This window comes from Paenibacillus barengoltzii G22, assembly GCF_000403375.2.
Taxonomy (GTDB): Bacteria; Bacillota; Bacilli; order Paenibacillales; family Paenibacillaceae; genus Fontibacillus; species Fontibacillus barengoltzii.
On sequence record NZ_KE159652.1, the window covers coordinates 136,484 to 194,154 of the forward strand.

The following is a 57,671-nucleotide window of genomic DNA, read 5'->3' on the forward strand; positions in this document are numbered from 1 at the left end:
GCTTTTACATCACTATCCCTTTTGTTCAGGGGGGCTCTTTAGGGGCACCTTTCACACATTATCCCTCTTGATCAGGGAGTGTGCCTGTGCGTCGCTTTTGCACCATTATCCCTTTTGTTAAGTAGGATGTGGGAGGTGTACCCGTATGGGCGAACACGAAAACAGGAGGAAGTCGAGGTGTACCTCTGTCAATAGAGTAGACACAAAGAATCGAGAAAATTATGCGGCAGATCGGTACATACGTTCGCACTCATTGGGCGTAGAATACCCAATCGCGGAATGGATTCGTTTTCCATTGTAGAAGCAGGTAATATATTCAAAAATGCGTTTCTTGGCTTGCTTGCGTGTTTTGAACTTCTCCAAGTAGACAAGTTCTTTCTTAAGCACACTGTGGAACGATTCAATACACGCATTATCGTAGCAGTTCCCTTTGCGGCTCATACTGCCTTTCATCTTGTAGGTGCGCAGCCGCGCCTGGTAGTCATGAGAAGCGTACTGGCTGCCGCGATCCGAATGATGCAGAACCTCTTCGCACGGTCGCTGCTGGCTGTGGGCGCGGTCCAGCGCCGTTAACACGAGTTCTTTCGTCATTCGCTCATCCATGTGAAATCCAACGATTTTACGACTGTACAGGTCCATGATGCTTGCCAGGTATAGCCAACCCTCATCGGTCGGGATATACGTAATATCAGCCACCCAGGCCTTGTTTGGAGCGGACGGATTAAACTCGCGGTTCAACACGTTCTCTTGGACAGGCAGGTTGTGCTTCGAGTTGGTTGTGGCCTTGTATTTCTTCACCGTGCGAGAACGTAAACCCAGCTCCTTCATGATCCGAGCGACTGTTTTCTCGGACACTCGTATGCCCTGCTTGTGCAGTTCTTTTGCTACTTTGGGGCTTCCATATAATCGACGGGATTCTAGAAAGATACGACGGATCCGCCGCTCCAGCTTGCGACGTCGCTTTTCACGTTTGCTGGCTTTTCGCTGGGTCCATTTGTAATAGCCGCTTCGGGATACTTCAAAGGCTTCGCACATCTTCGAGACTCGGCACTTGAAGCGATGATCGTGGATGAAGGCATAGATCAGCGCCGGTCTTTGGCGAAGTAGTGCATCGCCTTTTTTAAGATGTCGTTCTCCTCTTCCAGATCACGAAGGCGTTTCTGAAGATCTCTCATTGCTTTATCGTCGGCTTTCAGTTGCCCACTGCCTGGAAAGGCCTGTGCGCCGTCTTTCTTGTATTCCGCCATCCAACGATACAGGGTGTTGTCGCTGATCCCCAGTTCGCGGGCGACCTGCGCCACCGCTTTCCCTTCTTCCTGGATCATCTGAATCGTTTGCAGTTTAAATTCTTTATCGTATTTTTTCGTCATGGTAGCACCTCGAATTTGGATAGATTCATTTTACCCGATTCTCGGTTCTCCATGTCTACTTTTTAGTCTAGCAGCAGGAAAATTCTCTTGCCCTCGCGCTTTTTTTCAGAGGACGGATCCAGAACTCGCACACCTCGTTCCTACGCTCAGTTCACCGGCAATCCCCGTTTGCACGCAAAATTGCCCCAATGCGGCTTCCGCCCGTCGATATCGATGAACCCGTATTCGTCGGACAGGTCCCAGCTGGTCAGCGCCCGGCCGGCTTTTTCATGAACGTTCGGGTCTGCAGCTAGGGCAGCCACCGCCTGCCCCACAAAATACGGCGTTTCGGATTCCGCGTATAACGGTTCCTTCTTGATGGCATCTTGCCAATTCGCTTCCTGAACGCCAAAGTAATCCAGCATCTGCTCGGAACGCAAAAATCCAGGAGTCACCGCCACTGCCGTCACATTGTACGGCTTCAGTTCCTCGGCCATGGCTGCGGCCAAGTGGATCGGTGAGATTTTCGCCAAACTGTAGTACAGGTTCCCACGATAGTTATAGGTCGACCCGTCGGTAATTTCGATGACCAGACCTTCTTTCCGTTTGATCATCAGCGGTACCCCGTAGTAACTCGTAATGAGATGGGTGCGAACGGCTCTTTCCTGCATTAGCAGCCCGTCAGCCAGCGGTTGTTCCCAAAACGGAGTGTTCCAATGAGTGAGGCTCTCACCGCCCCAAATGTCGTTCACCAAAATGTCCAAGCGTCCGTTCTGTTCCTTGTCCACACGTTCAAACAAAGCCTTAACCTGCTCCGGCACCGTATGATCCGTGCGGACAGCAATCCCGACTCCGCCGCGAGAGGTTACCATTTCGGCTGTCTCGTCAATCGTCTCCGTCCGTCCGATGTCCGATGCTTCTCCCCGGATACTCCGTCCGGTGCAATACACCGTGGCTCCTGCGGCCCCCAGCATAACGGCGATGCCCCGGCCCGCTCCACGCGTTGCCCCGGCAACGACGGCCACTTTTCCCGCTAAAGGTTTCTTGTCCATGGTTTCGTTCGCTTCCTTTCCAGTTCGAAATTCGCACGTGCCTTTGTAGCATAACAAAGGATATATGACATCTATTGTCTTATATCTATGGTATAATCATTCGACGAACCTAAAGAGCCGAAAGAGGGAGTTTTTTATGCGTGCGGACCGTTTGCTAAATCTGCTGCTCTTGCTGCAGAACCAGGGAAAAATGAGCTCACGCCAGCTGGCTGAGCTGCTGGAGGTGTCGGAGCGAACGATCGTCCGGGATATCGAGGCGTTGAGCGCGGCGGGTATCCCCGTGTACGCGGAGCGCGGCTCCCGCGGCGGCTGGGTACTGGCGGACAGCTATCGGACGAATCTGACCGGCATGCGGCCGGAGGAAATCGTCTCGCTGTTATTGACGAACCATAACGAGCTTTTGAAGGATCTGGGGATCCAGGGGGACTTTCAAGCTGCTTACCAGAAGCTATTAGCGGCTGCCCCCGCCCCAATCCGGCAGGATGCCGAGTTGATCCGCGAGCGCCTCCATATCGACGGGGCTGGTTGGCACGCTTCGGAGGAGGCTTTCCCCTGGCTGTCCGCCGTACAGGAGGCGGTGTGGGCCCAGCGGAAGCTGCGCATCCGCTATCGCAAAGAAGAGGGGATCACCGAGCGGATCATTCATCCCTTGGGGCTCATCGCCAAACGCAATGTATGGTACGTAGCGGCCGAGCAAGAGCCTGACGGTGAGCTTCGCACGTTCCGTATTTCTCGGTTGGAAGAAGCCTCGCTATTGAATGAAACCTTCATGCGACCGGAGGGGTTTGATCTGGCAGCGTATTGGGAGCAATCAACCGCCCGCTTCAAATCCGAGTTGCCCCGTTATGTCGCTCGGGTACGGACGACCGAAGCCGGGTTGGATCGTCTGCGCAAGGAACGATTTATTAAGGTGCTTCATGCGGAAAACTCGAACAACCAGGGCCAATTCCTGGCAGTGGTCGACCTCCAGACACTGGACTGGGCATGCGGCGTGATCCTGAGGATCGGCCGAGATGCGGAGGTGTTGGAGCCACAAGAGCTGCGGGAACGCGTGATCTCCGAAGCCCAAGCGATCCTCGCGTTGTACGGACACTTAGACTAGGCCCACAATGCTGAGTCCGAGCGTCTTTTGCACGATTATCCCCTTCAATCAGGTTACGTAGAACAAATCCACTTTGGAGATGAGGAACTGGGGCAGGGATAGTTGGCTCTCAGCCAGCTCCCACCTCTGTCCGGACATCTTTGCAGGATTATCCCCTTTGGTCAGCTGACGGGAAACAGGTCTACTCAAGTGAAGGAATTGCAGAGAAGATTGCGGATATTCGTGTGGACAAGACGGTTGGTATGTGATTCCGGATTATTCTTGGATCCAGCCTTGCTGCTAGACTAAAAAGTAGACATGGAGAACCGAGAATCGGGTAAAATGAATCTATCCAAATTCGAGGTGCTACCATGACGAAAAAATACGATAAAGAATTTAAACTGCAAACGATTCAGATGATCCAGGAAGAAGGGAAAGCGGTGGCGCAGGTCGCCCGCGAACTGGGGATCAGCGACAACACCCTGTATCGTTGGATGGCGGAATACAAGAAAGACGGCGCACAGGCCTTTCCAGGCAGTGGGCAACTGAAAGCCGACGATAAAGCAATGAGAGATCTTCAGAAACGCCTTCGTGATCTGGAAGAGGAGAACGACATCTTAAAAAAGGCGATGCACTACTTCGCCAAAGACCGGCGCTGATCTATGCCTTCATCCACGATCATCGCTTCAAGTGCCGAGTCTCGAAGATGTGCGAAGCCTTTGAAGTATCCCGAAGCGGCTATTACAAATGGACCCAGCGAAAAGCCAGCAAACGTGAAAAGCGACGTCGCAAGCTGGAGCGGCGGATCCGTCGTATCTTTCTAGAATCCCGTCGATTATATGGAAGCCCCAAAGTAGCAAAAGAACTGCACAAGCAGGGCATACGAGTGTCCGAGAAAACAGTCGCTCGGATCATGAAGGAGCTGGGTTTACGTTCTCGCACGGTGAAGAAATACAAGGCCACAACCAACTCGAAGCACAACCTGCCTGTCCAAGAGAACGTGTTGAACCGCGAGTTTAATCCGTCCGCTCCAAACAAGGCCTGGGTGGCTGATATTACGTATATCCCGACCGATGAGGGTTGGCTATACCTGGCAAGCATCATGGACCTGTACAGTCGTAAAATCGTTGGATTTCACATGGATGAGCGAATGACGAAAGAACTCGTGTTAACGGCGCTGGACCGCGCCCACAGCCAGCAGCGACCGTGCGAAGAGGTTCTGCATCATTCGGATCGCGGCAGCCAGTACGCTTCTCATGACTACCAGGCGCGGCTGCGCACCTACAAGATGAAAGGCAGTATGAGCCGCAAAGGGAACTGCTACGATAATGCGTGTATTGAATCGTTCCACAGTGTGCTTAAGAAAGAACTTGTCTACTTGGAGAAGTTCAAAACACGCAAGCAAGCCAAGAAACGCATTTTTGAATATATTACCTGCTTCTACAATGGAAAACGAATCCATTCCGCGATTGGGTATTCTACGCCCAATGAGTGCGAACGTATGTACCGATCTGCCGCATAATTTTCTCGATTCTTTGTGTCTACTCTATTGACAGAGGTACATCCTGCACTCGCGCTCTACAGTTTTATTTGCCTTGCGTCCATAAACGTGCGGCATAATGGGGAATCGCTTGGATGTCGTGTAATTTGGCGATCTCCACTCCTTCAAATCGCTCGACATACGCCTGGTTCACGTAACTATGTACCGTGCCTCGGCGCAGCGGTGTAATGGAGAGATGCAGCGGGTGATTCTCCAACTCGTGACGCACTTGTTTTAACCCGATTTCCCAAGGCTGTCCGTAATGGATATGATCCGTCAACATCCGGTCACCGAGGTAAGCGGCGGCCACATCGCCGTCATACTCGATACGCAGCCAGAGGTCCGACACGGATTCCGGCCAGTCAGCAGGGACATCCACCAGTACAGAGCGATCTGATGGAGAGTTAAGGGTCAGCTCGGGCGAATAAGCGGTAAAATCAAGGGCGTATGTTTGGAAGACACCTCCGTCAGGTTTTGCTGCAGCTTGCAGCATTCCCGCACTGCTCCGCAATTCCGCCAACGGGACAGGTGCAGGAAAGAGGGACAAGGTCACTTGGGTTTGCCCCGGTAAAGTACAGATCAGCTGCCCGTCCTTCATCACCAAATGGCTTGTGCTAATAACCAGCGTATCGCGGCCCCAGAGCCCGTCGAACCGATACGTTTGTAGCGCTTCGGTTCGGGTTAAAGTGACGAGACGAACGACTCTGCCTTCGGCCGTCTTCACTCGAATTTGATGCTGGTGGCCCGCCGCCGGGCGAAGGATCCAGTTCGCTTCGTCTTCTTCCACGACGCCATGGCACTCCTCACCTCCTACTTCGGATACCGAGGATTTGCGTAGCACGATCTCAGGTTCCATTCCGTCATGGGCATAAAACACCAGCACCGTTTCGTCCCCTGTTTCCAGCCGGGTTAAGAGCTGGGCGGTGGCGCTCACTATCAACAATCCATCCAGCTCCAGGTTGAACGGCAGGATCGCGCCAAGCCCGCTCCGAAGGGCGAGTTCTCCGGTTTGAGGGAAGCACACCTTCCCCTTCGGCGTATCCAGTTCGATTCGCAGCTGGCGATCTGGCAGATTGATATGATCCTGGAAATTGTTCAGGAACACAAAGCCGGAGCCGTCTTTTTGCCGGACGCACCAACGGATGCTCTGGGTATCTTCCGGTGCGATTTGCTCCTGACCTACGGGCAGTACGGTCCCCATCGGAGCTAGAAGGTGACCAAAAGATTGCAAGAACAACGACATCGCACGGATACGGTCATACGAATCACCAACCCGTCCAAACTCGCCTAAGGGCGATTGGTAATCGTAGGTGATTTTTGGCAAACCGGATTCGTTGAGGAACGTTTTGCGGCCGGTAGGATTGGAACCACCGTGGTACATGTAATAGCCCAGGAGGTTACTGCCGCTGCCCAGCTTGACCAACGTCATCGCTTCGACGCTCTCCGCCGGCACGTAAGGCCGTGCCTTGTAGCTGACCTGCATACCGCCAGCCATTTCGCAATAAGCTACCGGATACTCCAGGCTGTCATACTTCACCGGTTCGGCGGGCGTAACATGCAGATCCTGGAACAGGAACTCACGGCTTGGCGGTTGATTTGGAATCCACGGCGTATAAGCATATCCAGCCAGCATGGGTAACGTGCCATCCTCTGGCACAGCGGCCCCGCCCCAAGCCGTTGCAGTGAAGAACAGCGGACGAATGCCTACCTCCTCGGCAATCCGGCGCAATTCGTCCAAGTGCGCGGAGCCCTCAGTACCAGCGGTCACGTATTGACCAGAGCTGTATCCCCAAGCATCCAACGGTGCACCGGCATGCATATACTCGTTCTCCAGTTGCACAGCGATCACCGGACCGCCTTCTTGATAATAAGTGCCTTGGATTTGCCGAGCGATCTCGCGATACAAACGTCGGGCCAGTGACAAGTAGCGCTCATCATTAGAGCGAACCTCCAGCGGATAGCGAAACACCCAATCGGGGATGCCGCCGTTGCGGACTTCACCGTGGCAAAACGGGCCGATCCGCAAGATCAGCGGCAGCTCATGCTTGGCGCAGAGATCAATGAAATGCCGCAGATTGCGGTTGCCGCTCCAATCGAAGACGCCCTCCTCTTCCTCGTGAAAATTCCAGAACACGTAAGTTGCAACAACATGAACGCCGCCGGCTTTCATTTTCAGCAGCTCTTCTTCCCAATGCAAGTATGAGAAACGGGAAAAATGAAACTCGCCCACGACCGGAATCACTGGTTCGCCGTTGCGAGTCATATAGAAGTTGGTAAATCCAAACGATTCTCCTTTCGGATTGCTTCCGGCATGCAGGGCGAGTTTGCCCGGGCGGATCGTTTTGTTGGCTTGGCCGATTTCAAGTCTTAGGATTGCAGCTGTGTGATTAGTCATAGAGAGAACAGCCTCCTGAAGGGTTTGAGATCCGATGGATCGTGTTGAATCTGGATGTTGACAGTCACATCGGTTATATTCATTTTAGATGTTTATTGCTGAATGAAGGAAGAGAGGATATGGCTAAAAAACCGACGGATTATGCTATCAACGAGGAGCGTCCCTATGGCATTTTAATTGCAGGGCATTATACGGAATCCGCAGGGTATTCCATTCACCGGCCTCCCGATCCTGTAGGTTGGCTGTTGATGTATACGCTGACCGGAGAAGGACAAGTGCAAGTTGCCGGTGAAGCGATGCCGTGCCGGCCTGGGGACGTTGTGATCCTGCTGCCCGGTTTGCCCCACCAATATGGTACGGCGGGGGCTGAGTGGGAGTTTATTTGGGTTCATTTTATACCTGATCCCTCTTTTCGGCCGTGGTTGAGCCTCCCACAGCAATCCGAAGGGTTTGTCCGTTTACTTGTGGATAGCTGCCCCGGCCAAAACGGATTTTCCGAAGCGCTTCGGCGAATGGAACGGTACAGCAGTTGGGGCGGGAACTCCGAACTCCATCATCGCTTGGCGGAGCTGGCGTTAGAGGAAGCACTGTTGTTGCTCCGTACGGAGGTGGCCAAGGACAGCGACGAAGCCGCCTTGGATCCAAGAATCGCCGATGTCGTTGGGTATCTGCGGGAGTCGTATCGCGAACGGGTAAGCATCCCGGAGCTGGCCAAGCGCTGCTGCATGTCGCCTTCCCGGCTGTCGCACCTGTTTAAAGAGCAGGTAGGAGACACGATCATCGGCACCGTCAATAAAATCCGCTTGGAAAAGGCAGCTCAGCTGCTGACTTTTACGACGCGGCAAGTGGCCGAAATCGCCGGGGATGTCGGCTTTGACAGTCCGGATCATTTTACGCGAATGTTCTGCCAGGTTTACGGGGAGACCCCGTCCGCATATCGCAAGCGCAAGCGAGCGGGTTTGTAAACCGAAAAAAGTGCCCGGTAAGCAACAAGGTGTCCCAAAATCACATTTGGAACCCCTTGTTTTTTTGACCTTCAGGCCATTAATATGTACCGCTGGGTCGCTGCGACACATCGCGTTCGAACGCTACAATCCAGTCGCCCTGGACTGCAGCATATCCGACATCACCTTCGGCGACAAGGCCGTACAGATTTTTGACATCCAAATATTCCTGACGGCTGCCGTTGTCAAACTCCAATGTAATGTAATAGTACGTCCGAGAAGAAGAGCGGTGTATCGCGTTATGTTGGCCCATGTGACTGGAGTGGTGCCTCACGTCCATCCGTTTCGAGATGATTCGCGCATATCTCGTTTCCCGCGGAGAGCGGGCGTTCTTAACGTAACGGACCCCACTGGATATCATCAGCACGATGAAGAAAAAATTGTTTCAGTAATGCGAAAAAGCGGTTACCACGATTAATTGAGAGAGGTTAGAGAGAAAATGTAAGATCACTGTAAAAATTGTAATATTTCAGTAAATATATGGAATGTTATGACATTTAAATGTAGAATATGGGCGTGGCAACAATAATTTAAAAGGAGTAGATTTCGTATATGAGAAGTCTTTTAAAAAAATCGTTTGCTACACTAGGGTTGACGGCTTGTTTAGTAGGCGCTATTTCTTCTGCAGCATCTGCGTCAATTAGTTGGGATTCTTGGGCAACTTGGACTGGAGTCGGGGCAATAGCTAGTGTAAATGCATACACTGCTCAACAAAATGAACCATATACTTACAAATTGACGGTTGAGGCTAGATTAAACAATGGTGATAGTAGCTATAATGTTTTAAATAATGCCCGTGCAACAGATAGAGTTGATCTGTACTTTACATCTACGGGTCCTGTAAGCAGTGGAGTATCCTACCATGAATGGATCACAGTCGATGGTGGAAGCCCAATTAGTAAAAGTATTCGGTTTCAGTAAGATAGATCTGATTATTTAATCCAGCCCAGAATGTGAAAAGAGCATATTCTGCTCTATTCACATTCTGGTTATTTTGGGAGGATGAAATGCGGCAAATCATCAAGGAAGTTGGGATCAATCGAAAATTGTTCGCGATGCTGATGGTTGGATTTCTTTTTACTCTATTGCCGATGCAAATCGCGCTATCCACCCAATCCAATTTTGATGATATCTATTATGACTCTATCAATGGTCATTTTCGATACTACTATACTTTAGAACTAACCAATTTAGAGTCACTAAAACTAGATCAATTGCAGAAAGCAGCAGACAACGCTTTTGTTAGTTCAAGTGTAATTACGAATGAGTTTCCAGTGAAAGACCCAGAGCATGGAAGGATTAGTATTACAGGGCTACTAAACTTGAAAATATGGTCTCCTCCATTACTTGATGGGACAGGGATCGCACCAGATGAGTCAAACGGAGTTATCGTTGGAAAGATCATATCCAGTCATGTGGGGAAAATCAATTTATTAGGCAAAGCGTACAACATCAAAGGAATCGCCGGAAGGGGCTTGAGCACTGCCTATAATTTAAGAGTATTTATGAATTTTGACAGTCTCCCTATTTCCATCATCGAGGACATCAAACGTGAGAACGCATTACAACTTATCGTCAGGTCCAATCAAAATCCAAAAAACGAAATCAGTTCATTTACCTCCGAAATTAGCCAACTAGCTAAGGATGTAAAAATAAACACCAATGATGATACCAAAGCAATTAAACAAGCAAAAAAATCAAGTGGTATGGTGAAGGAGATCTTAAGTTACCCTTACCAACTACTAACAATCGCTTTGGTCAACTGCATCATCGTGAGTTATTTATGGATTTACTTGAAAAGAAAAGAGATGGCTATTCGAAAAGCGATAGGAGCCAGCCATACCCGTTTAGTCATAAATATCATTCTTCAATTGATCCTGTGTGCGATGATTGCCACCATTGTTTCCAATACCATTCTGTGGTTAGCAGGCCATTTCAGTTCAGGCATTTTTGCTTCAACAGGTTATTTTATAAACACTCGTCCGGACCAAATTGGACTTGCCTGCATAGCAACTATTGCCATTGCCTTAATCACGTCGCTTGTTCCCATCCTGCACTTATTTCGTCTTGAACCTGCTAAGGCTTTAAAGGAGTAACCTAATATGATCAGAATAAAAGCTGCCGTTAGAGCGTTGCGAAATAGATGGTTCCTGACCTTGCTTTTGTTGATTCAATTTACCTATGGTTTATCCACGATCACAAGTTCAGGAAATATTTTTTATAACTTCTACTATCTACTCCATCACTCACTGTTAGAGTTGGAGAGCACTTATCTCGTTGTTCCTGGTAAAAATTTTGGGACGACCGAGGTTGAAAGATGGAAATACAATAAGGATCAAATCGCGGAACTGTATCGCCATCTTGATCAGAACCCGGATGTTCTCGCGTACGGTACTTACTATCAAAGTATTGTCCTGCTTAATGATACAAACCGTTCAATAGCTCCTCAGTTATTGGAAGGATTGACCAGGGACAATAGTGGGCTCCAAGCACCTTATATAGAATCCATTGTAATTGACAAGAACTACTATACTCTTTTGGGCTTGAAACTTCGTGAAGGACAAGGCTTGTTGCCGCAAGACTTCGAGAGAACAGGTCAACAACAAGTGAATGTACTCGTGGGGTCTTATTTCAAAAAGTATTATAAATTAGGAGATCTCATCAATGAGCAATACAGAATTAATGGTTTCTTGCCTGATAAGTATATCGTGAATAACAATACAACCAATACTTACTTGAATTTAGATAAGGCCATGTTAGTCCCAATGCCTAATGATCAATCTAGCAATTATGACTCCATGTATACGAGGCTATTCCTTGGGACGGTATTAAAGTTGCGGAAGGATGCAGATCTATATCAGTTGAGTCAGACCCTTCGGTTACCAGAGAGTAAAGTGGATATTCATCTTAAAAGTCTAGAAGAAGATGTTAGGGCAAATATAAGATCCAGTGTTCATGCCCAAATTCCTCAGCTCATATTAGCTGGTAGTTTTCTCTTATTCTCTGTAATCAGTATTGCACTTGCGACAATCATTTCTATTCTAAGTCGAAAACGAGAGTTCGGCATCAAGTTGGCCGTAGGTGAGAGTGTGAGAGGGATATGGGGGCAAATTATTCTTGAAAATTCCATCATCGCTCTTGTGGGCACGGGGTTATCTTTGTCTTATTTTGTTCTGAAGTTTCAGCGGTTGCTGCAACAATTTAGCGAATATGATATGGCCAGCGTATTGAGTTTTCGCTTCAATGCTCCAATTTTTTTGCTCATAATTATCATCTTACTTTTCATCATTGTAAGCTCGAGCTGTATCGTGTATCCATTTATTCGAAAACAAGAGATCAAATCATTGATTGGAGGGATGGAATAGTGGAGGTGATCAAACTACGTGAATTAAGTAAAGTTTACCGCCATAAATCGAATGAAACTTTTGCTTTGAGAGGCATTAACCTGACGATTAATCAAGGCGAATTGGTTGCCATCATGGGACCATCAGGTTCCGGTAAGAGCACCTTGCTAAATATTCTAGGGTTAATGGACTCCCCCTCCGAAGGAGAGTATTATCTAAATGGTCAATCTGTACACCAGATCAGAAAGCATAAGGTTCACATCACCAGAAATCAAATGATCGGTTTTGTTTTTCAGTATTTTGCCTTGCTGAAGGATTTCACGGTGTTGGATAATGTGATGTTACCACTCACCTACCGTAAGATAAGAAATAACGAGAGAGTGGCGAAGGCCAGATATTATCTGCAAAAAGTGGGGTTAGCGGAGCATTTCCATAAAAAGCCCGATGAAATATCCGGAGGGCAGCAGCAAAGGGTTGCCATCGCAAGAGCTTTGGCTGCAGAGCCTGCGTTGATATTAGCCGATGAACCTACGGGTAATTTAGATCGCAAAACCGGGGAAGAGATTATGGAGTTATTACAGGAAATCAACAGAGAAGGCAAAACAGTTATCATCGTCACTCATGACATGGAGATTGCCCAAAAATGCCATCGCATCATTGAAATTGTTGATGGTAACATTCATACAGATCAGCCTAATCTTGCTTCACCGATTGTGAACGCATACGAATTGTGATAAACTGGAATCACTATAAAAAGAACGGAGGGTTCCCCGTAATGTACAATAAATTCCGTTTCACTACTTTGTGCGTATAATTGAATACTGCCAAAGGCTCTGCACCTGTGCAGGGCGAACGGGATAGGTGTACTATGATAAAGGGAACCAATTGGAACTTTAGAATAGAATATGCCTGATTTGGCCGGGAACGCGAACGGGGACGGTGTCCTCTGTTCGTGGGTTTCGAGCTGTTTGAGGGACCGTTTGCGTAAACACAGGTGTAGTGCCTGTGTTTATTTTTGTTCTACAAAGGAGGAACTCAGGTATGACCATGACGGAACAACAACTCGAGCAAAAAGCCATTTTGGTTGGCGTGAACTTAAATCATCAGTCGGATTTCGATTATTCGATGGAAGAACTAGCGAATTTGGCGGAAGCCTGCGACATTGAAGTGGTGGGCGTGCTTACGCAAAACCTGCCTAAGGTTACGCCGTCACATTATATCGGTACAGGGAAAATTGCAGAGGTGCGGGCGCTCCTGGAAGCGCACGACGGCAATCTCGTGATTTTTAATGATGAGCTGTCCCCGTCGCAGCTGCGAAATCTGGAGTCTGACCTGGATTGTAAGGTGATCGACCGGACGTTGCTGATTCTGGATATTTTTGCGGAACGGGCAAAAACTCGCGAGGCTCAGCTTCAAGTTGAGGTTGCCCGGCTGAAGTATATGCTGCCGCGGCTCGTCGGACTGCGGGAATCGCTGGGGCGCCAAAGCGGCGGGGTCGGCACGAAAAACCGTGGTGCCGGGGAAACGAAGCTGGAGCTCGACCGTCGGCGAATTGAGGAGAAGATCACGGCGCTCAGCCGCGAGCTGGAGACGCTGGTAGCCCATCGCCAGACCCAACGCAAACAACGGAAGAAGAACGACGTTCCCGTCGTTTCGCTCGTCGGCTACACCAACGCCGGCAAATCTACGATCATGAACGCGATGCTCGAGACGTATACCCCCGGGCAGGAGAAGCAGGTGCTGGAGAAGGATATGCTGTTCGCCACGCTGGAGACGTCCGTCCGCAATATCCCGCTGGAGGACAACAAGTCATTCCTCCTGACGGATACAGTTGGTTTCGTGAGCAAGCTGCCGCATCATCTGGTCAAGGCGTTCCGCTCCACTTTAGAAGAGGTCTCGGAAGCCGATTTGCTGATCCATGTCGTGGACTTTTCCAACCCGGAATTCGCACGGATGATCGAGATCACGCACCAAACGTTGAAGGAAATTGGCATCACCGACATCCCCATGATCTATGCCTACAATAAGGCCGATCGGACGGATCAAGCATTCCCAAGTGTGCAGGGAGATATCATTTACCTGGCGGCTAAGCCGCGCATCGGGATCACCGAGCTGGTGGATGAAATCCGTCGGCGGATTTTCAAGGACTACGTGAAATGTGCCATGTTGATTCCTTACGATAAAGGCTCCCTCGTTTCTTACTTAAATGAGCAGGCCAACGTGCTGGAGACCAGTTATGAAGAAGAGGGAACCAAGCTCGTTCTGGAGTGTAAGCAAAGCGATTACGGAAGATACAAGGAGTATGTCCTCGAAGGTGCGGAGTAACGGGAGTCGGGATTGGAAAATTTTTTCGCAATTTGGTTGTCGGATGGGAAGGGAAGAAGTATAATAGCCCTCAAAACACGTCTTTCTAACAAAGGAGAGCGATAAGCATGTCCGATATGTTAGTGAAATTATACGATCTTCCCCCCTTCGAAACGGCTCAGCAGTACGAAGCCCGGACCGGAATCACCATTCGCCGCGCCATCGGCCCGGAAAAGCATGTTATCGCAAAATGGGTAGGCGAGCATTTCAATGAGCACTGGGTCAGTGAATGTGAAGTTGCTTTATCCCGTTCGCCAGTTTCTTGTATTATCGCCGTTGAAAACGGTAAGTTGCTAGGCTTCGCCTGCTATGATTCCACAATGAAAGGATTCTTCGGACCTACTGGCGTAGATGAGAAGGAGCGGGGCCGGGGGATCGGCAAACAGCTGCTGCTGCATACGCTCGACCTGATGCGGATAGACGGTTACGGATACGCGGTGATCGGAGGCGCGGGTCCAAAGGATTTCTACGCCAAGGCAACCGGTGCGATCGTGATTGAGGGCTCGGAGCCCGGGATATATAAAGGGATGCTGCGATAATGGCAGCATCCCTTTTTTTTGAAATGTAACGGACTCCAATGACGTTATTTGTGCCAACAACACGTTTTGTCTTGAGCTAACGGACACAGATGACGTTATTTTGCTCTTTTTTGCTGTCATTCCCTTATGGGGGGCTTCATAACGGCGATTGAGTCCGTTACAGAGGGAAATATCCGGGAAATCAGCAAATAACGTCATTACGGTCCGTTAGGCGCAGACTGGCGGGCGAATGGGGGGCGCTCTATATTTGGCTCAGCGTATGCCCGCCCAGCATATGCACCGCCGGCCCTTGTATGCCCGCCCAGCATATGCACCGCCGGTCCTTATATCGCCGGCAGCGTCACTTTAAACGTTGCGCCTTGGCCCGGCTCGCTGTGGACCTCGATCGTGCCGCCATGCGCTTCAACGATCGCCTGCGAGATCGACAGGCCCAGCCCGGCACCGCCTTGCTTACGCGTGCGGGAGGCGTCGATGCGGTAAAACCGCTCGAACACATGCGGCAAATGCTCGGGGGCGATGCCGGGCCCGTTATCCCGCACTTCCAGCTCAGCCTGGCGGGAGTGAGCCGACAGGCGCACCGCGATGGTTCCCCGCTGCGGGTCGGTATGCTGAACGGCGTTGTGGAACAGGTTCAATACCACCTGTTTGATGTTGTCCTCGTCGCACATCGCAGTCAGCCCTGGTTGCAGGTCGAACTGGACGTCCCGGTCCCCGGCCAGCATCCGCAGATGCGGCTCCATCTCCGCAATCACTTGATCCAGGCGGACCTCGGTGCGCTGGACAACCGGCGTGCGGTCAAGCTTGGCGAGCGTGAGCAAATCCTCGACCAGCTTCTTCATCCGCTGCGACTCGCCCAGCATGCTGTTCAGCGCGGTATGCAGCTGCTCTGGCCGGTTGGCGGCTCCTCGCAGCAGCACCTCCAGGAAGCCGTGGATCGAAGTCAGCGGGGTCCGCAGCTCATGGGAAGCGTCGGCTACGAACCGACGCATCTGTTCCTTCGCTTCACGCTCAGCCTCAAACGATTCCTCAAGCCGCTCCAGCATGCCATTAAAGGAAGCGCCCAGTCGATCAATTTCGGATTGCCCGGATGCGGCCGTGAACCGGTTGCTGAGATTCCCGGCATTGGTATCCTCAACGATCCGCACCATTTGATTCAGCGGCTTTAACGCCCGGCGCAAAATTGGAAGATGCAGCGCCAGTCCGCCGGCCAAGGCCAGAAGGGAAAGGCCGACAAACGTCATCAACTGACGCATCATGACTTCACGCAGCGGTGCGGTATAGGTGCCCATTTGCACGAGCCAGGAACGTTCGCCTTGTTCGCCGGGCAGCCCAACCAAACGAAAGACCACTAACTGCTCCTTCCCGTCCTTATCTTCGAGGACGCGATAGCTTTCCGATCCCGGGTGTCCCGGCAGACTCTCTGCAAACAATGCGGCGTATTCGGCATCGGACAGCTGAGGGGCAGAAGCGCCGGATTCGGCGTTCAAGTCGATAAAATGATGATCGCTATTGATGATGGCGAGTGAGGCGTCGGGGAGAAACAACTGCGGAGGCCGACCATCCGATCCTTCACCGCCGAAGCCTCCGCTGCCAGGTGCGCCTCCGTTCATTCCGACAGTCGGACCATCCCCCCCCGGCTTCGGGGGACCCCAGTGCTCAATAGGCTGGCCCGCCTTCATAAAGATATCCCGAAGCGGGCCGCGCATTTGGGATGCCATGGTTTCGGCCTGGTTTTTATATAGGAAGTCTTTCATAATGACGTACTGAAATCCGCCAATCAATATTAAAAGAGCGGCGAGCAGAAAAAAGGATCTAGAGAGCAGTTGAAAGCGCAGCGAGCTCGGGAAGATTAGATTTCGGAGTCCGCGGACCCCTCGTTTCCCGGCAGCGGTCAACCCGCTAATCCATGTCCGGCTTCTGCCGGCAAGGCGCTTCATGGCAGATCTACGCGGTATCCCGCACCGCGCAGCGTTCGGATTAACCGGTGCTCCCGGTCGTTTAATTTTTCGCGCAGGGACCGGATATAGACCTCCACGATATTTTCCTCGCCCCCAAAGTCATACCCCCAAACTCGATCCAGGATTGTCGTTTTGCTTAAGACGATTCCGTGGTTCAGAATCAAATATTTCAGCAACTCATATTCGGTAGGAGATAATTCCAACACCTGATCCAAATAGGCGATTTCCTTGCGGCGGTCATCCAGCCGAAAGGGGCCAATCACCACTTCCCCGAACAAAGCAGGAAACTGATTGCGCAGTCGCGCTCCAATCCGGGCGAGCAGCTCCTCGAAGCTGAACGGCTTCACGACGTAATCGTCGGCGCCAATCGTCAGCCCCTTCACTCGATCTTCGACTTCGTCCTTGGCCGTCAGCATAATGATGGATACATTCTCCCCGTTCTTTCGCAGCAACCGGCACACTTCAAAGCCATCCATTCCCGGCATCATCACATCCAGTACGATCACATGCGGCTGAAATTCGGCGGCGATGGCGACAGCGGTCATCCCGTCTCCGGCGGTGCGGACCTCAAATCCTTCATTTTGCAGCCCCAATTCAAGGAACTGGACGATATGCGGTTCATCATCCACCAGCAAGATTTTTGCCCCTTTAATTTGTTTCATAGAAAAATATCCCCCTTGCACCGATCCATGCGTGTCCATTCGGATGACTCTATTATGCACGATGTTGCTGAACATTTGCTGAATGTTAACTGAAGGCAGATTGAAGGCGAATTGAAGCCCTGGCAGAGCGCCAATTCAAGCAAGGATTCAGCTGCAGCATTAAATTTGATCGTACCCGGTTTGTCCGGAGAAGTAAACGGACGGGATCATGTCCGGGTCACGGTCAGCGCTTGGACGAGAGTCTTGCTTGCCGCTCCGCTAATAAGCTATACTTTTGACATGAAGTCATGTTAAAGGGGAGTAATGAGATGGAAAAAGTATTGATTTTCGGTCATAAAAATCCCGACACGGACACGATTTGTTCGGCAATCGCTTACGCCGACCTGAAGTCCAAGCTGGGCTGGAACGTTGAGCCTGTACGCCTGGGCGAAGTCAACGGGGAGACGGCGTTCGCCTTGGAACGCTTTGGCTTCGAAGCGCCGCGTCTGGTGGAGACCGTGGCTAACGAAGTGAAAGAAGTGATTCTGGTCGACCATAACGAACGTCAACAAAGCGCTTCCGATATTGAGCAGGTGCGTGTAGCGGAAGTTATCGACCATCACCGGATTGCCAACTTCGAGACGAGCGGACCGCTGTACTACCGGGCTGAACCAGTTGGCTGCACCGCGACGATTCTGAATAAAATGTATAAAGAGAACGGCATCTCCGTCCCAGCTAACATCGCCGGCTTGATGCTGTCCGCGATCATTTCCGACTCGCTGCTCTTCAAATCGCCAACCTGCACCGAGCAAGACGTAGCTGCGGCACGGGAACTGGCGGAAATCGCCGGTGTGAACGCGGAGGAATACGGATTGGACATGCTGAAAGCAGGCGCCGACCTTAGCGATAAGACGGTTGAACAGCTCATTTCCTTGGATGCCAAAGAATTCGACATGGGCGGAGCGAAAGTGGAAATCGCACAAGTGAACGCCGTGGACGTCAACGACGTCTTGTCCCGTCAAGCCGAAATCGAGGCCGCTCTGAACGGAATCATCGCCAACAAAGGTCTGGATCTGTTCCTGTTCGTCGTAACCGACATCCTGAACAACGACTCCGTGGGCTTGGCGCTGGGGAAAGCAGCTGATGCCGTTGAGCAAGCCTATAACGTGAAGCTTGTTGACAACAAAGCGGTACTGAAGGGCGTTGTATCCCGCAAATCGCAAATCGTGCCGGTCTTGACGGATATTTTCAATAAACGTTAATTCCTCGGTATTTCGAGAGCCTTGCCTGATGGCAGGGCTCTTTTTGCTGCGTAACTATTCAAATTTAAAGGATTCTAACGGTTGCCTTCGCTTTGATTCCTGAGGCCATCGCGTTCTCGATTCTAGCCGGCGTCAGCACGATGATACGCCATCCGCCCCGTCAGGACATTAAGATAGAACGCCAAAAAGGCTGCTTGCCGGACTAGAAATCCGGGGAAGCAGCCTTTCTATCGTTTAGAGGAGGTGAAACCGCTCCAATTGATCCCAGAGCCCTTGTTCTTGCAACACTTCCCGTTGCTTCGGCCCGATCAGGTCGAAATGAGGGAACGGCGAGCGTTGATGAATGTAACGGGCGGGAAGTCCATGGGCCTCACACCAAGCTCGGAGCCGATCCAGGTCGGAGCAGCCCACTTTGGTGACGGTCTTGGCATCCGGAAACCGCGGATCGAGCCAATAGTGGGTCAGAAAAGCAATTTCTCCGCTGGCGACCTTGCGCTTCCATGCCTCCAATTCCTCTCGTGACACGCCAAAAGCCACAGCTTCCCACCTCCTTCAAATTTAGTTATGAATCCCTCTCCACAAAAAGCTAACGATCGCTTCGGCCGCCTGCTCCGCTGAAGGAAAGAGCTTATTCTTATCGGCGTATTGACGTTCTCCTACCCGCAGCATCGAAACGTACAGATGGGCGGCCAGGTTCGGGTCATCGCAGACAATCTCCCCTTGCTTGGCGGCTTGGGCGAACCCTTCGCGCAGCGTTTCGTACAGATCATTTTCATGGCGGATCAAAGTTTCCTGCTGCTCTCCGGACAAATGTTGCTGGATGCTGCGGAACATCTCGTCCATGTGAACCCGAGGAATCCTTAAATAGTTAATAGTAATCTTCAGCAGTCTTTCCCGAAATGTCCCGGGCTCCTGAAGCAACTGCCGGATGCGTCCATTCACCCGGGCGAGCGTGGTCGCAACCGAGGCCACAAACAAATCCTGTTTGGTTGGATAATAGTAATAAACGGTAGCTTTGGTGATCCCGCAATGCTCGGCAACCTGATTCATGGATACGGATTTATAACCGTTCTCCATAAATAGCAGCGATGCAGTACGCAGGATCTGCTCGGACGTCGCCAGGGCGTCGGGCTGCTGGACGGGCCGTCCCAAGGCTTTTTTATGTGGCGGGGTCAACCGTGATCACCTCAAGCAACTTGTACTGAGCCCATATTATATCATATTTTTCGATTGATAATTAACCTTCCGGTATATATAATTAATGATCAGAGTGATATAAATCACCGGAGAGCCATAGTAAGCAATCAAGAAAAGGGAGATGGAGACTTCAATGGATAAAATATTTGGCTGGCTGTCCCGACTGGTGGCTGGCCGACGCACCAAGTGGATTACGCTGGCGGTCTGGATTATGCTGGCTGGCGGATTAAGTGCCCTATGGCCCAGCGTTAACTCGATGGAGCGGAATAATGCGGCCAACCTGGACGATACCCAACCTTCGGTGATTGCCGAGCAGCTGGCGGAGCAGGAGTTCCCATCGGACAGCGGCATCCCGGCTCTGACGGTCTGGACGCGGGAGGGCGGTCTGACAGATGAGGATTATACCGGCTTGCAGGAGCTAACCTCGTTTTTCACAGAACATCCGGTCGAAGGACTTGAACTGGTACTGCCGCTGAACCAAATGCCGCTTCCGGCACTGAAGCAGCAAGCATCAGAAGACGGCACGACTTGGGTGCTGCCGTTCTTTTTTGCGAAAGGGACAGAAATCGATGTAATGAAAGACGGTATGGAAGAAATCCGCAATCAAGCGGAGACGATCTTTGGCAGCAATCCGTTTGAGGCCAAGCTAGGGGAGAACGGACTGGCGGCGAGAGTCTCTGGACCGGCCGGCATTTCGATTGATGCGTCCGGGCTGTTCTCCAGCGCCGACGTTTCGCTGATGATCGCCACCGTTTTAATTGTACTGATTCTGCTATTGCTGATTTACCGTTCGCCGATCTTGGCCTTTATTCCGCTGATTGCCGTTGGTTTTGCATATGGTGTGGCCGGGCCGATTCTGGGGAAAATGGCCGAGCAAGGCTGGATCACCGTCGATTCGCAGGCGATTTCGATTATGACCGTGTTGCTGTTCGGGGCGGGCACCGATTATTGCTTGTTCCTCATTTCTCATTTCCGCCATCTGTTGACGGAAGAGAAAGATAAATCGAAAGCGCTGGCCGCTGCGGTGAAAGGCTCGTCCGGCGCCATCGCGATGAGCGGATTTACCGTTGTGATCGCGCTGCTCGTGCTGCTGCTGGCGAAATACGGCTCCGTGCAACGCTTTGGCGTGCCGTTTAGCTTGTCGATCCTGATTATGGGGATCGCCAGCTTGACGTTGGTACCGGCATTGCTGGCAATCTTAGGCCGTGCGTCGTTCTTCCCGTTTATTCCGCGCACGCCGGAAATGCAAGCCGAACGGGCTCAACGCCGGGGCAAACCGGTACGTCAGCCGAAACCTAGAACATCTGCGGGGTGGATCGGCCGGACGGTGACGAAGCGGCCGTGGACGATTTTTATCGTGGCGCTGATCTTCCTTGGCGTCTTGGCAACACAAGCTACACGTATCGAGTACACTGTTGACCTGTTGTCCTCGTTCCCGGAGGATACGCCATCTCGGGAAGGCTTTGCAGTGATTGCCGATAAATTTACGCCGGGGGAACTGGCTCCGGTGAAACTGATGGTGGATACGGAAGGCCAAGACATCGATCTGCAAACCGTCTTCAGCAGCTTGCCTTATATCAGCCAGGTGTCCGAGCCGGAGAGCGGCAAAACGAACTCCAACATTCGGGCGGTCGAGCTGGAGTTCAATCTGAATCCATACTCAAATGAAGCGATGCAGCATCTTCCGGAGCTGCGGGAAGCTGCGGAAAGCCTGCTGTCTGACCAAGGCATCAGCAATCCGCAGGATAAGGTCTGGATCAGCGGGCAAACGGCTACGCAATACGATACCGAGCACGTAAACGCACGCGACACCGAGGTCATAATACCGATCGTCATCGGGTTGATTGCCCTGTTGCTGCTCGTTTATCTCCGATCCATCGTTGCGATGGTGTACTTGATTCTTACAGTTGTGCTGTCCTATTTCGCGGCATTGGGCATCGGATGGGTTGTGATTCACGACCTGATGGGCAGTGCAGCAATTCAAGGGTTGATCCCGCTGTACGCCTTCGTCTTCTTGGTGGCGCTTGGGGAGGACTATAACATCTTCCTTATCTCAAGCATTTGGAAAAAGCGTAAGGTCATGCCGCTGAAAGATGCGATCCGCGAAGGCGTCAACGAAACCGGGGGCGTCATTACCTCGGCAGGCTTGATCTTGGCCGGAACGTTTGCTGTGCTGGCTACGCTGCCGATTCAAGCGCTGGTGCAGTTTGGTATCATTGCCGCGATTGGGGTGCTGCTCGATACGTTTATCGTTCGTCCGTTCCTCGTGCCGGCGATCACCATGCTGCTTGGCCAAGCGGCCTTCTGGCCGTCCAAGCAGGGCCAGCTTGAACCCGAGCCGGTGAAAGGCGCAGGCCAATAAGCTCATCGAAAATATCACCTCTGAAGCACTTGGAGTTCCGTCGGGACAGGCGGGGCTTCGGGTGCTATTTTTTTGCAGGGAACAGCTTACATATTTCCCGCTTGGCAGCCGCAGAATACGTGGATGCAGAGCTGTTGATTTCCATTGAAACGAGGGAGACAAGAACAATGGCCAAGGCGCAAAATGGAGAGGCAAAAAAAGGCGACTTAAGCTGGTGGCAGCTCTCCTTGCTGGGGGTGGCCTCAACTATCGGCACCGGGTATTTCCTTGGATCAGGGATCGGGATTCGCATGGCGGGGCCCTCGATACTGATCGCGTTCCTGTTGGCTGCCGCCGGAACCTATACGGTATTTGAAGTCTTAGCCCGTATGACTGCGGACCAGCCGGAGCAAGGTTCCTTCCGCTCCTATGCGAAGCGGGCCTTCGGGCGCTGGGCGGGCTTCGGCAGCGGCTGGGTGTATTGGAGCTCAGAGCTGCTGATCATGGGCAGCCAATTGACGGCATTATCGCTTTTCTCGCGTTTCTGGTTCCCTGGCGTACCGATGTGGATGTTTGCAATTGGATATGCGGTCTTAGGGCTGGGCGTGATCTTGCTTGGCAATAAAGTGTTTGATTCGATGGAAAATGTACTGTCGGTGATCAAAATCGCTGCCATCCTCATGTTCCTGGGGGTTGCCGCTGCTGCGTTGATGGGCTGGATTCACGGAAGCGGCGGGAGAGCACCGGGATTTCCGCATACGGTCAAGACCTTCTTTCCCGCAGGAGGGATGGGCTTGTGGTCAGGATTTATTTTTGCGTTTTACGCCTTTGGCGGGATCGAAGTGATGGGCATGATGGCGATTCGGCTGAGGGATCCGAAGGAAGCTCCGAAATCCGGTACGATTATGCTGCTGTTGCTCACGGTGGTATATTTGCTGTCGATTGGGCTTGTTGTCACTTTAATGGCCTGGAACGCCATTGACCCGAAGCGCAGTCCGTTTGTTACGGCCCTTGCTCAGTATCCGCTGCCCTTTATTCCGCATGTATTTAACGGTGTGCTGATCGTAGCCGGCTTCTCCACGATGGTCGCGTCCCTTTATGCGGTGACGACGATGCTGGTTACGCTCGCGAAGGACAAGGATGCTCCGCCGTTGTTCGCGCGAAAAGGCTGGCGGGAGCGGCCGTTGTTTGCTATTGGCCTTACTGCCGCCGGACTGGCCGCTTCCGTGGTGATGTCTTTTGTTATCCCGGGGCGCATTTACGAGTACATTACGACATCGGCCGGATTGCTGCTGCTTTATAACTGGTTTTTTATTTTAGTGACGTCGGGCAAGCTGCTCAAGCTTACCGGATTTGGACAAGTGAAACGGTGGGGCGGCATGGCCCTGATCGCTATCGCAGTGTCAGGGACCTTATTCCATGATACGAGCCGTCCGGGATTCTGGGGGAGCCTGGTGTTTGTTGGCGTCATTGGGATCGTGACCTTCATAATGCAGCAGGTCGTCTGGAAGCCGAAGAAGCAGGCAGGGCAGCGGAAACGCCCAACCAAATCGATGGTCCTGCGTCCAAAACGGACGACTTGAGCGATTGAGAGCTAAACTTACCATCGCTCAGCGAGCAGTAAAAAGGCTTGATAACCAAAATATAGCCCAAACCCAATGAGGGACAGGCCGGACAATATCGAGATCAGCATCAGGACTCGGTTCGTCAGCAGCTTGCGGAACACGCTGGCAAAGCCCGCCATCGTGAAGTCCCATACGAGCAGACCAACAATAATAGCGCTGCTGTTAATGATTATGTCTTGGGTCCGCATATGTGCTGCGGCTTGGGCTAATACCGAACCGTAAATCCCCAGCCAAAATAAGATGGACAGCGGGTTGCTGACGGACATGAAAAATCCGGACAGGAACGATTTCCGCAGCGGCTCGCTGCCCCTCATTCCCCCATCCGGGATTTTACCAGCTTGCTTCAGGCTGTCGATGCCGATATAGGTAAGCACGAAGAACCCAAATAACCAGAGGAAGCTTTTCATAAACGGAGTGTTCAGGAAGTGCACGACCCCAAAATAAACGAGCAGCATGTACAGCAGGTCAGCGGATAAAGCGCCAAGGCCAACAAACCAGGCGTGCAGGAAGCCGCCGCGGATGCCCTTGTCCAGTTGGGCGGCGTTCACCGGCCCGATGGGAGCGGATAAAGATAAGCCGAGCAGGACATAGCTAAGAAAGCTGTTCATTGCTTAAACCTCCAAAAAAATCCGAAATGATAACGCTGCTTGTACAGCATATTCAGCGGGGTACGCTTGTACGACATCAAAAAAACGAAAGAAATCTCTTGCGAAACTAAAGGGTTTAGTTTAAAGTAAAACTAAAGATATTAGTTTTCGGAGAGAGAGGCGATGATGCAATGAAAATTACGGTGTACGGTAAGTTAGTCCAACTGTCATTTTTACCCCGTTTGTTCCCGGTTAATTGTTATTTGGTTGAGGAAGAGGATAGCGTAACTTTAATCGATGCGGCTTTGCCGTATAGCGTTAAGGGAATTTTGCGAACCGTGGAAAAGATCGGCAAGCCGTTGACGCGCATTGTGCTGACCCATGTCCATGATGACCATGTTGGTGCGCTGGATGCTTTGAAAGCACAGCTTCCCGACGTCAAGGTCTACGTATCCGCCCGTGACGCGCGTTTGATGGAAGGCGATGTGTCGTTGGATCCCGGCGAGCCTAATTCGCCCATCCGCGGCGGGGTGCCGAAGAAGCTCATGACCCGTGCCGATGTGACGTTTACCGATGGGGATCGCATCGGTTCGTTGCTGGCTGTGGCGGCGCCGGGCCATACGCCGGGGTCCTTTGCCCTGCTGGATACGCGCAGCGGTGCATTGATCGCCGGCGATGCTTTCCAAACCCGCGCCGGCATCGCCGTGAGCGGCATCGTGCGCCCGCTGTTTCCATTCCCGGCCCTGGCCACCTGGCATAAGGAGACCGCGCTCGCCAGCGCCCGCAAGCTGGCGAACTTGAACCCTGCGCTGCTGGCGGTAGGGCACGGGCCGGTGCTGAAGCAGCCGGCAGCAGCCATCGCCAAGGCAATTACGGCGGCCGAGCGGGCACTGGGCAAAGCATCGGCTGCCAATGCGGCGGCCTCGACGCAGCGAAAGGAGGATTCCCATGTCGCCGAGAGTCGGAATTGACAGCACAAAGGTGCTGATGGCTGCCATAGACGTGGCGAATGCGGAGGGGCTGGAGGCGGTGACGATTACCTCCATCGCCAAGAAGCTGGGCATCCGGCCGCCATCCCTCTATAACCATGTCAGCGGTCTGGAGCAAATTCGCGTGGAATTGGCCAAATACGCGCTGGACCGGTTATATGAGCATATTTCCGCCGCAGTTGGTGATCGGGCAGGGGAGGCGGCGATCCGCGAGTTCGCCAACGCGTATCTCGAATTCGCGCATGCCTATCCCGGATTGTACGATGCGGCGCAAGCGGCGCCGGGTCCTGACCATCCAGCGCTGCAGGAAGCTGGCGGGCGCCTCGTGGATCTGATCTTGCGATACCTCGGCACCTACTCGCTCACGGAGGAGCAAGCCTTACATGCGGTTCGCGGGCTGCGGAGTTTGATCCACGGCTTTGCCTCGCTGGAACGGCGCGGAGCGTTTGGCCTTCCGTTGGAGTTGAAGGAGACCCTAGCGTTTAATCTCGGCTTGTTCCTTCACGGATTGGAACAGATGACATAAGTCACCTAAGCGTGCGGATACCTCTGCCGTCGAGCGGAAGAGATGCTTGTGATCAAGGGCGGCGATTCCGATTGACAATGATTTTTCGACTATGATACTTTAGGCTTGAACGAAGAGGAACGCAGGAACCGAGGTGAAGCATCCGTGGGGAAGAAGAAAGGACGTTCCGTGCCTAATGCGCCGGCGAACGCGGCAGATAAACCGGCCACGCTGAAGGATCTTCTGGGTCAGGACACGCTGGCGAAGCTGAAGGCGCAGGCTGAAGAATTGAAGAAGGAAGAGGAACGCCGCCAGGAGGAAGCCCGCATCCGCAAGGAGGAGGCGCGCCGGGCGGAGCAGAAACGGCTCGATAACGATTTCGAGCATCTGCTGAATACAAGTCATTTGGATTGGCACAAGTTTAAATAAACTCAGCAAAGGCAATGCGGCTCCTGCAAGCGGGAGCTTTTATTTTTGTGCCTAGAATTAAGGGGGACGGAGAAATGGAAAGTATCGTGGCGTGGGTCGTCTTTTTCCTAGTGATCGTGGCGCTGGGGTTGTTCAACCGGAGATTCAAATATTCGGCCAAGGTTCGGGAATCTTATGAAGAGCTGACCTCGTTGGCCGAGCGGACCCGCAAGGGACGGACGACCAAGGCGGACTTGGCGCGGTGGGATGCCGCTTTGGCACGGCTCGAGAAAACCCCAAGCGAATTCAATAAGCTCGATCAGGAGATTGGCTTGCGCAAGGCGTATGTCCAGTATCTGGAGCAGCATTATCCCGAGGATGAGCGGCTTCCGGAACTGCGCGAAGCGGCCGGGTACCAGAAGGATTCTGTCTGGGGGATTAAAATCAAATCTTGATTTTGACAGGTCCAGCAGGGCGTGATACCATGAGAAGCGTCCAAAACTTTTGACATTTGGTGGTGCCGATGAACAATAAGATCAAGCAATTCCGAAAGCGGCTGGGCTTAACCCAACATGAGCTGGCCGCGGAATGCGGCGTCACGCGCCAAACGATCAATTGCGTGGAGAACGACCGGTACGACCCGACGCTGGAGCTTGCTTTCAAGCTTGCGAAAATTTTGCAGACGAAGGTGGATGAACTGTTTATTTATGAGTAAATTCAACCGCAATTACATCATAACGATGGATGATATTGTAAGAGAAGGGGATCCTATTCTCAGAGTGGTCACGGAGCCGGTCAGCATCCCCCCAACGGAGGAAGACCGCGAGGAAATGGCGGCGATGCTGCAATTTCTGAAGAACAGCCAGGATCCGGAGATGTCGAAGAAATACAAGCTACGGGCAGGCGTGGGGTTATCCGCGAATCAGATCGGACTGAATAAGCGGATGTTCGCAGCGCTGCTGACGGATGAGAACGGCAAAGATCGGCCGCTGGCGATGTACAATCCGAAGATCATCAGCCATTCGGAAGCGATGACGTATTTGCCGGAGAGCGAGGGCTGCCTGTCAGTTGACCGGCCGGTGCAGGGCTTTGTTCCGCGCTACGAGAAGGTCCAGGTGAAGGCCTACGATGAAGAGGGCAATGAGATCAAGCTACGGTTCAAAGGCTTTGATGCGATCGTCATGCAGCATGAGATCGATCATCTCAACGGGATCATGTTCTATGATCATATCAATCCGGAGCATCCGTTTAAGCTGCCGAGCGGTGTGCCAATTTCGAGTCTTTACTGATCCCGCATCAGTTGAAGAGAGCCTGCAAAAGTGCAGGAATAATCGCTGATTTCTAGCATTTCGCCGGAAAAAGATGCAAAAATACAGGTGTTTTTCGACGATATGCCAAAATCGAGCAGATTCTTAAATTCAACCTGTATTTTTGCAGGCTTTCTCTGATGCAGCCCAAATCCCTGCACTTTTCAGGTATTTACGCAATTCATCATTTCAAAATCACGAACGGAGGAATTTCTTTGTCAACTCAATCCCAATCTATTACTGCCATGATCGATCATACGCTGCTGAAGGCGGATGCCGGACGCGCTGCCATTATCAAACTGGCGGAGGAAGCCAAGCAATACGGATTTGCTTCCGTATGCGTGAACCCAACCTGGGTCAAGACTGCTGCGGAGGTCCTGAAAGATTCTCCGGTTAAGGTCTGCACCGTAATCGGCTTCCCGCTGGGCGCCTCGGCGCCGGAAGTGAAGGCGTTTGAAGCATCCCACGCGATTGCCGAAGGCGCGGGTGAAGTCGATATGGTCATCAACATCGGCGCGCTTAAGGACGGCGACGACGGGCTGGTTCTTCGCGATATCGCCGGGGTGGTGCAGGCTGCAGCTGGCAAAGCGCTGGTGAAGGTCATTATCGAGACTTGCCTGCTCACCGAGGAGGAAATCGTGCGGGCCTGCAAGCTGTCCGTGGAAGCTGGAGCCGATTTCGTCAAAACATCGACCGGGTTCTCCACGGGCGGGGCGACCGTCGAAGCGGTGGAGCTGATGCGTAAGACGGTAGGTCCCAACGTTGGCGTGAAGGCGTCCGGCGGCGTGCGTACGCTGGCTGATGCCGAAGCGATGATCAAGGCGGGGGCAACGCGCCTTGGCACCAGTGCCGGTGTGGCCATCGCCCAAGGTCAAAGCGGCCAAAACGACTACTAAGATCAAGCGACATGAGAGAGAAACAGGGTGCTATTCCAGAGCGATTGTGGAAATAGTGCCCTTTTTTCATTTCATCCAAACTTTTTAGGTCCCCTTTCCGTTACAGGTACAGATGTCTCCCGCGGAAGGCATAACTCGATAAAATGTTCGGAAAAGAGGAAACGTATGATACAAATTGATCATTTATCCAAAAAATACACGCGCGGCGGTTTAGCGCTGGACGATGTCACTTTAACGCTAAACGAAGGGATGGTGGGTCTCCTCGGTCCCAACGGCGCCGGGAAATCATCGCTGATGCGGATCCTGGCCACACTGATGCCGCCCACTTCGGGTGAAGCGACGATCTTTGGCATCCCGCTGCGCCAGGCAGAGGAAATTCGCCGCATCATCGGATATTTGCCGCAGCAATTTCAAGTGTATCCGCAGCTTACCGGCGCGGAGTATCTGGATTATGTCGCGGTCATGAAGGGGATTACCGATAAGAAGAAGCGCAAGGCGGAGATCGAAGCGTTGTTGGAGCAAGTCAACCTGCAAGATAAGGCGCGAAAAAGAGTCCAAACCTACTCCGGCGGCATGAAACGCCGTCTTGGGATCGCCCAGGCGCTGCTTGGATCGCCGCGGGTGTTGATCGTCGACGAACCGACGGCCGGCCTGGATCCCGAGGAACGCGTGCGGTTCCGCAATCTGCTGACCCGCTTCAGTCTGGGGCGGATCGTCTTGCTGTCGACGCACATCGTGGCCGACATTGAGAGCAATTGCCGACAGATCGCCGTCCTGAATAAAGGTAAAGTGAAACTGTCCGGGGAACTGGCAGATCTGCAGCAATTCGGAAGCGGGAAGGTCTGGGAGGTTCGCCTTACCGACAGCCAATTTGCCCGGTTGGATCCGATGTCCGTCGTGTCCACGCAGCCGACCGAAGGCGGCCTGTTCTGCCGGATTATCAGCGAGTTGCCGCCGGAGGGGGCAAGCGAAGCCAAGCTGGCCTCGCCGACGCTGGAGGATGGCTACTTGGCTCTGCTCAGATCGGAGCGGATGGAAGGGGCGGCGTATGGATCATGAGTAAAGTAAGACGCCTGTTCCAATTTGAGCTTCGCCTGTTGTTTGGGAACCGTTGGCTGTTGGGAATCCTTGTGATCTTTGGGGGACTGCTGTTTTTGAATCTCAGAAATTTGCCAAACCAGGATAGCCTGTTCTTCCCACGGTCCTATACCAGCCTTACTCTGCTGCACACGATGAGCCTGGGGTTGACGATGCTGCTAGGCGTACTGATGATCCGCCGGGATATTCGCCGAACCTCCTTTGAATGGAATGCGGCGTTGCCGGTGTCCTATGTTTCTAGAATTTCAGCCAAATACGTGGCGGGAGTGTTGTATTTTACGGTGTTCACGCTGCTGGCCGGTGCCATGTTTGCCTGGGTTTCCTCGCAGACGGGCGTAGCCTCCTCGATCACCTGGTACTATACGAGCTATTATATGCTCAGCTTTGAAGTGTCCTATCTCGTTACCTTGGCGCTGGCCATGCTGCTTGCGATTTGCATCGCGAATCGGGCTGTCTATTTGATCGCTTTTTGCGCCTGGATGTTTGGGACGTTCTTTCTGGATATTTTCCTGCTCGAACGCAACAGATGGTACGTGCTGCGTACGTTCCACCTCAATCAATTGTTTGTGACCGGGGACCCCGATGCTGAAACATGGGGGATTCGTCTCATCGCAGACGATCTGGCGATATCCCGCTGGTTTGTTCTGGCGTTTACGCTGCTGCTGTTAACAGCCGGTGTGTTCCTGCTGAATCGGCTGCGTCCCACGGCTTATCAGCGCAGAAATTGGGTAGCCGGGGGATTGGCTTTGGTGCTCGCAGCGGGAACTTTTTTCCCTTATCTGTCTGTTTGGAGCGAGCGGAATCGTGACTTCTATGCCAAGTTAAACGACCCGGCCGTCCTGTCCACGGGTGATGTCCAAAGGCTGAAGGTGGAAACGATTCGGATCGACAAGTATGATATCGATCTCGAGCGGGAGCCGGATGATCGCTTAAGCATCAAGACGGTCATGGATATTCCTGCGGGGGAGTTAGCGGGACGCAGCGAGCTGGTGTTTACCTTAAATCGGACGTTCCATGTAGACCATGTCACGGTGAAGGGGGAAGCCGTTCCGTTTTCGCATGAAGGAGAGAAGTTGACGCTCAAGTTATCCGCCCCTCTGTCTGCCCATGACGCGGTTCAGGTCGAGATGGCCTACAGCGGGAAAGTGATGGATTACGTGGCCGAGGATTATACGGAGGGAGCGTATCTGGCTTTCGTCAAAGGGGAAAACGTAAGACTCCCGGGATATATCGCCTGGTATCCATTGCCGGGGGAATATCCAGTTTACGTTAAAAATACGAGCCAAAAGGCCATCAACATCGCATCAGATTTTGGCGGTTGGCTGCTGCCGTCCGCTGATTTTCGAATTACCGCGACCGGATTTGAGACCAAGCTCTACGGGAACCTGGAGCAGGTGGAGCAGACCGTGGAAGGACAAGTGTTTGAGGGCAACTCGTCGGCATTCGTGAAGTTATACGGCGGGGAGTTTGAGGAGGTGGCCAATCCGAAATTGCCGGTTCGGCTCGTGACCACCCCTTATAACGTGGGAAGAGCACAGAAGCTGCTGGAGACGTGGGCGAACGAGTACGCCTATTTTAAAAGCTGGGTTGAACCTTGGGAACCCAAGCTAGACCAGTTGCTTATGCTGCCGTTGGATGATAACCACTCGCCTGACTTGGAGAATAAGACCGGGTACTTGATCTGGCTGGTCACGGAACATGAGCAGTATACGAACATGCTGATGAATTCGATGCTGCTGGGCTCAAGCGAAGGAGAATACAACATTCTGGATGTATCAAAAGACGTGCGTCCGCAGATTCGGGCTTTGATGTGGTATATATATTTCCGGGAGCATAGAGACTTCACGGCAGAGGATCTGAAGCAAGGCGCCGGCGGCAGCCTGCTGTACAGTATAATGGAACCGAACGATGAGACCGACCCGAATCATCTTGGTTTGCAGATGGCAACGCAGGTGGCTCAAGCGCTGGATGAAGGGAAAAATAATCAGGTGAAACAGGTTCTAAACCATTTTTACGCCAAGGGGCTGGAAATCCCCCAAGTGGATGATCCTGAGGGACGGACGGGACCGATTCCGTATACCGAATGGGAACAAGTATGGAAGCAGGTGATGCATGATGATGCCGACGCCAACTAACGATCGAAGCCGAAACAGCTGGTTCCGCGGATGGACCTTGGAGCTGAAGGTGCATAAGCAACCGATTACCTGGCTGACGCTGCTGATGTTTGTGCTTTATCTGCTTGGTATTTTGTTGGGGGATCCCGAACGGCCAAGAAATGTATACTACTTCTCGGAAATGGCCATGTTCTCGGTAGCGGTGCTCCTGCCTCTGCTCTTGTTCCAGCGGGACATTGGAGGCGGCATGGAGGTTCTCGCGACGTACCCCGTGTCTTTAGGACAGCTGGTTTTCCGAAAATGGCTGCTTTCACTTCTGCTGACAGTCGGGTTAGGGGTCATTCTGATGTCGGTCTATGCGTGGTTTTTCGGGGGGATATGGACCATCCGTCATCCTTGGAACGGCGCAGAGGCTATACCGAGGGCCGAGATGAGCGTCTACTCCCTGATCCTTCAGAACCTGCCGGCTTATGTGCTGCTTAACTCTTTAACGATAGTTGGAATCGTGCTGTTTCGCCGTATATACGGCGGCTTGGTGCTTGGCTTCGCCGTCTGGGTTATGGACTCCCTTAGTTTTGGCGATTGGCTGGGCCGTTGGACGTTGTATGCGAGCTATTTAAAGAAGTCGTACTCCTTTCCACAAAATCGAATCGGCTTGTTGATCGCATCGCTGCTATTGCTTGCTTTTGCCGTTTGGTTGATGGGCAGGAGAGAACGCTGGATTAGCGCAGAAGAGGAATAACGCTCGCCTTACAGAGCCTACAGGGCAGGGCGTTTGATTGATATGGAACAACCTACTATAGAAATTAGGGGGAGGGGGAAAAACAATGATTTCGGACACGCTGTTGGCCGAGCGAATGGCTGCCGGCGATCAAGAAGCGTTCGAGCTGCTGGTAACGAGGTATCACGGGCCGCTGCTGTCCTATGTCACCAGTCAGCTCAAGGACCGGGGGAAAGCGGAGGATATCGTCCAGGAGACGTTTATCCGGCTGATTCGCCACCTGAAAAGGCATGGCGGTATGGAGCAGCTTCGCCCGTGGCTCTATAAAGTGGCGCTGAATTTGTGCCGAGATTATTGGCGCAGCGCGTCCTACCGTTCAGAGTACGCGGGGATCGACACGATTCCGGAGGATATCGATCCATCACCAAGGGCGGAGGAATTGATCGAACGGCAGGAGACGGTACAGCAGCTGGCCGAGACGATGACGATGCTTCCGGAACTGCAGCAAGAGGTCGTGCGCATGCGCTTCTTCCATGATTTAAAGCTGCAGGAAATCGCAGAGCTGCTGGAGTTGCCGCTGAGCTCCGTCAAGTCGCACCTTTATGGAGGATTGCGCAAGTTGAAGCGGGTGCTGTCACGCTCAGCAGACTCGCGGTTATCGGTTTCAGACGATGAGGTCCCTAAAATTCATGGAAAAAAGGAAAGTGAGGTGCCGATGCATGGAACGATCCATTGATAAAGAGCTGGAGCAATTGGAGCGGGAGCTGCGCGAGCCGCTGCGGCAGGCGCTGCAGCCGGGACCAACTCCGTCGGAAACCGCGGCGCTGATCCAGGCGCTGCAGCCGGAATTCGCCGCCCTTCAAGCGCAAAATGCGGCGGCATCGCTGGATTTTAATGCTGAAGTGGAACCGCCCACCTTGGGTCGGTTGCTGCGGAGTCAATTTCGTTTGAACCGCCGTTCGTTGATGTTGACGGGGGCAGCTATCTTTTTGATGCTGGTATTTTTGGTGGATCCGCGTCATCCTCTGAGCAATGGGTTGCTGGGGGATCGGGTGCCGGGATTTTTCTCTCTGATTACCCCGCTGATGCTGATCGCCTCGATGCTATACAGTTATCGCAGCTGGGATCGCGGCATGCGCGCGATCGAGAGCGTGACCCCCTACCCGCCGGCGCTGGTCATATACAGCCGCATGCTGATGATCATGGCGATGGTCGTGGGCTGGGCGCTGATCAGTTCCATCGTGGTGAGCATTCGTGTGACGACGGTCGGCGAAGCGACGTTGCCATTGATTCCTTTCTTGCTGGATTGGTTAGGGATTTCCCTGCTCATCGGAGGAGCAGCGATGTACATGTTGTTTCGTTACGGACATAAGGCGGGGGTGTGGACCGCAGTCGGCGTCTACCTTCTGTGGCTGGTTCTCTTCGACCAGATGGCGTCGATGAATCTGACTGCCGGGGCGGGGACAGGAATTGTGATGAATGCAACATGTCTGCTGGTCGGTGCCCTTCTGTTGTTCCGTTCGTATTTTCGCAGTCGGAACCTGAAGACCGCTACCGGTCAGGACGGTGTGCAGCGATGATTCGCATCGAAGGGCTGCGGGAACGCCCGATCGGCGGATTTATCCTGCAGATCGACCAATTGCAGTTGAGACCGGGGATCACCTTGCTGGTCGGGGTGAACGGAGCCGGGAAAACCACCCTGCTGGAGCTTCTGGCGACGGTAAACCTGCCGTATCAAGGGGAAATTCTCTATCAGGAGCGGTCGGCGCTGGCCGATCTGCCGCTGGTGCGCAGTCAAATCGGATACGTGCCGTCGGAGGTCGAGCTGTATGAGAATATGACGCCGCACAAGCTGCTCAATTATTTGTCTGAGCTAAAGGGTGTATTTCATTCGGAGCGTACGGAGGGGCTGCTTCGTGATTTTCGGCTGGAAGCATATCGTGACACGAAGCTCAAGCGCTTATCCGGCGGCGTGCAGCGGAGGGTCGCTCTGGCCCAGTCGCTGCTCGCTGCTCCGCGCTTCCTGCTTCTCGATGAGCCGCTAAACGGCATGGACACCGGAGAGCGGAAGCTGGCGATCGCTTATTTGAACCGGTATGCCGAAGGACGAATGGTCATCGCGGCGGTGCATGAACTCAGCGAATGGGAGGAAGCAGCGGATTATGTGCTGTGGCTAGATCAGGGAAAGGTTCGTTTTTACGGTGGAAAAACGTCCTGGATGGCAGATTTGCCCTACCGGGTATGGGAAGGGATGCTGACGCGCAAGCAATTTGATCAGTGCCCGGAGACCGGGTTGATTCAGTTTCGGGAAACGGCGGAAGGCATCTATGTCAAGCTGGTTGGGGAAGCCCCCCTCTTTCCAGAGCTCCACGAAGGGGAGCCGACGTTCGAGGATGCTTATTTTATCCGGAAATATCAACGGGTGTAGCTCAAACAGAATAATTCATATAAAAATTATCGGATTTCCTATTTTCAAATCCGAAGAGATGTGAGAGAATATGAAAAAACATTCTCGATTTCTCATGATTTCGAAGATTTGAAGGAGGAATTATCCATGTCTGAAGAGCGTCAATATGCCCCAGAAACGCTGGCGATTCACGCCGGCCAGGAGATCGATCCCACTACATACTCCCGTGCGGTCCCGCTGTACCAGACGACGTCGTATGGTTTTCGCGATACCGAGCATGCGGCGAATCTGTTTGGTTTGAAGGAATTCGGCAACATTTACTCGCGGATCATGAACCCAACCAATGACGTGTTCGAGAAGCGTGTAGCTGCGCTAGAAGGCGGCGTCGGGGCATTGGCGACGGCCTCGGGTCAGGCAGCGATCACTTTCTCCATCTTAAATATTGCCGGGGCGGGTGACGAAATCGTCTCCTCGACCTCGTTGTACGGCGGTACCTATAATCTGTTTTCCACCACACTTCCTAAGCTGGGCGTGCATGTGAAGTTCGTGGATTCCTCGAATCCGGAGAACTTCCGAGCTGCGATTACCGACAAGACGAAGGCGCTTTACGCCGAGACGATCGGCAACCCGAAGGGCGATGTGCTGGATATCGAAGCGGTCGCGGCGATTGCCCATGAGCACGGAATTCCGCTGATCGTCGACAATACGTTCCCGAGCCCGTATTTGCTGCGTCCAATCGACTTCGGGGCGGACATCGTTGTGCACTCGGCGACGAAGTTTATCGGCGGGCACGGCACTTCGATCGGCGGCATCATCGTCGACAGCGGAAGATTCGACTGGGCGGCCAGCGGGAAATTCCCAGGCTTGACCGAGCCGGATCCAAGCTACCACGGCGTTGTATATACGCAAGCTGTAGGTCCGCTTGCTTACATTATTAAGGCTCGCGTTCAGCTGCAGCGCGATCTCGGCGCTTCGTTGTCGCCGTTTAATGCGTGGCTGCTGCTGCAAGGGCTGGAAACATTGCATCTGCGCGTGGAACGTCACAGCCAGAACGCCCTGAAGGTGGCGCAATATCTGGAATCGCATGAGTTGGTCGAATGGGTCAGCTATGCAGGATTGCCAAGCCACCCATCCTATGAACTGGCACAAAAATACTTGCCGAAAGGACAAGGCGCGATCCTCACGTTTGAAATCCGCGGCGGCGTGGAAGCCGGTCGCAAGCTGATCAACAGCGTGAAGCTGTTCTCGCATCTGGCCAATGTCGGCGATTCGAAGTCGCTGATCATTCATCCGGCCAGCACAACGCACCAGCAGTTGACGGAAGCGGAGCAACTGGCCGCGGGCGTTACGCCGGGGCTAATCCGCTTGTCCGTAGGGACGGAATCAATCGACGACATCCTGTATGATTTGGAGCAGGCAATTGCTGCGAGCCAGGCCTAATACGGTGAATATAGAAGCCGCTGAACCGGAGTTTGTTTGTCCGGTCAGCGGCTTTTGTTCGTGTGTGAACAAGGGCTGCGCTGTGAATCTAAAATCGAGGTCAACAGGTGTTTACAAAATGGAAATATCGGCATACAATAGAGTCAAAAGTTTCTCTTAACCAAAATTATTGTCCTGATTCAACAATGATTATCGTTCTCATTTGTGAGCTGCTCCGGGAAGATCCCGGGGCAGCTTGCGCCATTTTTAGGGGGTTAACAATAATATTCATTCTCATCTTGACCGCCTGTATAAGGAGGAGTTTATCATGGAAGTCGCCCATCGAAGAACCTTGCCGGAAGTGAATCAAACCGCCCATCAACCTAACCCGGGCGGGAAGCGGCGGTTGAATTGGAAGCGGCTCTTCAGCCACCGGGAGCTGCTGCTCGCGCTAGGCAGCGGCGGGTTGATGCTTACCGCATGGGTCTGGGGGATGCAGGGGATGATGCCTTGGATCTCCGTCGCGCTGTATATTGCTGCGTATGCGGTGGGGGGTTATGTGAAAGCCCGGGAAGGCTTAATCACTTTAATCCAAGAGCGGGATTTGGATGTCAATTTGCTGATGATCGCGGCGGCGTTGGGTGCTGCCTCGATTGGCTATTGGAATGAAGGAGCGATGCTCATCTTCATCTTTGCGTTAAGCGGCGCTCTGGAGTCGTTCGCCAGCGAACAGAGCCAGAAGGACATCTCAGCGCTGATTGCGATGAAGCCGGAAACAGCGCTTCGCGTTGGCGGAGATGGGATGGAGCTGGTGCCGGTGGAGGCGCTGGCCGTGGGCGACCTGCTGCTGGTGAAGCCCGGGGAGGTGATCCCGGCAGACGGGGTCATTCGCACCGGAAGCTCTGCGGTGAATCAATCCGCCATCACCGGAGAATCGATCCCGGTGGATAAACAGCCGGGAGACGGAGTGTATGCCGGAACAATTAATGGAGAAGGGGCGATTTATGTAGAGGTGTCCAGCCCGGCGGAAGGCACCTTGTTCGCCAAAATTATCACCCTTGTGGAGCAGGCTCAGCAGGAGGTGCCGGGAACGCAGCGGTTTATTCAGCGGCTGGAGGGCATTTACGCCAAGACCATTGTGGCGGCAACATTGGGCCTAATCCTGCTCACACCGTGGTTGCTTGGATGGAGCTGGTCGTTTGCTTTTTACAAGGCGATGGTGTTTCTTGTCGTGGCTTCCCCGTGCGCGATTGTGTCGTCGGTGATGCCGGCGATGCTCTCGGCGATGTCGAAGAGCGCCCGCAAAGGCGTGCTGTTCAAAGGCGCAGCACATATGGACCACCTGGGCAGCGTTCGGGCCGTTGCGTTGGATAAAACCGGGACGCTGACGGAAGGCTCGCCGGTGGTCACCGGGCTGTACACCGTCGAAGGCGTTGACCCGCGGGAGGTGCTGGCTGCCAGCGCTGCGGCAGAGAGCCTGTCGGAGCATCCGCTGGCTCAAGCGATCGTACGCAAAGCACAAGCCGAGGGGCTGCCGATCGACGGGGCCGAGGAACTGCGGGCGCTTCCGGGCTGGGGCATCGAAGCGAAGGTCAGCGGCGCGATGTGGCGCATCGGCAAGGCGGGCGCTGGCGACTCGCTGCTGCCAGGACCGCTGGCTGAGCAGCTGCGCGAGTGGATCGCCGAGGGGCACACCGTCTCCGTCATTCAACGGGACGGGGAGTACATCGGCCTCATCGCGCTCCGCGACGAGGTGCGCCCGCAGGCCAAGGCGGCCATCGCCCGGCTGCACGAGCTGGGGGTCGCCGTCGCGATGTTGACCGGCGACCGCAGCGTAACCGCCCATGCGCTGGCCAAGGAGATCGGCGTGGACCTCGTGTACGCCGATTTGCTCCCGCAGGAGAAGGTCGCGCATGTCAAGGCGCTGCGGGAGCGATACGGCAGCGTCGCGATGGTTGGCGACGGCGTAAACGATGCGCCGGCGCTCGCAGCCGCAAGCGTGGGCATCGCCATGGGCGGCGGCGGCAGCGGGGCCGCGCTGGACGTGGCCGATGTCGTGCTGATGAACGACAGCATCGAGCGGATTGCAGAGACGATCTCGCTTGCCCGGCGCGCTCGGCAGATCGTGAAGCAGAATCTGGTGTTTGCGGGTGCGGTGATTCTGATGCTAATCGTAAGCAATTTTGCAGCGGGCATCCCTTTGCCGTTTGGTGTTGTAGGTCATGAAGGCAGCACGTTACTGGTGATATTAAACGGGCTGCGGCTGCTTCGGTAGCGATCTTCACCATTCCTTCATTTAACCTTCACCAAACCTATCCATTACTAAGATTGACAGATTCCTGCAACGTTCACATAATTAGAATCAAGCAATCTTATATCTATAATTTGGGAGAATCCATTTGAAAGGATTTGAGGATATGTACAAATCAATAATTATCGGAACCGGACCAGCCGGGTTAACCGCTGCAATATATCTCGCTCGCGCGAACATGAATCCACTGGTAATTGAAGGCCCGCAGCCTGGCGGTCAATTAACAACAACTACGGAAGTTGAAAATTTCCCAGGGTTCCCGGATGGGATCATGGGCCCGGAATTGATGGATAATATGCGCAAGCAAGCCGAACGTTTTGGCGCTGAATTCCGCATGGGCTGGGTGAACAGTGTAGACCTGAGCCAACGTCCGTTTAAATTGCAGGTTGAAGGAATTGGTGAGCTCGTGACCGAGACGCTGATCTTGTCGACAGGGGCAACGGCTAAATACCTGGGTATCCCGGGCGAAGAGGTGAACGTTGGACGCGGCGTAAGCACGTGCGCAACCTGTGACGGTTTCTTCTTCCGCAACAAGGAGATTATCGTCGTTGGCGGCGGCGACTCCGCCATGGAGGAAGCCGGCTTCCTGACCCGCTTTGCTACGAAAGTGACGGTGGTGCATCGCCGCGATGAGCTTCGCGCCTCGAAGATTATGCAGGATCGCGTCCGCAGCAACGAGAAAATCGAGCTGGCTCTCAACCGCACACCGCTTGAAGTTATCGCTGGGGAACAAGGGGTTACCGGCTTGAAAGTGCGCAACAACGCAACGGGCGAGGAAGAAGTCATTCCAGCCAGCGGCGTATTCGTGGCGATTGGCCATCAACCGAACACCTCGTTCTTGGGCGGCCAAATCGAGCTGGATGCCAACGGGTACATTGTGGTGAAGCCAGGCACTTCCGAGACTAACGTTCCGGGCGTCTTCGCCTGCGGCGACGTCCAGGACAACCGCTACCGTCAAGCGATCACGGCGGCTGGAAGCGGCTGCATGGCAGCGATCGATTGCGAGAAATTTATCGAAAGCATGGAGCATGAGCAAGCGGCAGCTGCTGTAAAATAAGCAATAGCCAAACGGCGATACAGGAAGGGCCTGTATCGCCGTTTTCTTTTGCAGAGTTATAAAATGATTACGCTTCCTAGATTAGATAAATAGTCCGGCAATCAGTTGGAATACGAAGTATCCCAACACTCCGCCGCCGATTAAGGCAAGGCCCGCCCGCTTGCGGCCCTGGAACAGTCGAAGTACACCGAGGCTCACCATAGGCGCCACAATCAACAGAAAAAACATGACAGCCAAAAATAATTCCACCGAAATATCCGAAATATTGACGATAGTCATCCAATCGATTCTCCATTCCTACGGAAGTCCGAAAAATTATGCAATGACATTTATCACATTATTTATGATTTTATTATACATAAGCCCAGCTTTCATTTGTAGAAGCTGATTGTGAATTTTAGGAAACAGATTTTCGTGGAAATCTCGAAGGAATCGACTTAAGGAAGTTGTCCAAATCCGGATTTGCATCGACAAAACTAGTAAGCTTTTGCAGGAATGGCTGTGTTACAATGGGCTTGATCGTAAGTTTGGCAGCAATCGTTTGTGCAGCTTGACCAGAAGGTGAGGGAAGCCAGATGCGAAAGAAAATCGGGAGACTTTCAAAAGGTTGGCTCATAACCGGGGTGATCGGCGGTTTCCTGCTAAGTGCTGAACCCCTTGCATGGATTGCGGTCCCGGTGCAAGCGGCAGCGGAGCCGGCGACGGTCACCACGACCAAGCAATTGCAGGCGAAGCTGGCGCAAGGGATGGAGGCGCGGAACCCAACGATTACCTTGAAATATAAGGGGTCGACCCAAAATTTGGAGAAGCAGCTGAAGCAAGCGGTGAACGATGCGCTGGAAGCTGATCCGTACACGAAATATATCGTGGATCGTTACGTCTACTCCTGGCGAGGGACGACGAGCTCGGCCAAAATCACCCTGCAGGTGCATTACCGTGAAACCGCTGAGCAAACGGCTTACGTCCGCCAAAGGGTGAAGAACATCCTGAAGCAGCTGATCCAACCGGGAATGAACAACCATCAGAAAATCAAAGCGATTCATGATTATGTCGTGTTGAACTTGAAGTACGATACCGATCTACAGAAATATACCGCTTATGAAGGGCTCAAAACCGGGGAAGCGGTATGTCAGGGCTACGCCTTGTTGACTTACGAGTTGCTGAAGGAAGCCGGGATTGAGAACCGACTAGTCGAAGGGACAGCGGGGGGCCAGCTGCATGCATGGAACCTCGTGCGTCTCGACAACCGCTGGTACCATTTGGACACGACCTGGGACGACCCGGTTCCTGATGTGCCTAAGCGTGTGAATTATACGTATTACTTGCGAACCGATGAGCAGATGAGGCAGGATCATGTCTGGAAGGCGGCCGATTATCCTCGGGCATCCGTTCCTTATATTCAAACCTTGCAGGCGTTAATTGAGGCTGGCGGGGAGAAAAAGCACACTTATCTCGCCCTGAAGACCGCGCTGGGGTATGACTTATATGATGCCGATGCGTCCGTGTCCAATACCAAAGAAATCGCGGAGCGAGTGAAGGCCGGGATGAAGGAAGGAAAAGCGACAGTGACCGTGCGTTACGCCGGTTCGGATGAGCAGCTGCTGGAGGACTTGACCGGGCTGTACAATTTAGGCATCCGAAATATCCGTTACCTGATGCAGCCTTTGGATGGGACGAATGATTTGCGGGTGGAGATTCATTGGGAATAAGTTTTGAAAAAAATAACGAGCAAGGAACACAGACATCTCCTGTCTGATGATCCTTGCTCGTTTTGTTTATCTTTACTTGCTGCCTCCGCGATCACGGCCGGCCATCTGCTGCCAGACGGTTCCGGCGGCTTGCTCGCCGGACTCGATCCGCTCGACGGCCATGCGCGCTTGCAGACCGACCTCGAACTCAGGGTCGTCCACCGCTGCGCGCAGCGCCTCCAAGGCATCATCCGTGCCGACCTCGTATAGGAAGCGGGCCGCGCGCCAGCGGACCAGCTTGCTGCTGTCCGACAGCGCGGCGATCATCGGCCCTGTGGCTGCCGGATCGCCGATGTCGGACAGCGTGTCGCCGGCGGTGCGCCGCACGGCGGCGGAAGAGTCGCGCAGCGCCTCATACAGCAGCTCCATCGCCTCCGGCGTCCGCAGATCGCCGAGATACACGACGGCGAGCCGGCGGAGCTGCATTTGCGGATCGCGCAGCGCCTCCGCCAGCAACGGCAACGCCTCTTCGGTTGGCTGCTGCAGCGACTCCAGTGCGGCGTAGCGCACGCGCCAATCGGGGTCCTTCATCCGCTCGCGGATTTCGTCCAGGCTCAGCGCGCGCCGCTGCTCGACGAACTCCGTCTCGCTGCGGCCATGGGCGATCGCTTGCTCGACGATGCCTTTCAGCCGCTCCGGCGGAAAGGCCGCCTCCAGCTCCTGCTCGATCTCGCGGGCAATGTCCGGCAGCTCGCCGTAGCGCACGCCGTAGTCCACGAGCTTGCGCTCCTTGATCAGCGTGGCACTGGCCACCTCAGTGACGGCGTTCACGAACCGCTCGGACAACGAGATCCGTTCCTCTTGGTTCCCCGCCTTCACCCGAATTTGCATCGGGATGCCCCGGAAGAACTGCACGAATACCTGGGCTTCCCCAAATCCCGAGGCTTCCCCGCTCTCCGGACTCCAGGCTGATTCGACGCCTTCCTGTCCGAACTGCTTCTGCACTTCGGACAAGATCGCCGCCCAATCGGCGCTGCCTTTCCGATCCAAAGCGACAAAATCAGCGGTGTGGAATACGCTTTTGACCCCAGGGATCTGCAGCAATCCGCGAATCCAAGCAGGGGCGGAGCGTTCGTTGTCCCGTGTATATGTTTTCCGAATCCCCGGCTCCAGGCTTTCATCCAAATGGAGTTTCATCGTATTTGGGCTGGGGGTCGGTTCGATAAAGACGATCTTCATAGATCATCACGACTCCTTTCTATTAGGTAAGGACTTAATCCAATCCTTGATGGTTTAATTTTAAACTTTTCGTGTCTATTGTACCTCAATGCGGCCTATTGCCCAACCCTTACAGGAATAAAAAGGAACATCCGCGACACACTAAATGGGCAAGGAGGCGAAGGCATGTTCCGAAAACAAGAGCGAACTCTGGCGATCGTATGTCTCATCGTGGCTGTGATCATGTTGTATGCCTTTATCAAAAGCGTGATTCGCTTCCTCCATTACTTCTCTTGAAGGAGCTTCGTTATGACACATCTTGACCCGGTCACGTTAAGCCGGATGCTTACCGGGCTGACCTTGTTTGTACATATCATTTTTGCATCGATTGGCGTGGGCGTACCGCTGATGATCGCACTGGCGGAGTGGCGGGGCATTCGCGCGAACGATCCGCATTATACGATGCTGGCTCGTCGCTGGGCTCGCGGCTTCGTCATCTCCGTGGCGATTGGAGTCGTGACCGGGACGTCTATCGGCTTGCAGCTGAGCCTGCTTTGGCCTACCTTTATGCGCGTCGCCGGGCAGGCGATTGCGCTGCCGCTGTTTATGGAGACCTTCGCCTTTTTTGTGGAGGCGATTTTCCTGGGGATCTACTTTTATACATGGGATCGCTTCAAAAATAAAGGGCTGCACCTGCTCCTGTTAGTTCCGGTGGCCATCGGTTCTTCCGCCTCCGCCTTCTTCATCACCACGCTGAACGCCTTCATGAACACACCGCAGGGATTCACCCTCAAAAATGGGGTCATTGCCGACTTCCGTCCGCTGGTCGCGATGTTTAACCCGGCCACGCCAACCAAGGTGTCCCATGTCCTGGCTTCTTCGTATACGGCCAGCGCGGGAATTCTGGCGGGCATCGCGGCGTTTAGTTTGCTGCGCGGCCGGGATCACGTTTATTTCAAAAAGGCGCTGAAGCTGACCGTGATGTCTGCCTTCGTATTTGCTCTGGCGACGGCGGTGATTGGGGATTTCTCCGGCAAGTTTCTGGCTAAGTACCAGCCGGAGAAGCTGGCGGCCGCGGAATGGCATTTTGAAACGATGGAACGGGCACCGCTGATTTATGGCGGCGTCCTGGATGAAGCGGGAAATGTCAAATACGCGCTGAAAATCCCGTATGCGCTTAGCATCCTTGCCGGTAACTCGCCAAATACCCGGGTCATCGGGTTAGAGGAGTTCCCGGAGGATGAGCGTCCGCCTTTGCTGATCCATTATATGTTTGACCTCAAGGTGACGATCGGGGCGCTGCTCGTGCTGATTCCGTTCCTGTATTTGCTTCGGCGCTACTTGCCCGGCGGCAAAACGAAGGTTCCGGTCTGGCTGCTGATCGGCATTCTGGCGCTGGGACCGCTGGCGATGGTTGCCATCGAGCTCGGCTGGATGTTCGCCGAGTTTGGCCGTCAGCCGTGGATCATCCGGGGGTATATGAAGGTGGGGGAAGCCGCCACCACCTCGAAAAGCGTTGGCCCGATGCTGCTGATGTTCGCTGTGCTGTATCTGGTCCTGTGCCTTTCCTGCGTTTACGTATTATCCCGGATGTTCCGCAACAAGGATGTGCTCACCGAGCTGCGGCAAGCCGGGCTTGAGGGAGGAGACGCGAAATGAGCTATGAGCTGGTCGGCATTACGGTGTTGTGGACGTTTCTGTTTGGTTATTTGATCGTCGCCTCCGTTGATTTTGGGGCCGGATTTTTCAGCTATTACAGCGTGATCACCGGCCACGAAAACAAAATCCACGACATTATTCAAAGGTACCTGTCACCGGTGTGGGAAGTGACCAACGTGTTTTTGATCTTTTTCGTCGTTGGGTTGGTCGGGTTCTTTCCGGATTCCGCGTACTATTACGGCACGGCGCTGCTGATTCCCGGCAGCTTGGTGACCGTGCTGCTTGCCTTGCGAGGCGCTTATTACGCGTATAACACCTATGGCGCGAGCCAAGCGAACAACAAAACGTATATGGCGATCTACGGGGCGACGGGTTTGCTGATTCCGGCGGCCCTTTCGACGATCTTGGCGATTTCGGAGGGCGGAATTATCGGCGAGCGCGACGGGAAGGTTGTGTTGGATTGGGCAGCCTTCTTTGCGAATCCGTATACTTGGTCGGTGATTCTGTTGGCATTGGTGTCGGTGCTGTATATTTCGGCGATGTTTCTTGCTTTTTATGCAGATAAAGCGGAGGATCAGCGGGCTTTCGGAGTCCTGCGCGGGTATGCCTTGCTGTGGAGCGGGCCGACGATTCTCGCCTGTGTATTCGCCTTTTTTCAGATCAATCGGCAAAATCCGGAGCACTTCGCACATATGTTGGATATTGCGTGGATGTTTATCGCGTCTCTGATTTGTTATCTGGGGGCCGTCTTCTTGATGTGGAAAAAACGGCGGCTCGGCTGGTCCTTCCTGCTGGTCATGCTGCAGTTCGGGTTCGCTTGGTACGGCTATGGCCGCAGCCACCTTCCCTATATTCTCTATAAGCAGGTGAGCATCTATGAGAGCTTTACGAACGAGACGATGGCTGTCGCTTTAATCACCGCATTTGTCGCGGGATTGTGTATTCTCATTCCTTCCTTGTTTTTGCTGATGCGGTTATTTTTGTTTGATGCCAAATATGTAAGAGGCAATTCGCCGGGGAAAGGGTGAAGGGAATGGAATGGTTTATGATGATGATCGCGCCGGAGTTGGTGGTCGCTGGGGCGGTTCTTTTCTTATTTCTCTATGCCTGGAAATATAAGGATCGGGTCGATTGACCCATAAAATTTGGGTTTAGGCCGGGGATTGGTCTAGAATGAATGATAGAGAGAGCGAAAGTAATGCGGAGAGGAGTCACTGGAGCGATGCCAAGAAGAATGCGCTACAACAACCTCGATAATGTCAGCACCGACAAAACGTTAAAGCAATTTAAGCAGCTTCGGGAAGAACGGCGCAGAAAAAAGAAGGACTATTCCTTCCTGATTCCCAATAAGCCGCCGGAGCTCGATTATTTGCAGGCGAACCGGGAAGAGAGCACGATTACGTGGATCGGTCATTCGACGTTTCTGATCCAATATCAAGGGTTGAATATCGTTACCGATCCCGTCTGGGCGATGCGGATGGGATTTCAACGCCGGCTCACCGAGCCGGGAATCCCCATTCATCAACTGCCGCCCATCGATGTGATCTTGATATCTCATTCCCATTATGATCATATGCATTTTGCTTCGATTCGTCGGATTTATCACAAAGATACGACTATCATTGTCCCAGTTGGTCTGGGGCGGAAAATGTGGCGGAAAGGGTTCTACAACGTCCATGAAATGAGCTGGTGGGAACGGATAAGGATTGGGGAGGTAGACATCTCCTTTGTCCCGACTCAGCACTGGACGCGCCGCACGCCATTTGATACGAATACGTCTCATTGGGGCGGCTACGTCCTGGAGCCGGTGCCAAGCGAGGCGGAGAAGAAACCGCCGGTCATTTATTTTGCCGGAGACAGCGGTTATTTCCGCGGATTTGCCGAAATCGGCGAACGCTATCAGATCGATGTGGCGTTGCTGCCGATCGGCGCTTATGAGCCGGAATGGTTCATGACCAGCCAGCATACGACGCCGGAGGAGGCGCTGCAAGCGTTCGTTGACGTCAAGGCGAAGCTGATGATTCCGATGCATTACGGCACCTTCCGGCTCGCCGATGATACCGCGCAGGAGGCGCTGGACCGTTTGGAGAAGGAGCGGGTCCGCTTAGGCTTCTCCGAGGAGACGATTCGACTGCTGCATCACGGGGAAACGCTGCGATTGCCAGAGGAGTAACAGGCTGCTCTAGCTGCTTTACACGCGAACAGCAAACTGCTCCATCAGATTCCGCAAACTGAGCTTGGCGGTGCTAGGCAGCACGATGTCGGCTTTTGGGAACTGCTTGGCATCGCCGATGGCGACAGCGAACATGCCCGCTGCCTTAATCGCGTCGACTCCGGAAACAGCGTCCTCCACGCCGATGCAGGCCGACGGCTCTACCTTAAGCTGGGCCGCCGCAGTCAGGAAAATCTCCGGATCCGGCTTATTGTTCTTTAAGCGGGTGACGTCCACAGTCACATCAAACCAGCTGGTCACGCCCAGACCGTCCAAGACGGTTCGGGCGTTTTTGCTGGCGGAGGCGATCCCGGTCTTAATCCCGGCCTCCCGCAGTTCGGTGAGGAATTCCGAAATTCCCGGCAACAGGTCGGCTGGGGTGATTTTTTCGATTAACTTGACGTAAAGGTTGTTCTTGCGTGTTGCCAGTTCCTCCATCTCCACATCGCTGTATTGAACGGGAGTTGTTGCTTGGCTGAGCAACAGCTTCAAAGAATCAAGGCGGGACACGCCCTTCAGGTTTTCATTAAACTCGCGTGTAAAGGGTATGTTCAACTCTTCGGCAATGGCTTTCCACGCTTGGTAGTGATACTCGGCGGTGTCCGTAATGACTCCGTCCAAATCAAAGATGACTGCTTGCAAAGATTTCATTTTAACCGCTCCTTCTTAACTCTGTAATTCAAGGGTTGCCAACGGGCGAGAAACCGCGCGATCTGGATGCAATGTCAAGGTTTCCCCGTACAATTGCAGGTCGATGGCTTCGCCTTCGATCAGCTCCAAGATGACGTCTTCTTTTTCAATTCGCACGGAGATCAGGCGGTCGCGGAACGTCAGGCGGAAGGCATATTGCTCCCAATCCCGCGGAATCGCCGGGGCCAGGGACAGACCGCTTTCTTTCAGCCGCATGCCGGCAAAGCCGTACACGATCGACATCCAAGTTCCGCCCATGTTCGCCAAATGCAAACCATCTTTCGTATTGCCATGTGTGTTGTCCAGATCCAACCGCGCCGTTTCAATGAAATACTCATAAGCTTTGTCCAAATTGCCGATCTTGGCCGCCATGATGCTGAAGATACACGAGGACAAGGAGGAGTCATGGGTCGTAATCCGTTCGTAATAATCGTAGGAACGGCGGATCGTCTCCAGGGACTGCTCGTCCTCCAGCAAGAAATGGGCCAGCACGGTGTCCGCCTGTTTGCACACTTGGTACCGATAAATGGTCAACGGATGGTAGTGCAGCAACAGCGGATAGTTTTCTTTTGGCGTATTGGCAAAATCCCAAACCGCCTTGCGCAGGAATGTATCATCCTGCGGATTGATGCCCAGCGCTTCATCATACGGCAGGAACATCGCTGCTGCTGCCGCTTCCCAAGCCGCGATTTCGTCGTCCGTGACGCCAAGCTTCTCGCACAGCGTATGATAGCCAGCAGGATCGTAGTCCTTCAGGATCGCGCAGCTTTTGGCCGCCCATTTCAAATTATGCTTGGCCATTGCATTGGTATAGTAGTTGTTGTTCACGCAGCAGGTATATTCATCCGGCCCGGTGACTTCATCAATGTGAAAGGCTCCGTTGTATTCATGACCGATCTCGGCCCATAACCGCGCCGTTTCGATCAGCACTTCCGCACCGTAATTCAGCAGGAAATCCCGATCCTGCGTAGCAAGGTAGTATTGCACATAGCTGTAGGCGATGTCTGCGCTGATATGATATTGCGCTGTACCCGACGGGAAGAACGAGGAGCATTCGGTCCCTGAAATGGTGCGCCAAGGGAACAACGCGCCTTTGCGGTGTCCCATTTCCCGGGCTCTCGCTCTGGCATCGTCCAGGATGGAGTAACGGTACAAGAGCAGCTGACGGGCCAGCTCAGGCTGAGTCATCAAAAATACGGGGAACATATAAATCTCTGTATCCCAAAAGTAATGGCCTTCGTATCCTTCTCCGCTTAAGCCTTTGGCGGCGATGTTGCTGTACTTGTCCCGACCGGCGGATTGCAGCAACTGGTACAGGTTGAAGCGGATGCCTTCCTGCAGCTGATCGTCGTTCTGAATGATAACGTCAGCTGATTTCCAGTAATCGTTCAGATATGCCGTCTGCTCAGCAAGCAAATCGCTAAAGGATAAGTTGGACAGGCGCTCATGCAGGTCAAACGCCTGCTCCAGGAATCTTTCACCATGGCGGAGCGTGTCCGTATATACGTTGAATTTGGCAAATTCAACCGTTCCGTTCAAAGTAAAGGTTGCCGTATAAACGATTTCCCCCGGCTTGGTATCCAGCGTGATCGCTGCATCGGCAGTTAACTGATGGCGGGTGACGCATGCAGCTCTCATTTTGGAAACCATCGTTCCGTCCACGACGTAGCTGTAATCGCCTCGCGTTCCGTTGTCCACCACCGTCATCCGTTCCGCATGGCCTGCTCCAACCCGCGGATCGTTGGGATTGGTGTAGTTCTTGACGTTCCCATTTAGCGTAGAGACGATTTTGACTGGTCCGTTAAAATTGATCGGCTCCAGCTTGATATGAATAGCAAACAATTCACGGTGCGTAAAGGAGACGAGACGGCGGAAGGTTAGACGCACTTCTTTGCCAGTTGGAGATGTCCAATGCACGCTTCGCTCCGAGAATCCCTGATCCATATGCAACGTCCGTTGAAATTCCGTGAATGTGCCCTGATCCAGACGGAACGGCTCTTCCTCCTCGCCGAAATAGATCAGCACCGTTTGAGCATCGATGTTGTTCACCAGTTTCTGTTGTGTTTCAGGAAAAGCAAACAGCTTCTCGCCATAAGGAACCTCAATCACATCGTGGAATGCGTTGAGGTAAGTGCCGCGAATGCTGGTCATTTGCTCGCCGTAGCCTTCTTCAAAGTTGCCTCGCACCCCCAAATACCCGTTGCCCAGTGCAAAGATACTTTCCATATTCAACAGCTCAGGCTGTGAAACGTCCGAATTCGTTATTTTCCAAGTCATGGTTGTTCGATCCCTCCAAGTTGTTATGATTGAATTTTAGAACCGAAAGCGATAATGTAATACTAAATTCTTTAGATTTTTGTCAAAATTTTTAGGTGGGATAAAGATGAACTTTCAACAAGGTCAAGCTTATTATCAATCATCAAAAATGCAGGTACTTCAGGATCGTTTTGTTCATCCACCGGTAGACTACGAACAGGAACTGCTGGAAGCGATCCGGATGGGCGACGAAGCCACAGCCCTTCAGGTGATGCGGAAGATCAACGAGCTTGAAGGGGCGGTGCTGGCCACCTATCCGCTGCGCTCCAAAAAAAATGCTCTCATCGCCTCCTGCACTTTGTTTACAAGAGCCATCATTCAGGGCGGGGTCGATCCGGAGATTGCTTTTCACCTAAGTGATACTCTAATATTGGAGATCGAAAAGCTGAACGATCTTGAAGCGCTGGCCCAATTCGAATACGAAATGCTGGTGCAGTTCGTGATGACCATTCAGCGGGAGAGAGAAGAACTGCCGTACTCTCATCTGGTGAAGCTGGCGATTCATTATATCCGGCAGCATATTTTTGACGATTTGACCTTGCCGTATATTGCGGATCACCTCGGTGTACATCCCAGTTATTTGTCCGATCGTTTTCGCCGGGAAACCGGCGTGCCGCTGATGAAATATATTAACAGCCGTAAGATAGAAGAGTCGAAGTACATGCTTATCTATACGAACCGCTCCATTTCCGAAGTCGCATTCCATTTTAAATTTTGCAATCAGAGTTACTATACCCGATTGTTTAAGGAATTTGTCGGGATGACGCCAAAGCAATTTCGTACCAGCGGAGCGGGGAGATCCATACTGGAGAGATCATAATGATAATAAAATTCATCCGGCAGAAACTGTCACAGCTGAGTTTGGAGAAGAAACTGATCGCTGCCTTTTCTGTCTTTATCTTGATCCCGCTCACTTTGGTCGCCGGGATTGTGTCATGGATATATGTTAACAACAACCGTAACGTGATGCTGGATGCGGCGGTGGAGAACAACAAGCAGATCGTGACCAATATTGATACGTCCCTGCAGCCGCTGCAAAGGTTGTCTATGTTTCCCATTCAGGAGCAAAGCGTGTACCAAATTATGAAGAAGGACTACAACCAAGTCCCTTATCCGTTGCTGGAACGCGGCAGGGACTTCGATAAGGTGAACGGATTGATTCAAAGCGGGATCATGCTATATTCTGATTTGGTGGATTCGGTCGTTATTTACCATGAGCATGATCAGTCGATTATCGGCCGCAGCACCCGTGAGTATATCAATTATCAATATTTCAAAACCACCTATTTGCAGGAGCCGTTTATCCGCAAAATTAGAGAAGGGAACGGGCAGTTTATCACGACCGGCATTCATTACGATGAGCTGCTATCGCCGCACCGACTTCCGGTTGTATCCGCGGGCCGAGCTATTATGGACCCGTATACGAAGGAACGACTCGGATTTATTGTCTTCAACATTTCTGCGGACAAGCTGAAGACGTTGTGGAGTAATACGGCGTTCGCGGAAGCATCCAACTTCTATTTGCTGGATGAAGATCAGCGAATTATCCAAAGCTCCAATGGCGGGGAGATTGGCAAAGCGGCTTCCGCCGCGTTTGGGAGCGGCTTTCAGGAGGAGCCGTCCGGCCGGACCGGTACGACCCGAATGTGGATTAATCAAAAGCTGTATCTGATCTCTTCTCCGTCTCAGGTGGCCGAATGGCATGCGGTGACATTGATTGCAAAGGACGACATCTACTCCATTGTGTACCAGTTGGTTGCCATTATGGCTGGTACGCTCTTGCTGCTGCTAATCCTGTCGATCCTGATCTCCCTGCGGATCGCAGCGCGAATTCTAAAGCCATTGGCCGTGCTGAACCGCAAAATGAAGCTGGTCGCCCAGGGCCAACTTGATGTCCGGTTCGATACGCAGCAAAGCGATGAGGTTGGGGTAATCAGTAGTACGGTTGATCTAATGCTGCAGGAAATTCGCAGTTTGATTACGCGGATTTACGAGAAGGAGGAAGAGAAGCGCAAGCTGGAGATGGACGCGCTGCAATCGCAAATCCGCCCGCATTTTATTTACAATACGCTGAATGTTATCAAGTGGATGGCTAAAGTCCAGGGCGCATCCGGAATTGAGGAGGCGCTGCAAGCCTTCGCATCCGTGATGAAGTTTAGCATGAAGACGGATGAGAACTTGGTGCTCATCGCTGAGGAAGTCGGATTTGTCCAAAGCTATGCCAAAATCCTGGATTTCCGGTACTTCAACAAGTTTGAGGTGACCTATTCGATTGATCCAGCAGTTATCGAGTATCAAACCTTGAAATTCCTGATTCAGCCCCTGGTGGAAAATGCGATTTTTCATGGCTTTGAGGGAATTGATTATAAAGGCATGCTGAACATTTCCATTTATGAACGGCAAGGCGACTTGTACGTGGAAGTCGCGGACAACGGCCGGGGGTTCCCGGAAGAAGGCGAGTTACAGGCCAAGCCGGGATATAAGAAAGTCTCCAGAGATGGGTTTAACTCGATTGGCCTTCAAAATATTCGAAGCCGGATTCGGCTGCACTTTGGACCGGGTTATGGCTTATGGATTGCTCCCGGAAGGCAGGGAGGAACGGTGGCGCTGATACGCGTTCCAGTCATTCGAAATGATACGGCAGGGGGAAGGGACAGCAAATGAGAATGTTGATTGTAGACGATGAGCCGCTGGTGCGAATCGGCATTAAATCGGCGATCGACTGGCAGGCCCAAGGCGTGGAGATCATCGGCGAAGCCGGAGATGGAGATGAGGCGTTGCGGCTCATCGTCAGCGAGCAACCGGATGTTGTGCTGCTGGACATCAAGATGCCGAGAATGGACGGGCTTGAAGTGCTGCGCCGGATTAAAGAGCAGGAGCTGCCCGTTAAAGTGGTGGTCCTGAGCAGCTTTGACGATTTCGGGTTTGTGAAGGAAGCGATGAAGCTCGGGGCGCTCGATTATTTTCATAAACCGGACATGAATGACCGGGAGTTGATTGGCATGCTGCAGAATATCCGGGAGCAACTCGGAATGTCCGCTCCTTCGCACTCTCCAAAGGTGACCAATCACAAGGAACAGGTGCTTATCGGCTTGCTGAACGGGACGGGCACCCGGCATGAGCTTTCGGAAACGCGGTTGAAAGAAGGCAATATCTACGTCGTGTTGTTCAAAATCAAAAACTATGACAAGGTGCTGCAACGATACAGCGAATCGTCGCAGACCGTCCTTGGGAACACCGTGCAAAATATGGTGAACGAAGTCGTTTCGGCGGAGCGGGAGATCGAGTTCCTGCCATTAACCGAGCGGATGTACGCTCTTCTGATCAGCAACAGCGAACTGAAGAGTCTGCTTGCTTCGCTAACGCGCGTGAACGACATCGTGCAGCGGATCAGTTCGACGCTGAAGCGTTTCGTAAATATCGATATTGTGCTCGGCGTCAGCGATTGGGTGGATCGCTTCGAGCAAGTGCCCTTGGCGTACAAACAAGCGCTGCAAGCGTTATCGCACCATTTTTACCACCCGGAAACCTTGATTTTCTATTACAGCCACCAGAAGGAGCGAAGTGAGGCGGCATTGAATCAAGCGGATGCTTATGTGCAGCAAATGAAATCCGCCTTGGCTGAGCATGCCCACGAGAAGTTCATGGATGTGTTGTCACGTTGGGAGAATCTGATCCGTTCGGAAGAGTGTTTGGATGAGACAGAAGTACAGAAAGTCTATGAAGGCCTGCTGTTTATGATGGGCCGCAACGGGAAAACGGAGGAAGATCTCGGCGATCACGGGGGTTTTGAAGATTTCGTGCAAATGTCGAGTGCTTACCGGACTGTCTTTGAACAACGGCTTGGCGGAGAGATCAACGCTTCTTTCAAAGGGTACAGCCAGTTGACCCGTCATATTTTGGAGTACATTGAGCATCATTATCAAGACAGCTTGTCCCTGAAGTTGTTCGCCGACCTGTTCCAAGTTAGCCCGAATTATGTCAGCCGTCTGTTTAAAGAAGAAGTAGGGCAAGGCTTGTTTGATTATATTAATGAACTGCGTATTAACAAAGCCAAAGAGCTGCTAAAAGATTACCGTTACAAAATTTACGAGGTCGCTGAGAAAGTGGGGTTTAGCAATCAGGCGCATTTTGCCATCGTATTTAGCAAGTATACAGGAGTGTCCCCGAAGCAATACCGCAATGAAGAAGGATAAAAAAGAAGCATAAATCAGATAAAAAAGTGTGATTATATTAAAAACTCATACCATCGCCTGACACAATCAACTCGAAATCGAGGCGAAAATCTAAAATTAATCAATATTTGATTAATTTTTTTTGTTTTTAGGGGTGTTTATGCTTAAGGAGCAAGAAAGATAGAAGTTATCAAAAGGGAGGCAACAACATGAAAGCTAGAAAAAGAACACTATCAGCTCTGCTGATTTTGTGTCTTGCCGCTGTCGTAGGCTTGACCGCTTGCGGAAGCAGCAAAACCGCTGATAATACAGAAGGAAGCGGGACTAAGTCAGGACAAAAAGTCACCGTGAACTTCGGCTTCTGGGGCACCGCCCAAGATTTGGCGATCTACCAAGACGCAGCCGATAAGATCAACACGGTTTACCCGGATATTGAATTGAAGATCAAGCAGTACCCAAGCAGTGAACAGTTCTGGAATACGTTGCCGGGTGAAATCGCCGCGGGCGTTGCACCGGACTTTATCAAGATGTCCAATGAAGGCGCGTATGAGTACATCAACAAAAATCTGTTTACCCCTATCGATGATCTGATTCAAAGCACGGGCATCGATATGAGCCGCTTCCCGGAATCCTCGAAGAACATTTGGAACGTGGACGGCAAAATGTACGGCATTCCGAATACAGACATGCCTGCGATGTTCCTGATCAATGAGAAGTTGTGGAAAGATGCGGGGCTTGGCGCTTACCCAACAACCTGGGATGAAGTGATTCAAGCAGCCAAGGTGCTGAATAAAGGCGATGTAAAAGGCATCATTGTGAACCTGGATGCTTTCCATATCACCAACTATGTGAAGAGCTTCGGCGGCGGTTGGGGCTATGGTAAAACGATCAACTCCCCAGAAAACGTCAAAGCGCTGGAACTGATCATTGATATGTATAAAGAAGGGATTGCGGTTACGCCGAAGTCCCTGGGCTTTGGTTGGGACGGCGAGGTATTCAGCAACCAGAAAGGTGCAATGAGCACCGGCGGTTATTGGTACAAGGGTTACCTGAAGGACGCAAATCCGGATCTCAAATATGTGGCTTTGCCGATTCCGAAAGGGACGACCAATGGCAGCACGATGAGCTCTGACGCTTATATCGTGCTGAAGGACGCCAAGAACAAAGAGGCAGCGCTGAAAGCGGCTTACTACATGACAAACGACGAAACGCAAAAAGCCTTTATGGAGTTGGGCTTTAACCCGGCATTAACTTCGCTGTCCGGCCAATACTTCGAGAAAAACCCGGAATTCAGCGCATTGAAGCCAGCGCTGGAATACAGCACGGACTTCGAATATCCAACAGATACGAAACGCTTTACCGATGCGCTTGTGCAAGAGCTGGAAGCCCTGATCCTTGGTGGATCCGGCAAGACGGCGCAGCAAATTCTTGACGATATTCAAAGTCAGTTTAACTAAGTTTCATTCGCTTATTGAATAGCAGCCGCTCTCTCCTGAACAGGCATGTTTCAGAGGGAGCGGTACCTTTTTTACTTCATCGACCAAAACGCAGAAAAGAGGTGCTACCCGTGAAAACCAGTAAAAATAGGCAATCCGTGTTTCGTTCCATGGCCGATTCGGATCTGACATTAGGCTGGTTGTTTACCCTGCCTTTTTTACTTTTATGGGCTTGGTGGTTTTTATACCCTTTCATTCAGTCTTTTGTCAGAAGCTTTCAGGATGCCAACTTTGCTTCGCTGGATCAAGCCAAGTTTATCGGATTAAGCAACTATGTGGAAATTCTTCATGACCGGGAGTTCTTTCGCGCCTTGCTTCATTCCCTGGAGATCGTGGTCGTTTCGATCCCGCTGCAGACGATTCTTGGATTATTCCTAGCCTTGCTTGTCAACCAGAAGCTGAAGGGCAAGGGCATCTTTCGGACGGTCTTCTTCCTGCCTTACATTACTTCGCAAATTGCGATTACGACCGTCTTCATGATGCTGTTTAAGCAAGGGACGTTCCTGACGAATTTCTTCGGTACGCTGGGATTCGGCAATGTCACCTGGTACGCCGATACGAAGTATGCGCTGCTGTTTGTGTGCATTCTGTTTATTTTTCAGCAAGCTGGGTTTACGATGATCGTCTATCTGTCCGGCCTGCAGGAAATTCCTAAAGATTTGTACGAAGCAAGCGAGATTGATGGCGCCTCAAAGTGGAATAAGTTCCGCTATATCACGGTGCCTTCGCTCAAGCCGGTGACGTTCTTTATCGTTTCGGTGTCTACGATTGCCGGATTTCAAATCTATGACCAAATCGCCGCCATTTCTCGGTACGGGTCGCTGGGGACGCCGGCTGGCGCCACGAGCACGGTCGTTACCTACTTCTATCAACACGGGATCCGTTACATGAACATCGGGTACGGCAGTGCAGCCGTTGTTCTGTTCTTTATCATTATTATGCTGATTACTTATCTGCAAAAAAAATTCTTGGACGGGAAGGAGTGAGAACATGAATAGTCGTAAGCGCATAGGTCGAACGCTCCTTTACCTTGGCATGATTATTTTAGGGCTTCTGTTTGCCGTCCCTTTTATTTATACGTTGTATTCTTCCGTAGTGCCGATGCGTTTTGTAAATACAATCACGTCACCGGCAAACTGGACGCTGGATAACTTCAAAATGTTTTTTACGAATGAAGCTTATAATGTTCCGCGCTGGTTTCTGAACACGATCATTATGACCGGCGTGGTCATTCTGGGGAATATGGTCATTAACCCGATGGCCGGTTTTGCCCTCGCCAAGCTGAAATTCCGGGGCAAATCGGTGATTTACTGGATTGTGGTTGCTACGATGATGGTGCCGTACCATATGATCTTGATCCCGGTTTACGTGAACATGGCACAACTGGGCTGGCTTAACACGTTCTGGGCTTTGACCGTCCCCTTCCTGTATCAAGGGCTGTATATTTTTATGCTGCGACAGTTCTTTATTTCGGTGCCTAACGAATTTTTGGAAGCAGCCCGGATTGACGGCTTGACGAAAATGGGTGCTTTCTGGAAGATTGTTTATCCGCTGGCTCGTTCGCCGCTGATTACGATGGCTATATTGGCATTTGCCGGAACCTGGAACAGTTATCTGATTCCAAGTACGCTGACAAATCAGCCGGATATGTACGTACTTGTCGTAGGTCTGAACAGTGTGAAGGATCAATTTTTCGAAAATACGTCGTTGATCATGGCAGGTGTCGTGCTAGCGACGCTGCCGATTATTCTCTTCTTCTTCCTGTTCCAGCGGCAGTATATCGAGGGCATTTCAAACGCTGGCATTAAAGGTTGATTATACAACTTAAGGAGGCTAATGATGGATTACCGCGTAATCAAAGAAGGGGAGCTGTTTATGCTCTCCGATTTGAACGGCGATATCGGCCGAGACAATGAACAGGGACATGGATTATACGCGCATGATACGCGTTTCTTAAGCCGCTTTGAGCTGGAGGTGGACGGCGCGAAACCTGTGCTTCTGTCCTCCGCAGGCGATAAAAGTTATGTGGCCAGCTTCCGGCTGATTAAGGAAGTCAAGGATGAAGGGGCGATTGAAGTTACGCGCGACCGCTTCATCTATAATGGCAGACTTTATGAACGGATTGCCTTCACGAATTATTTTCCGCGGGAGGTCGCCTTTGATGCGTCTGTTTCGTTCGATGCGGACTTTCAGGACATGTTCCTGGTTCGCAAATACCGCACGGGGGACGTTGGGAAGATGGAAGGAGTTGTCGCCCAGGATCAGGAGATAACGTACCGGTATCTTGGAGCGGACCAGGAAACCAGACAAACCCGGATCATCTGGGACGCTGAGGGCGGACAGGTGAATAACGGCGGGACGGTCACGTTCCCGTTGTCTTTGAAGATCCAGGAGACATGGTCAGTTACGTTTCAAGTTGTCCCGATGGCGGACAAGCTGCTTCCAACGAGCAAGCCGCTTCATTTTGATGAAGGGCTGCAACGGCTGGAGCAGTCTTACGAGGCATGGTATGCGGACAACACCCGTATCGCTTCCGATTCCCCGGTATTTAATGAATTGTACCGGCGCGGGGTGCAGGACTTGCGAATGTTAACGACGGATATCGGATATGGTGACACGACGGTTGCGGGGCTGCCTTGGTTTGCGGTTCCTTTTGGGCGGGACAGCCTGATCACCTCGCTCTTCATGCTCCCGATCAACCCGCGG

At 52.5% G+C, this 57,671-nt stretch carries 54 protein-coding genes (1 of these 54 cut by a window edge); 40 read left to right on the top strand and 14 right to left on the bottom strand.

Translation table 11 applies throughout. The features are described from left to right. Positions 1-219 precede the first annotated feature (219 nt). Positions 220-1,370, bottom strand: a protein-coding gene (locus C812_RS00700; RefSeq protein ID WP_248931314.1) for an IS3 family transposase whose coding sequence is annotated in 2 segments (ribosomal slippage) — positions 220-1,115 and positions 1,115-1,370 — 1,152 coding nt in all. Because the reading frame shifts where the segments join, the coding sequence is not laid out codon by codon here. A 146-nt stretch (positions 1,371-1,516) separates the two neighbouring features. Next, entirely contained in the window at positions 1,517-2,401 is an 885-nt protein-coding gene (locus C812_RS00710; RefSeq protein WP_016310787.1) for an SDR family oxidoreductase, read from the bottom strand. A 136-nt stretch (positions 2,402-2,537) separates the two neighbouring features. Here C812_RS00710 and C812_RS00715 point away from each other — a divergent pair, with 136 nt between their 5' ends. Further along, positions 2,538-3,503 (top strand): helix-turn-helix transcriptional regulator, encoded by a 966-nt coding sequence (locus C812_RS00715; RefSeq protein ID WP_016310788.1) that lies wholly within the window; start codon positions 2,538-2,540, stop codon positions 3,501-3,503. Between the two features lie 48 nt (positions 3,504-3,551). On the opposite strand, the gene C812_RS22470 is transcribed toward C812_RS00715, so the two are convergent. Next, entirely contained in the window at positions 3,552-3,692 is a 141-nt protein-coding gene (locus tag C812_RS22470) for a hypothetical protein (protein ID WP_167669287.1), read from the bottom strand. A gap of 161 nt (positions 3,693-3,853) precedes the next feature. Between C812_RS22470 and C812_RS00725 the strand changes: the two genes are divergently transcribed. Next, positions 3,854-5,004 (top strand): IS3 family transposase gene (locus C812_RS00725; protein ID WP_248931314.1). Its coding sequence is split into 2 segments (ribosomal slippage): positions 3,854-4,109 and positions 4,109-5,004, totalling 1,152 coding nucleotides; the frame shifts between segments, so codons are not numbered across the junction. Between the two features lie 64 nt (positions 5,005-5,068). On the opposite strand, the gene C812_RS00730 is transcribed toward C812_RS00725, so the two are convergent. Then, on the bottom strand, positions 5,069-7,417 hold the full coding sequence (locus C812_RS00730) for a beta-galactosidase (RefSeq protein ID WP_016310789.1): 2,349 nt from the start codon (positions 7,415-7,417) through the stop codon (positions 5,069-5,071). Positions 7,418-7,536: 119 nt separating this feature from the next. Here C812_RS00730 and C812_RS00735 point away from each other — a divergent pair, with 119 nt between their 5' ends. After that, positions 7,537-8,382, top strand: a complete 846-nt coding sequence (locus C812_RS00735) for a helix-turn-helix domain-containing protein (protein WP_016310790.1) — start codon at positions 7,537-7,539, stop codon at positions 8,380-8,382. Positions 8,383-8,461: 79 nt separating this feature from the next. Here the strand turns inward: C812_RS00735 and C812_RS00740 are convergent, their stop codons facing one another. After that, on the bottom strand, positions 8,462-8,782 hold the full coding sequence (locus C812_RS00740; RefSeq protein ID WP_051134912.1) for a DUF2500 domain-containing protein: 321 nt from the start codon (positions 8,780-8,782) through the stop codon (positions 8,462-8,464). Positions 8,783-8,973: 191 nt separating this feature from the next. Here C812_RS00740 and C812_RS21735 point away from each other — a divergent pair, with 191 nt between their 5' ends. The 6 genes from C812_RS21735 (at position 8,974) to C812_RS00765 (ending at position 14,668) form a co-directional block, all read left to right on the top strand. Further along, on the top strand, positions 8,974-9,342 hold the full coding sequence (locus C812_RS21735; RefSeq protein WP_084770552.1) for a hypothetical protein: 369 nt from the start codon (positions 8,974-8,976) through the stop codon (positions 9,340-9,342). An 86-nt stretch (positions 9,343-9,428) separates the two neighbouring features. Further along, a complete protein-coding gene (locus tag C812_RS00745) occupies positions 9,429-10,517 on the top strand; it encodes an ABC transporter permease (RefSeq protein ID WP_016310791.1) in 1,089 nt (362 codons plus the stop codon). 6 nt (positions 10,518-10,523) lie between these two features. Continuing rightward, positions 10,524-11,786 carry an ABC transporter permease gene (locus C812_RS00750; RefSeq protein WP_016310792.1) on the top strand — a complete coding sequence of 421 codons (1,263 nt, stop codon included), beginning with the start codon at positions 10,524-10,526 and terminating at the stop codon, positions 11,784-11,786. Continuing rightward, positions 11,786-12,499, top strand: a complete 714-nt coding sequence (locus C812_RS00755; protein WP_016310793.1) for an ABC transporter ATP-binding protein — start codon at positions 11,786-11,788, stop codon at positions 12,497-12,499. Before C812_RS00750 ends, C812_RS00755 begins: the two co-directional genes overlap by 1 nt. A gap of 307 nt (positions 12,500-12,806) precedes the next feature. Beyond that, positions 12,807-14,090: a GTPase HflX gene (gene hflX, locus C812_RS00760; protein WP_016310794.1), complete on the top strand. Its 1,284-nt coding sequence runs from the start codon at positions 12,807-12,809 to the stop codon at positions 14,088-14,090. 107 nt (positions 14,091-14,197) lie between these two features. Beyond that, positions 14,198-14,668 (top strand): GNAT family N-acetyltransferase, encoded by a 471-nt coding sequence (locus C812_RS00765; RefSeq protein WP_016310795.1) that lies wholly within the window; start codon positions 14,198-14,200, stop codon positions 14,666-14,668. A 323-nt stretch (positions 14,669-14,991) separates the two neighbouring features. Here C812_RS00765 and C812_RS00770 read toward each other — a convergent pair whose 3' ends face one another. Next, complete coding sequence (locus C812_RS00770; protein ID WP_016310796.1) at positions 14,992-16,605, bottom strand: sensor histidine kinase; 1,614 nt, start codon at positions 16,603-16,605, stop codon at positions 14,992-14,994. After that, entirely contained in the window at positions 16,602-17,288 is a 687-nt protein-coding gene (locus C812_RS00775) for a response regulator transcription factor (RefSeq protein ID WP_016310797.1), read from the bottom strand. Before C812_RS00775 ends, C812_RS00770 begins: the two co-directional genes overlap by 4 nt. Positions 17,289-17,596: 308 nt before the next feature. Between C812_RS00775 and C812_RS00780 the strand changes: the two genes are divergently transcribed. Then, positions 17,597-18,529, top strand: a complete 933-nt coding sequence (locus tag C812_RS00780; RefSeq protein WP_016310798.1) for a manganese-dependent inorganic pyrophosphatase — start codon at positions 17,597-17,599, stop codon at positions 18,527-18,529. Between the two features lie 234 nt (positions 18,530-18,763). Here C812_RS00780 and C812_RS00785 read toward each other — a convergent pair whose 3' ends face one another. After that, complete coding sequence (locus C812_RS00785; protein ID WP_016310799.1) at positions 18,764-19,066, bottom strand: hypothetical protein; 303 nt, start codon at positions 19,064-19,066, stop codon at positions 18,764-18,766. Between the two features lie 21 nt (positions 19,067-19,087). Beyond that, entirely contained in the window at positions 19,088-19,705 is a 618-nt protein-coding gene (locus tag C812_RS00790; protein WP_016310800.1) for a TetR/AcrR family transcriptional regulator, read from the bottom strand. A 154-nt stretch (positions 19,706-19,859) separates the two neighbouring features. Between C812_RS00790 and C812_RS00795 the strand changes: the two genes are divergently transcribed. Next, positions 19,860-22,088, top strand: coding sequence for an MMPL family transporter (locus C812_RS00795; RefSeq protein WP_016310801.1), 2,229 nt, complete (start codon positions 19,860-19,862; stop codon positions 22,086-22,088). 167 nt (positions 22,089-22,255) lie between these two features. Next, the gene (locus tag C812_RS00800) at positions 22,256-23,650 is read left to right on the top strand and encodes an amino acid permease (RefSeq protein ID WP_016310802.1); all 1,395 of its coding nucleotides are present in this window, start codon (positions 22,256-22,258) and stop codon (positions 23,648-23,650) included. Positions 23,651-23,667: 17 nt separating this feature from the next. Here the strand turns inward: C812_RS00800 and C812_RS00805 are convergent, their stop codons facing one another. Continuing rightward, positions 23,668-24,300 (bottom strand): LysE family transporter, encoded by a 633-nt coding sequence (locus tag C812_RS00805; protein ID WP_016310803.1) that lies wholly within the window; start codon positions 24,298-24,300, stop codon positions 23,668-23,670. Between the two features lie 170 nt (positions 24,301-24,470). On the opposite strand from C812_RS00805, the gene C812_RS00810 reads away from it, so the two are divergent. From C812_RS00810 to trxB, 16 genes are all read left to right on the top strand, one after another. Continuing rightward, complete coding sequence (locus C812_RS00810) at positions 24,471-25,250, top strand: MBL fold metallo-hydrolase (protein WP_016310804.1); 780 nt, start codon at positions 24,471-24,473, stop codon at positions 25,248-25,250. Further along, the gene (locus tag C812_RS00815; protein ID WP_016310805.1) at positions 25,228-25,794 is read left to right on the top strand and encodes a TetR/AcrR family transcriptional regulator; all 567 of its coding nucleotides are present in this window, start codon (positions 25,228-25,230) and stop codon (positions 25,792-25,794) included. Before C812_RS00810 ends, C812_RS00815 begins: the two co-directional genes overlap by 23 nt. A 144-nt stretch (positions 25,795-25,938) precedes the next feature. After that, positions 25,939-26,202 (top strand): YqkE family protein, encoded by a 264-nt coding sequence (locus tag C812_RS00820; protein WP_016310806.1) that lies wholly within the window; start codon positions 25,939-25,941, stop codon positions 26,200-26,202. A 74-nt stretch (positions 26,203-26,276) separates the two neighbouring features. Continuing rightward, positions 26,277-26,636 carry a hypothetical protein gene (locus C812_RS00825; RefSeq protein ID WP_016310807.1) on the top strand — a complete coding sequence of 120 codons (360 nt, stop codon included), beginning with the start codon at positions 26,277-26,279 and terminating at the stop codon, positions 26,634-26,636. A 68-nt stretch (positions 26,637-26,704) separates the two neighbouring features. Beyond that, the gene (locus C812_RS00830) at positions 26,705-26,896 is read left to right on the top strand and encodes a helix-turn-helix transcriptional regulator (protein WP_016310808.1); all 192 of its coding nucleotides are present in this window, start codon (positions 26,705-26,707) and stop codon (positions 26,894-26,896) included. Then, positions 26,889-27,470, top strand: a complete 582-nt coding sequence (def, locus tag C812_RS00835; protein ID WP_016310809.1) for a peptide deformylase — start codon at positions 26,889-26,891, stop codon at positions 27,468-27,470. The genes C812_RS00830 and def overlap by 8 nt, the downstream gene beginning before the upstream one ends. A 263-nt stretch (positions 27,471-27,733) precedes the next feature. Then, positions 27,734-28,384 carry a deoxyribose-phosphate aldolase gene (gene deoC, locus C812_RS00840; RefSeq protein WP_036624469.1) on the top strand — a complete coding sequence of 217 codons (651 nt, stop codon included), beginning with the start codon at positions 27,734-27,736 and terminating at the stop codon, positions 28,382-28,384. Between the two features lie 165 nt (positions 28,385-28,549). Further along, positions 28,550-29,443, top strand: a complete 894-nt coding sequence (locus tag C812_RS00845) for an ABC transporter ATP-binding protein (protein WP_016310811.1) — start codon at positions 28,550-28,552, stop codon at positions 29,441-29,443. Next, positions 29,440-31,617 carry an ABC transporter permease gene (locus C812_RS00850; RefSeq protein WP_016310812.1) on the top strand — a complete coding sequence of 726 codons (2,178 nt, stop codon included), beginning with the start codon at positions 29,440-29,442 and terminating at the stop codon, positions 31,615-31,617. The genes C812_RS00845 and C812_RS00850 overlap by 4 nt, the downstream gene beginning before the upstream one ends. Further along, positions 31,601-32,338, top strand: coding sequence for a hypothetical protein (locus tag C812_RS00855; RefSeq protein ID WP_139816622.1), 738 nt, complete (start codon positions 31,601-31,603; stop codon positions 32,336-32,338). Before C812_RS00850 ends, C812_RS00855 begins: the two co-directional genes overlap by 17 nt. Before the next feature lie 85 nt (positions 32,339-32,423). Next, positions 32,424-33,053: an RNA polymerase sigma factor gene (locus tag C812_RS00860; protein ID WP_016310814.1), complete on the top strand. Its 630-nt coding sequence runs from the start codon at positions 32,424-32,426 to the stop codon at positions 33,051-33,053. After that, positions 33,037-33,897 carry a hypothetical protein gene (locus tag C812_RS00865; RefSeq protein ID WP_016310815.1) on the top strand — a complete coding sequence of 287 codons (861 nt, stop codon included), beginning with the start codon at positions 33,037-33,039 and terminating at the stop codon, positions 33,895-33,897. Before C812_RS00860 ends, C812_RS00865 begins: the two co-directional genes overlap by 17 nt. Beyond that, positions 33,894-34,745, top strand: a complete 852-nt coding sequence (locus tag C812_RS00870) for an ATP-binding cassette domain-containing protein (RefSeq protein ID WP_016310816.1) — start codon at positions 33,894-33,896, stop codon at positions 34,743-34,745. Before C812_RS00865 ends, C812_RS00870 begins: the two co-directional genes overlap by 4 nt. 126 nt (positions 34,746-34,871) lie before the next feature. Then, positions 34,872-36,164 carry a homocysteine synthase gene (locus tag C812_RS00875; protein WP_016310817.1) on the top strand — a complete coding sequence of 431 codons (1,293 nt, stop codon included), beginning with the start codon at positions 34,872-34,874 and terminating at the stop codon, positions 36,162-36,164. A 307-nt stretch (positions 36,165-36,471) separates the two neighbouring features. After that, positions 36,472-38,418, top strand: a complete 1,947-nt coding sequence (locus tag C812_RS00880; protein ID WP_016310818.1) for a heavy metal translocating P-type ATPase — start codon at positions 36,472-36,474, stop codon at positions 38,416-38,418. Positions 38,419-38,560: 142 nt separating this feature from the next. Next, on the top strand, positions 38,561-39,511 hold the full coding sequence (trxB, locus tag C812_RS00885; protein ID WP_036624473.1) for a thioredoxin-disulfide reductase: 951 nt from the start codon (positions 38,561-38,563) through the stop codon (positions 39,509-39,511). 81 nt (positions 39,512-39,592) lie between these two features. Here trxB and C812_RS00890 read toward each other — a convergent pair whose 3' ends face one another. Continuing rightward, entirely contained in the window at positions 39,593-39,790 is a 198-nt protein-coding gene (locus C812_RS00890; RefSeq protein ID WP_016310820.1) for a hypothetical protein, read from the bottom strand. 296 nt (positions 39,791-40,086) lie between these two features. Between C812_RS00890 and C812_RS00895 the strand changes: the two genes are divergently transcribed. Further along, on the top strand, positions 40,087-41,220 hold the full coding sequence (locus tag C812_RS00895) for a transglutaminase domain-containing protein (protein WP_016310821.1): 1,134 nt from the start codon (positions 40,087-40,089) through the stop codon (positions 41,218-41,220). 72 nt (positions 41,221-41,292) lie between these two features. On the opposite strand, the gene C812_RS00900 is transcribed toward C812_RS00895, so the two are convergent. Beyond that, a complete protein-coding gene (locus tag C812_RS00900) occupies positions 41,293-42,438 on the bottom strand; it encodes a virulence factor (RefSeq protein ID WP_016310822.1) in 1,146 nt (381 codons plus the stop codon). Between the two features lie 288 nt (positions 42,439-42,726). Between C812_RS00900 and C812_RS00905 the strand changes: the two genes are divergently transcribed. The 4 genes from C812_RS00905 to C812_RS00915 all read left to right on the top strand — a co-directional run bounded on the left by C812_RS00905 (position 42,727) and on the right by C812_RS00915 (position 46,249). Continuing rightward, complete coding sequence (locus C812_RS00905) at positions 42,727-44,076, top strand: cytochrome ubiquinol oxidase subunit I (RefSeq protein WP_016310824.1); 1,350 nt, start codon at positions 42,727-42,729, stop codon at positions 44,074-44,076. After that, the gene (locus tag C812_RS00910; protein ID WP_016310825.1) at positions 44,073-45,104 is read left to right on the top strand and encodes a cytochrome d ubiquinol oxidase subunit II; all 1,032 of its coding nucleotides are present in this window, start codon (positions 44,073-44,075) and stop codon (positions 45,102-45,104) included. Before C812_RS00905 ends, C812_RS00910 begins: the two co-directional genes overlap by 4 nt. Positions 45,105-45,109: 5 nt before the next feature. Next, positions 45,110-45,211, top strand: coding sequence for a cytochrome bd oxidase small subunit CydS family protein (gene cydS / locus C812_RS23035; RefSeq protein WP_016310826.1), 102 nt, complete (start codon positions 45,110-45,112; stop codon positions 45,209-45,211). 87 nt (positions 45,212-45,298) lie between these two features. Beyond that, positions 45,299-46,249 carry an MBL fold metallo-hydrolase gene (locus C812_RS00915; RefSeq protein WP_016310827.1) on the top strand — a complete coding sequence of 317 codons (951 nt, stop codon included), beginning with the start codon at positions 45,299-45,301 and terminating at the stop codon, positions 46,247-46,249. 18 nt (positions 46,250-46,267) lie between these two features. Here the strand turns inward: C812_RS00915 and pgmB are convergent, their stop codons facing one another. Next, on the bottom strand, positions 46,268-46,939 hold the full coding sequence (gene pgmB / locus C812_RS00920; protein ID WP_016310828.1) for a beta-phosphoglucomutase: 672 nt from the start codon (positions 46,937-46,939) through the stop codon (positions 46,268-46,270). 15 nt (positions 46,940-46,954) lie between these two features. After that, positions 46,955-49,255, bottom strand: coding sequence for a glycoside hydrolase family 65 protein (locus C812_RS00925; protein ID WP_016310829.1), 2,301 nt, complete (start codon positions 49,253-49,255; stop codon positions 46,955-46,957). 106 nt (positions 49,256-49,361) lie between these two features. Between C812_RS00925 and C812_RS00930 the strand changes: the two genes are divergently transcribed. The 7 genes from C812_RS00930 to C812_RS00960 all read left to right on the top strand — a co-directional run. After that, positions 49,362-50,114: a helix-turn-helix domain-containing protein gene (locus tag C812_RS00930; RefSeq protein WP_016310830.1), complete on the top strand. Its 753-nt coding sequence runs from the start codon at positions 49,362-49,364 to the stop codon at positions 50,112-50,114. Further along, positions 50,114-51,958: a cache domain-containing sensor histidine kinase gene (locus C812_RS00935; protein ID WP_016310831.1), complete on the top strand. Its 1,845-nt coding sequence runs from the start codon at positions 50,114-50,116 to the stop codon at positions 51,956-51,958. Before C812_RS00930 ends, C812_RS00935 begins: the two co-directional genes overlap by 1 nt. After that, positions 51,955-53,490, top strand: a complete 1,536-nt coding sequence (locus tag C812_RS00940) for a response regulator transcription factor (RefSeq protein WP_016310832.1) — start codon at positions 51,955-51,957, stop codon at positions 53,488-53,490. Before C812_RS00935 ends, C812_RS00940 begins: the two co-directional genes overlap by 4 nt. Before the next feature lie 188 nt (positions 53,491-53,678). Then, positions 53,679-54,926 (top strand): ABC transporter substrate-binding protein, encoded by a 1,248-nt coding sequence (locus tag C812_RS00945; RefSeq protein ID WP_016310833.1) that lies wholly within the window; start codon positions 53,679-53,681, stop codon positions 54,924-54,926. Positions 54,927-55,075: 149 nt separating this feature from the next. Beyond that, positions 55,076-55,951 (top strand): carbohydrate ABC transporter permease, encoded by an 876-nt coding sequence (locus tag C812_RS00950; protein ID WP_309599158.1) that lies wholly within the window; start codon positions 55,076-55,078, stop codon positions 55,949-55,951. A 4-nt stretch (positions 55,952-55,955) separates the two neighbouring features. Then, on the top strand, positions 55,956-56,780 hold the full coding sequence (locus tag C812_RS00955) for a carbohydrate ABC transporter permease (RefSeq protein WP_016310835.1): 825 nt from the start codon (positions 55,956-55,958) through the stop codon (positions 56,778-56,780). Positions 56,781-56,804: 24 nt separating this feature from the next. After that, a protein-coding gene (locus tag C812_RS00960) for an amylo-alpha-1,6-glucosidase (protein ID WP_016310836.1) crosses the window boundary here: on the top strand, positions 56,805-57,671 show its start. 1,209 nt of this gene lie beyond the right edge of the window; 867 of the gene's 2,076 nt are visible here — the first part of the coding sequence; it begins with the start codon at positions 56,805-56,807; the stop codon falls past the right edge of the window.

What these genes read in the sequence shown, in the direction of transcription:
- C812_RS00710 (WP_016310787.1), bottom strand. Translation starts at nt 2,401, where the DNA reads ATGGACAAGAAACCTTTAGCGGGAAAAGTGGCCGTCGTTGCCGGGGCA.
- C812_RS00715 (WP_016310788.1), top strand. Translation starts at nt 2,538, where the DNA reads ATGCGTGCGGACCGTTTGCTAAATCTGCTGCTCTTGCTGCAGAACCAG.
- C812_RS00730 (WP_016310789.1), bottom strand. Translation starts at nt 7,417, where the DNA reads ATGACTAATCACACAGCTGCAATCCTAAGACTTGAAATCGGCCAAGCC.
- C812_RS00735 (WP_016310790.1), top strand. Translation starts at nt 7,537, where the DNA reads ATGGCTAAAAAACCGACGGATTATGCTATCAACGAGGAGCGTCCCTAT.
- C812_RS00740 (WP_051134912.1), bottom strand. Translation starts at nt 8,782, where the DNA reads ATGATATCCAGTGGGGTCCGTTACGTTAAGAACGCCCGCTCTCCGCGG.
- C812_RS21735 (WP_084770552.1), top strand. Translation starts at nt 8,974, where the DNA reads ATGAGAAGTCTTTTAAAAAAATCGTTTGCTACACTAGGGTTGACGGCT.
- C812_RS00745 (WP_016310791.1), top strand. Translation starts at nt 9,429, where the DNA reads ATGCGGCAAATCATCAAGGAAGTTGGGATCAATCGAAAATTGTTCGCG.
- C812_RS00750 (WP_016310792.1), top strand. Translation starts at nt 10,524, where the DNA reads ATGATCAGAATAAAAGCTGCCGTTAGAGCGTTGCGAAATAGATGGTTC.
- hflX (WP_016310794.1), top strand. Translation starts at nt 12,807, where the DNA reads ATGACCATGACGGAACAACAACTCGAGCAAAAAGCCATTTTGGTTGGC.
- C812_RS00765 (WP_016310795.1), top strand. Translation starts at nt 14,198, where the DNA reads ATGTCCGATATGTTAGTGAAATTATACGATCTTCCCCCCTTCGAAACG.
- C812_RS00770 (WP_016310796.1), bottom strand. Translation starts at nt 16,605, where the DNA reads ATGAAGCGCCTTGCCGGCAGAAGCCGGACATGGATTAGCGGGTTGACC.
- C812_RS00775 (WP_016310797.1), bottom strand. Translation starts at nt 17,288, where the DNA reads ATGAAACAAATTAAAGGGGCAAAAATCTTGCTGGTGGATGATGAACCG.
- C812_RS00780 (WP_016310798.1), top strand. Translation starts at nt 17,597, where the DNA reads ATGGAAAAAGTATTGATTTTCGGTCATAAAAATCCCGACACGGACACG.
- C812_RS00795 (WP_016310801.1), top strand. Translation starts at nt 19,860, where the DNA reads ATGGATAAAATATTTGGCTGGCTGTCCCGACTGGTGGCTGGCCGACGC.
- C812_RS00800 (WP_016310802.1), top strand. Translation starts at nt 22,256, where the DNA reads ATGGCCAAGGCGCAAAATGGAGAGGCAAAAAAAGGCGACTTAAGCTGG.
- C812_RS00805 (WP_016310803.1), bottom strand. Translation starts at nt 24,300, where the DNA reads ATGAACAGCTTTCTTAGCTATGTCCTGCTCGGCTTATCTTTATCCGCT.
- C812_RS00810 (WP_016310804.1), top strand. Translation starts at nt 24,471, where the DNA reads ATGAAAATTACGGTGTACGGTAAGTTAGTCCAACTGTCATTTTTACCC.
- C812_RS00815 (WP_016310805.1), top strand. Translation starts at nt 25,228, where the DNA reads ATGTCGCCGAGAGTCGGAATTGACAGCACAAAGGTGCTGATGGCTGCC.
- C812_RS00825 (WP_016310807.1), top strand. Translation starts at nt 26,277, where the DNA reads ATGGAAAGTATCGTGGCGTGGGTCGTCTTTTTCCTAGTGATCGTGGCG.
- C812_RS00830 (WP_016310808.1), top strand. Translation starts at nt 26,705, where the DNA reads ATGAACAATAAGATCAAGCAATTCCGAAAGCGGCTGGGCTTAACCCAA.
- def (WP_016310809.1), top strand. Translation starts at nt 26,889, where the DNA reads ATGAGTAAATTCAACCGCAATTACATCATAACGATGGATGATATTGTA.
- deoC (WP_036624469.1), top strand. Translation starts at nt 27,734, where the DNA reads ATGATCGATCATACGCTGCTGAAGGCGGATGCCGGACGCGCTGCCATT.
- C812_RS00845 (WP_016310811.1), top strand. Translation starts at nt 28,550, where the DNA reads ATGATACAAATTGATCATTTATCCAAAAAATACACGCGCGGCGGTTTA.
- C812_RS00850 (WP_016310812.1), top strand. Translation starts at nt 29,440, where the DNA reads ATGAGTAAAGTAAGACGCCTGTTCCAATTTGAGCTTCGCCTGTTGTTT.
- C812_RS00855 (WP_139816622.1), top strand. Translation starts at nt 31,601, where the DNA reads ATGCCGACGCCAACTAACGATCGAAGCCGAAACAGCTGGTTCCGCGGA.
- C812_RS00860 (WP_016310814.1), top strand. Translation starts at nt 32,424, where the DNA reads ATGATTTCGGACACGCTGTTGGCCGAGCGAATGGCTGCCGGCGATCAA.
- C812_RS00865 (WP_016310815.1), top strand. Translation starts at nt 33,037, where the DNA reads ATGGAACGATCCATTGATAAAGAGCTGGAGCAATTGGAGCGGGAGCTG.
- C812_RS00870 (WP_016310816.1), top strand. Translation starts at nt 33,894, where the DNA reads ATGATTCGCATCGAAGGGCTGCGGGAACGCCCGATCGGCGGATTTATC.
- C812_RS00875 (WP_016310817.1), top strand. Translation starts at nt 34,872, where the DNA reads ATGTCTGAAGAGCGTCAATATGCCCCAGAAACGCTGGCGATTCACGCC.
- C812_RS00880 (WP_016310818.1), top strand. Translation starts at nt 36,472, where the DNA reads ATGGAAGTCGCCCATCGAAGAACCTTGCCGGAAGTGAATCAAACCGCC.
- trxB (WP_036624473.1), top strand. Translation starts at nt 38,561, where the DNA reads ATGTACAAATCAATAATTATCGGAACCGGACCAGCCGGGTTAACCGCT.
- C812_RS00890 (WP_016310820.1), bottom strand. Translation starts at nt 39,790, where the DNA reads ATGACTATCGTCAATATTTCGGATATTTCGGTGGAATTATTTTTGGCT.
- C812_RS00895 (WP_016310821.1), top strand. Translation starts at nt 40,087, where the DNA reads ATGCGAAAGAAAATCGGGAGACTTTCAAAAGGTTGGCTCATAACCGGG.
- C812_RS00900 (WP_016310822.1), bottom strand. Translation starts at nt 42,438, where the DNA reads ATGAAGATCGTCTTTATCGAACCGACCCCCAGCCCAAATACGATGAAA.
- C812_RS00905 (WP_016310824.1), top strand. Translation starts at nt 42,727, where the DNA reads ATGACACATCTTGACCCGGTCACGTTAAGCCGGATGCTTACCGGGCTG.
- C812_RS00910 (WP_016310825.1), top strand. Translation starts at nt 44,073, where the DNA reads ATGAGCTATGAGCTGGTCGGCATTACGGTGTTGTGGACGTTTCTGTTT.
- cydS (WP_016310826.1), top strand. Translation starts at nt 45,110, where the DNA reads ATGGAATGGTTTATGATGATGATCGCGCCGGAGTTGGTGGTCGCTGGG.
- C812_RS00915 (WP_016310827.1), top strand. Translation starts at nt 45,299, where the DNA reads ATGCCAAGAAGAATGCGCTACAACAACCTCGATAATGTCAGCACCGAC.
- pgmB (WP_016310828.1), bottom strand. Translation starts at nt 46,939, where the DNA reads ATGAAATCTTTGCAAGCAGTCATCTTTGATTTGGACGGAGTCATTACG.
- C812_RS00925 (WP_016310829.1), bottom strand. Translation starts at nt 49,255, where the DNA reads ATGACTTGGAAAATAACGAATTCGGACGTTTCACAGCCTGAGCTGTTG.
- C812_RS00930 (WP_016310830.1), top strand. Translation starts at nt 49,362, where the DNA reads ATGAACTTTCAACAAGGTCAAGCTTATTATCAATCATCAAAAATGCAG.
- C812_RS00935 (WP_016310831.1), top strand. Translation starts at nt 50,114, where the DNA reads ATGATAATAAAATTCATCCGGCAGAAACTGTCACAGCTGAGTTTGGAG.
- C812_RS00940 (WP_016310832.1), top strand. Translation starts at nt 51,955, where the DNA reads ATGAGAATGTTGATTGTAGACGATGAGCCGCTGGTGCGAATCGGCATT.
- C812_RS00945 (WP_016310833.1), top strand. Translation starts at nt 53,679, where the DNA reads ATGAAAGCTAGAAAAAGAACACTATCAGCTCTGCTGATTTTGTGTCTT.
- C812_RS00950 (WP_309599158.1), top strand. Translation starts at nt 55,076, where the DNA reads ATGGCCGATTCGGATCTGACATTAGGCTGGTTGTTTACCCTGCCTTTT.
- C812_RS00955 (WP_016310835.1), top strand. Translation starts at nt 55,956, where the DNA reads ATGAATAGTCGTAAGCGCATAGGTCGAACGCTCCTTTACCTTGGCATG.